Here is a 55,697-nt window from a genome sequence, read left to right as displayed (position 1 = left end):
TCACCCAGTCGTTGCGCCGACGCGCAATTGCGTTCGACCAGCTCCGCATGGCCCTCGCGACCATAGGCCAGCAGGGTCATCCACAGTGGCAGCGCACGGAAGCGGCGGGAGTTCTCCGGCGCCAGGTGCAGGTAGTTGTCCTCCACCGCCAGCGGTGCCGGCAGGTAGGCCGAGCGGTTCTGGAAGACTTCCAGTTGCAGCGGCAGGTGCGCGGTATAGGTCAGCGCGCAGTCGTAGGGCACGTTGAGCCACTTGTGCGCATCCACGGTCACCGAATCGGCGACCTCGATGCCTTCCAGCAGCCCTCGATACTTGTCGGAAGCCGCGGCGATACCGCCGAATGCAGCGTCCACGTGCAGCCAGAACGGGTGGCGCGCCTTCAACGCGGCGATGGCCGCGAGGTCGTCGAAATCCACTGTATTCACCGTGCCGGCGCTGGCCACCACCGTGCATGGCGCGCCGCCGTGCGCCACCAGCGCGCGTTCGAGTGCCGCCACGTCCAGCGCCTCGCGCCCCGGCAGCAAGGGCAGCGCATGCAATTGCCCGTGACCGATGCCGGCCATGCTCAGCGCCTTCGATGTACTCGAATGGCTCGCGCCGGCGAACACCGTCATCGGCGGCAGGCCCCACACACCGTCGACGGCGACGTCGCGGCCGTGCTGTTTTCCGTACCACTGTCGCGCCAACGCCATGCCCACATAGTTGGCCATGGTGGCGCCGGTGACGCACAGGCCCGTCCAGTGTTGCGGCCAATGCAGCAACTGGCGCAGCAGGTCCACCGCCTGCGCCTCGATCGCCGCCGCGCCGGTGTCGCCGTTGCGCTGGGCGTTCTGGTCGTAGCTGCTCACCAGCCAGTCGGCCGCCAGCGCGGCGGGCGTGGCGCCGCCAACCACGAAACCGAAATAACGCGGCCCCGGGCTGCCGGACATCAACGGCAGCCAGTCCTGCTCGAAACGCTGCAGTGCGGCGTGCGCGCCAAGGCCGCGTGCCGGCAACGACGTGCGCAATGACAGACCGACCGGCAGGTTGGCGGCGGCCGGACGTTGCGGCAATTCGTGCAGATAAGTGCCGGCCATCTCGCGAGCACGATCGAGGATGGCGTCGAAGTCGGCCAGGTCGCCGCTCAGCGTGGGATGCATGGATTCGCCTTTGGAAAAACGCGGTCTGCGCCGCGGTCACATCAGCAGCTTGCGCACCTTCAGCAAGGCCACCACGAACGCGTCGATTTCCTCGCGCGTGTTGTAGAACGCCAGCGAGGCGCGCAGCGTGGCGGGCACGCCGTAGAACTGCATCAGCGGATGCGCGCAATGGTGGCCCGAGCGCACGGCGACGCCTTGCAGATCCAGCAGCGTGGCCATGTCGCTGGCTTGGGCGCCTTCCAGCAGGAACGAGATCACCGGCTCCTTTTGCGCCGCTTCGCCGAAGATGCGCAGGCCGGGCACTTCGCGCAGGCGTTCGGTGGCGTAGGCCAGCAGTTGCTGCTCCCACGTGTGGATCGCCTCGAAACCCAGCGAATCGTAATAATCGATGGCCGCACTCAGGCCCACGAAGCCGGCGATATTCGGCGTGCCGGCCTCGAATTTGTGCGGCACGTCGGCGAAGGTGGTGCCGTTGAAGCGCACTTCGCGGATCATGTCGCCGCCGCCGAAGAACGGTGGCATCGCCTCCAGGTGTTCGCGCTTCGCCCACAGCGCGCCGGTGCCGGTGGGGCCCAGCATCTTGTGCCCGGTGACGGCGTAGAAATCGCAGCCCAGCGCCTGCACGTCCACCGGCCGGTGCGGTACCGCCTGCGAGCCATCCACTAGCAGGGGGATGCCGCGCTTGCGGCATTCGCGGGCGATCTCGCGTACGGGGTTCACCGTGCCCAGCACGTTGGAGACGTGGGCCACGCAGGCCAGCTTCACCTCCGGCGTGAGCATCGCGATGTATTGCTCCACGTCCAGTTCGCCGCGCTCGTCGATGGGCGCGGCCTTCACCGTGGCGCCGCTGCGCGCGGCCACCAACTGCCACGGCACGATGTTGGCATGGTGCTCCATCACCGTGGTGAGGATGGTGTCGCCGCTCTTCAGCCCCGGCAATGCGTAGCTGTAGGCGACCAGGTTGATCGACTGGGTGGTGCCGGAGGTGAGGATCAGCTCATCGCGCGACGGCGCATTGATGAAGCGCGCCAGCTTGTCGCGGGCACCCTCGTAAGCCGCGGTGGATTCCTCGCCCAGTTGGTGCACGGCGCGCGCCACGTTCGCGTTGTGGCGGCGGTAGTGTTCGTCCATCGCCTCGATCACCGACGCCGGTTTCTGGCTGGTGTTGGCGTTGTCGAAATACACCAGCGGCTTGCCGTGCACGCTGCGCGTCAGCAGCGGGAAATCCGCGCGGACGCGCTGGACGTCGAAGACGGTGGGGGGCGTGGGTTGTGCGTTCATCTTCGATGTTTCCGTGAGTGGCTCCCTCCCCTGCTTTGCAGGGGAGGGTTGGGGAGGGGTTGCTCTTGATCTTGATCTTCAGATCAAAAGCGTTACCCCCTCCCAGCCTCCCCCTGCAAAGCAGGGGGAGGAGATAAAAGCGTCAAGCAGGGAGCTGGTCGATCAGCAGCGACGAAAGATGCTCGCGCAACGCCTCATTCGGCAGATCGTCCAGCACCGCGCGGCAGAAGGCGGCGGTCAGCAGCGCGCGTGCCTCGGCCAGCGGAATGCCGCGCGAACGCAGGTAGAACAGCGAACGCTCGTCGAGCTGGCCGACGGTGGCGCCGTGCGCGGCCTTCACCTCGTCGGCGTAGATCTCGAGCTCGGGTTTGGTGTCGATCTCGGCGCTGCCGGACAGCAGCAGGTTCTTGTTGCTGAGGTTGGCGTCGCTGCCGTCGGCGCCCGGCGCCACCACAATGGCGCCGCGGAACACACCGCGGGCGCGATCGCTGGCCACGCCGCGCCAGGTCGAGCTGGAGGCGGTGTTCAGCGCCTGGTGGCGGATCGCCAGTTGCGTGTCCACATGCTGGCGGCCGTGCGGCATGAACACGCCGCGGGTTTCCAGTTGCGCGCCATCGCCGATCAGTTCCGCACGCAGGTCGTGCCGCACCAGCGCGCCACCCAGTTCGGCCAGATGCAGCGTGGCGTGGGCGCGTGCGTGCAGGCGCAAGCTGGTGCGGCGGATCAGGCTGGCGCCGCTGGCGGCCTGCTGCAGCACGGTGTGATGCAGGTGCGCGCCTTCGCGCAATTCGATGTCGCCCACCACGGTGGAAAGATGCGCTTGCTCGCCGCTGGCCAGATGATGCTCGACCAGTGTCAGCGTGGCGCCCTCGCCCAGTTCGATCACGTTGCGCAGGTGCCAGGCCAGGTCGCCCTCGGCGGGCGCGCCCAGGAAGACCAGATGCAACGGCGCGTCGATCTTCACGCCGTCGGCCACCCTCAGCACGGCGCCGTCGCGGGCATGGGCCGCGTTGATCTGGGTGAACGCCTCGTCGGCTTCGTAATGCCGACGCGACAGCACGAAACGCAACGGGTCCGGATCGGCATGCAACGCCTGCGACAGCGGTTGCAACGTGAGGCCGGCCGGCAAGGCATCCAGGGCGGACAGGTCGGCACGAAACGCGCCATTGACGAACACCAGCCGCGCCCCATCGACACCGGGCAACGCCAGCGCCGAAGGATCGACCGCGCGCGTCAATGCAGCCTCGTCGCCATCGACGAATGGCCGTCGCGCCAGGCCGCGCAGGGCGGTGTATTTCCACGCTTCCACCCGCGCCAGCGGCAAGCCGCCGGCGACGAAGATCTCGTGGTTGTCGCGCCGCATCGCATCCAGCCAGGCGATGCCGCTGACGGGCAGCGGCGCGTCGACCAGCGAGGCGACCAGCGGCAGCAGTGCCGGCTCGCTCATGCCGAGGCTCCCGCAGGCTGGCGCTCGGCGATGCCGGCGTAGCCGTGCGCTTCCAGCTCCAGCGCCAGCGACTTGTCGCCGGTTTCCACGATGCGGCCGCCAGCCAGCACGTGCACCACGTCGGGCACCACGTAGTCGAGCAGGCGCTGGTAGTGGGTGATCATCAGGAACGCGCGATCGGGCGAGCGCAGCGCGTTGACGCCGTCGGCCACGTGTTTCAGCGCGTCGATGTCCAGGCCCGAGTCGGTCTCGTCCAGGATCGCCAGCTGCGGCTCCAGCACGGCCATCTGGAAGATCTCGTTGCGCTTCTTTTCACCGCCGGAGAAGCCCTCGTTGACGGCGCGATGCAGCAGCTCGTCGGAGATCTGCATCACCTTCAGCTTCTCGCGCACCAGCTTCAGGAACTGCATCGAATCGAGCTCCTTCTCGCCGCGCGCCTTGCGCTGTGCGTTCAACGCGGCGCGCAGGAAATAGGTGTTGTTGACGCCGGGAATTTCCACCGGGTACTGGAATGCCAGGAACACACCGGCGGCCGCGCGCGCTTCCGGCACCATCGTGAGCAGGTCGATGCCGTTGTAGGAGACCGTGCCGGCCGTCACTTCATAGCCATCGCGGCCACTCAGCACGTTGCCGAGGGTGGATTTGCCGGCGCCGTTGGGGCCCATGATCGCGTGTACTTCACCCGCGTTCACTTCGAGGCTGAGGCCTTTGAGGATTTCCTTGCCTTCGACGCGGGCGTGGAGGTTTTCGATTTTCAGCATGGTTGTTCCTGGTTTCTTTAGCCCCTCTCCCGCTGGGAGAGGGGGTGGGGAGAGGGTTCGGGGCTTGCGCAAACTTCCGTGCAAGCCCGTACCCTCATCCGCCCTTCGGGCACCTTCTCCCGGAGGGAGAAGGGAATTCTCTAGCCGACGGCGCCTTCCAGCGATACCTCAAGCAGCTTCTTTGCTTCCACCGCGAACTCCATCGGCAGTTCGCGGAAGACCTGCTTGCAGAAGCCGTCGACGATCATCGAGACGGCATCCTCTTCGGGGATGCCGCGGGCGCGGCAGTAGAACATCTGGTCGTCGGAGATCTTCGAGGTGGTGGCCTCGTGCTCCACGATGGCGGTGGGGTTTTTCACTTCCATGTACGGGAAGGTGTGCGCGCCGCACTGCTTGCCGATCAGCAGGCTGTCGCACTGGGTGTAGTTGCGCGCGCCCTCGGCGCCCTTCTCCATCTTCACCAGGCCGCGGTAGCTGTTGGAGCTCTTGCCCGCGCTGATGCCCTTGGAGACGATCTTGGACTTGGTGTGCTTGCCCAGGTGGATCATCTTGGTGCCGGTGTCGGCCTGCTGGAAATGGTGGGTGAGCGCCACCGAGTAGAACTCGCCCACCGAGCGGTCGCCGCGCAGGATCACGCTGGGGTATTTCCAGGTGATCGCCGAACCCGTTTCCACCTGCGTCCAGCAGATCTTGCTGTCGTCGCCGCGGCAGTCGCCGCGCTTGGTGACGAAGTTGTAGATGCCGCCCACGCCGTTCTCGTCGCCGGGATACCAGTTCTGCACGGTGGAGTACTTGATCTTGGCGCCTTCCAGCGCCACCAGTTCGACCACCGCTGCGTGCAGCTGGTTTTCGTCGCGCTTGGGCGCGGTGCAGCCTTCGAGGTAGGAAACGTGGCTGCCTTCCTCGGCGATGATCAGGGTGCGCTCGAACTGGCCGGTATTCTGCGCGTTGATGCGGAAATACGTGCTCAATTCCATCGGGCAACGCACGCCCTTGGGTATGAACACGAAGCTGCCGTCGGAGAACACCGCCGAGTTCAGCGCGGCGAAGAAGTTGTCGCCGGTGGGCACCACGCTGCCCAGGTATTTGCGCACGATCTCGGGGTATTCGCGGATCGCCTCGCTCATCGAGCAGAACAGCACGCCGGCATCGGCCAGCTGCTTGCGGAAGGTGGTGCCGACGGAGACGGAGTCGAATACCGCATCCACCGCCACGCCGGCCAGCGCGGCGCGTTCGTGCAGCGGGATGCCCAGTTTCTCGTAGGTTTCCAGCAGCGCGGGGTCGACGTCGTCCAGCGATTTGGGCTGCTTCTTGGGCGCGGCGTAGTAGCTGATCGCCTGGTAGTCGATCGGGTCGATGTTGAGCTTGGCCCAGTCGGGTTTCGGCATGGTCTGCCAGTGGCGGAACGCTTCCAGCCGCCACTCGGTCATCCACTCCGGCTCGCGCTTCACGGCGGAAATCGCGCGCACGGTGCCCTCGTCCAGCCCCGGCGGCAGGCCGGTCATCTCGATGTCGGTGACGAAGCCGGCGGCGTAGCTGCGGCCCAGGGCTTCGGCCACATCCACGTTGTCGCGCAAGGTGGTGGCGGTGCTGCTTTCGATGGTCATGGCGTCTTTCATTCCGTGGTGGCCGCGCCGGCGGGGATGGGCGCGCTCTCGATCACCTGCATGGCGATGCGACGTTTCGGCGGCGGCGGTTTCATCATGTCGGCCAGGCTTACCGCGCGCAGCGCGATGTCCAGCACGTTGTTGATCTGTTGCCAGCTGCCGCGCACGCCGCATTGCGCCTCGCGGTCGCACTGGCCTTCGGCGATGCTGCATTCGGTCATGCCCAGCGGGCCTTCCAGCGCCTCGACGATTTCGGCCAGCGATATCTCGGTGGCCGGGCGCGCCAGCCGGTAGCCGCCGTTGACGCCGCGGAACGATTCCACCAGCGACGCGTGGCCCAGCGTCTTCAGCAGCTTGCTCACCGTAGGCAGCTCCAGCCGCGTTTCCTCGGCGATCTGCACGGCGCTGTGCACGTGGTCGGGATGGGTGGCGATGAAAGCCATCACCACCGTGGCGTAATCGGTCAAACGGCTGACGCGGAGCATGGGAACCGGGCCGGATTGAATCGGGACCAAAATGGTACTGATTAGCGCCGCCGCGGTCAATGCCGCTGCAGCGCACCATCGAGGGGAAAGCATGGATCGCAATGCCCGATCACCGTGCAAGTTTCCACGCGGACGGTCTGCAACCCATTGAAAAACTTGGCCTCTACCAAGCGTGGCGAAGTGGCATGCATCGTGCTCCTTCCGAAGCCTCACCGCCGAGGAAAAGCGCCATGAAGTGGATCACAGCCATCATCAAACCCTTCACCCTGGACAGCGTGCACGAGGCCCTGTCGGAAGCGGGCGTGCAAGGCATGACCGTTACCGAAGTGAAGGGCTTCGGTCGACAGCGCGGCCATACCGAGTTGTATCGCGGCGCCGAGTACGTGGTCGATTTCCTGCCCAAGCTGAAGGTCGAAGTCGCGGTGGCCGACGAGCAGCTGGAGCAGGTGATCGAAGCCATCAGCGGCGCCGCCCGCACCGGCAAGATCGGCGACGGCAAGGTCTTCGTCAGCGATCTGGAACAGGCCATTCGTATCCGCACACAGGAGTCCGACGTCGATGCGCTCTGAAACGGGATTCGGGATTAGGGATTGGGGATTCGGTCGCCGCCTGATGGTACGAGGCGGGCTCGTGATTGGCGGCAGCCTGCTGGCATTGCCGGCGATGGCGCAGGCACCGGTCGCGCCGGACAGCGGCGACACGGCATGGATGCTGACGGCCACCATGCTGGTGTTGCTGATGACGATACCGGGGCTGGCGCTGTTCTACGGCGGCATGGTGCGGGCCAAGAACCTGTTGTCGGTATTGATGCAGTGTTTCGCCATCACCGCGCTGGTCAGCGTGTTGTGGCTGTTGTACGGCTACAGCATGGCCTTCAGCACCGAGGGCATGCAGGCGGGGGTCACCAACCTGCACTCGTTCATCGGCGGCCTGGATCGTGCGATGTTCGCGGGGATGACGCCAGCCAGCCTGTACGCCCATGTGCCGGAAAGCGTGTTCGCGATGTTCCAGCTCACCTTCGCCATCATCACGCCGGCGCTGATCGTGGGCGCGGTGGCCGAGCGCATGAAGTTCTCGGCGCTGATGTTGTTCACCGCCGGCTGGTTCACGCTGGTCTACCTGCCGATGGCGCACATGGTGTGGGGCGGCCCCGGCTCGTTCCTGGGCGACATCGGCGTGCTGGACTTCGCCGGCGGCACGGTGGTGCACATCAACGCGGGCATCGCCGGCCTGGTGGCCTGCCTGGTGCTGGGCAAGCGGCGCGGTTATCCGCACACCGCGATGCCGCCGCACAACCTCGGCTACACGCTGATCGGCGCCAGCATGCTGTGGTTGGGCTGGTTCGGCTTCAATGCCGGATCGGCGGTAGCGGCCAACGGCACCGCCGGCATGGCGATGCTGGTGACACAGATCGCCACCGCCGCCGCGGCGCTGGGCTGGATGGGTGTGGAGTGGATCATCCACCGCCGCGCCAGCGTGCTGGGCATTGCCTCGGGCGCGGTGGCCGGTCTGGTGGCGATCACCCCCGCCGCCGGCACCATCGGCCCCGGCGGCGCGCTGGTGCTGGGCGCCGTGGCGGGCATGATCTGCTTCTTCTGCGCCACCCGGCTGAAGCATTACTTCGGCTACGACGACAGCCTGGACGTGTTCGGTGTGCATGCCGTCGCCGGCATCGTGGGCGCCCTGCTCACCGGCCCGTTCGCGGCCGCGGCGCTGGGCGGCTTCGGCAGCGTCGAGCATCCCTGGGCGCAGCTGTGGATCCAGTGCAAGGGCGTGGGCTTCACCATCGTGTGGAGTGGCGTGCTGACGTTGCTGGTGCTGAAGCTGATCGACTGGACCATCGGCCTGCGCGTGGACGACGAACAGGAGCAGATCGGCCTGGATCTGGCGCTGCACGAGGAGCGTGCCTACAACCTCTCCTGAGTGGACGGTGGATGGCGACATGGCCGCGCGCCATGTCGCCATCCGCCACGGTCATCCACCTTCGTGCCGACGTGCCGCACGCTCCTCGATCCAGTCGTACAGCACCGGCAGCAGGATCAGGGTCAGCATGGTCGAGGTGATCAGGCCACCGACCACCACGGTGGCCAGCGGGCGCTGGGTTTCCGCACCCACGCCACTGGACAGCAGCATCGGCACCAGCCCCAGGATCGCCACGCTGGCGGTCATCAGCACCGGCCGCAAACGCAGCGCGGTGCCGCGGATCACCGCATCACGCACGGCCAATCCCTTCCCGCGCTGCTCGTTCAAGAAACTCACCAGCACGATGCCGTTCAACATCGCCACGCCGAACACCGCGATGAAACCGATCGCCGACGGCACCGACAGGTATTGCCCGGTAAGCGCCAGCCCAAGCAGCCCGCCGATGGTGGCGAACGGCACATTGGCGAGAATCAACGCCGCGTGTTTCACCGAATTGAACGCGGTGTACAGCAAGACGAAGATGAAGAAGATCGTGGCCGGCACGATCAGCGACAGCCGCTTCAACGCGCGCTGCTGATTCTCGAACGCACCGCCCCACTCGCGGTAATAGCCGGTCGGCAGCGTCACCTGCTGCGCGATCGCCGCATTGGCCTCGTTGACGAAACCGTCGATGTCGCGCCCGCGCACGTCCATCTGGATCACCGCGTAGCGCTGCAGCTGCTCGCGGCGGATGAACGCATAGCCTTCCGCCTCGTCGACCACGGCCACCTGCGCCAACTGCACCAGCGCGCCGCTCGATGTGCGGATCGGGATGCGCCGGATCGCCGAGAGGTCGGCCTTGTCCGCATCGTCCAGCCGCACCGCGATATCGAAGCGCTTCACGCCATCGAGCAGGGTCGTCACCGGCTCGCCGCCGATGCCGTTCTTCACCACCGCCAGCACGTCGTCGGCGTTCAGGCCGTAGCGGGCCAGCGCATCGCGATCCACCTGGATGCGGATCTGCGGCTTGCCCAGGTTCGCTTCGAGTGCCAGATCGGCCACGCCAGGCACGCCGGCCAGCACGTTCTTGATGCGGGCGCTGAGCCGGTCCAGCTCGCCCAGGTCGTCGCCGTAGATCTTCAGCGCCAGCGTGGCGCGCACGCCGGAGATCAGTTCCTCGATGCGCATCTGGATCGGCTGGGTGTAGCTCACCACCGCCGTGGGCAAGGCGTCGGTCAGGACCTTCTGCATGTCCTCTTCGAGACTTTCCAGCGTCGCGCCCTTGCGCCACTCACTCTTCGGCTTCAGCGGCGTGTACACCTCCATGTAATTCACATCCGCCGTCTCGCCCTTCTCGGCGCGACCGATCATTGCCAATGTGGTTTCCACTTCGGGAAACTTCTGCTTGATCAGTGCCGACACCTGATGCGAGATATCGATCGACTCGTCCAGCGACGCCGACGGAATCGAGGTGACGCGCCACATGATGGCGCCCTCTTTCAGGTTGGGCATGAACTCCTTGCCCAGGAACGGGAACAGCGCGAGGCTGCCCAGCAACAGGCCCACGGCGATGCCCAGCACGCGTTTGCGATGGGCCAGCGACCACGTCAGCACGGTGGCGTAGTGGCGTTTCAGGAACGCCACCAGCCGGGTGTCCTTTTCCTCCTTCGGTTTCAGCACCAGCGCGGAGAGCACCGGAATCAGGGTCAACGCCAGCACCAGCGAGCCGGCCATGGCGAAGCTGATGTTGAACGCCATTGGCTTGAACATCTTGCCCTCCAGCCCCTGCAGGCTGAACAGCGGCAGGAACACCACGATGATGATCAGGATGGCGAACGCGATCGGATGGGCCACCTCGCGCGCCGCCTCCAGCACCGCCGCCGTGCGATCCACCGGGCCGCCGAGCGCCTTGCGCTCGGCCATGATGCGGTAGGCGTTTTCCACCATCACCACCGCGCCGTCCACCATCATGCCGATGCCGATGGCCAGCCCGGCCAGCGACATCAGGTTGGCCGACAGGCCCGCCTGATTCATGCAGATGAAGGCGATCAGCATCGCCAGCGGCAACGCCACCACCACGACCAGCGCGCTGCGCAATTCGCCCAGGAACAGGAACAGCACCAGCGCCACCAGGATCGAACCTTCGACCAGCGCGCGCACCGCCGTACCTACCGACGCGTTGACCAGTTCGGTGCGCTCGTACACCGGTTTCACCACCACGCCCGGCGGCAACGACGACTTCACCGTGTCGAGTTTGGCCTTGACCGCCTCGACCACACTCTTGGCGTTTTCGCCGATGCGCGCTAGCGCCATGCCCAGCACCACCTCCTTGCCGTCACGGGTCACCGCGCCGGTACGCGGTGCGCCCGCCTCGACGATGGTGGCCACGTCGCGCACGTAGACCGGCGTGCCGTCGTCGGTCTTCAGCACGATGTTGCCCAGGTCCTTCGCGTTGCGGATCAGGCCCAGCCCGCGCACCAGGTATTGCTCGCGGCCCACGTCGATGAAGTTGCCACCGACCTGCGCGTTGTTCGCCTGCAGCGCCTCGATCACCTCCTTGAAACCGAGCTGATGGGCGATCAGCTTCATCGGGTTCACGCGCACCTGGTACTGCTTCTCCTGCCCGCCCCACGAGGTGACGTCATCGACGCCCGGCGCGGTGCGCAGGATCAGCCGGATATTCCAGTCCTGCAGGGTGCGCAGGTCCATGTCGCTGGGCGCATCCGTCCGTGTGTCGTCGGCGCGCTCCACCGTGTACCAGAACACCTGACCGAGACCGGAGACGTTTGGCCCCATCTCCGGCTTTCCATAACCGGCCGGCAATCGGTCGCCCACTTGCTGCAGGCGCTCGTTGACCAGCTGGCGGGCGAAATAGACGTCCATACTGTCGTCGAAGTTCACCGACACGTACGACAACCCGAACAGGCTGACCGAACGTATTTCCTCCACCTTGGGCAGGCCGGCCAGCGCCGACTCCACCGGTGTGGTCAGCAACAGTTCCACGTCTTCCGCGGCGAGGCCGGCCGCTTCGGTATACACGTTGACCTGTACCGGGGTGACATCGGGAAACGCGTCGATCGGCAACTGGCGTACGGCCTGGAAGCCGAGAAAACCGATCACCGCGAACACGATCAGCACCAGGACCTTGTAGCGCAACGAGAGGGCGACCAATCGTTCCAGCATCAGTGTTCTCCCAACTGCGAGCGCAGCAACCGCGCCTTCAGCGCGAACGCGCCCTTGCGCACGTAGCGGTCGCCGGGCTTGAGGCCCTGGGCGATCACCGTCCAGCCTTCGCGGGTGTCGCCCGTCATCACCGCCACCGGTTCGAAGCGGCCATTGCCCTTGGCCACAAACACGGTGGACTGGTTCTGCAACAGCACGATCGCCTCATCCGGCAGCGCCAGTTGCTGCGTGCTGCCGCCGACCGCGAGGCGCACTTCCACCAACTCGCCCGGGTGCAGCAGATCCTTGCGGTTGTCCACTTCGATGCGCACGGGAACCGTGCGGGTGCGTTCATCGGTCTGGTGCGAGCGGCCGATCACGGTGCCGGCGATGGCGTTGTCGTGCACGAGGACGCGTGCGCTGCCGCCGGGCTTGGTCCGCTCGGCCTCGGCCGGCGCCATCTGCGCCACCACCCACACCGTGTCTTCCTCGACCAGGGTGAACAGCGCGCGGCCCGGCCCCACCCGTTCGCCAAGCAGGAATTCATCGGTAGTGATGCGCCCGGCGGTGGGCGCCAACAACTCGAAACTGCCATCGGCGCCGGCCGAACCCTTGTGCAGCAAGGCGCCGATCTGGCCGTCCGAAAGGCCGTACGCACGCAGCTTGGCGCGCGCCTGATCGCGCTGCACTTTCGCCTCGTTGTAGCGCCGCGCCGACACCGCCTGCGGCCCCAGCGCGGCGATGCGCTGCCAGTCCTGCTCGGCCACGATCAACGCACCCTGGGTCTCGGCCACCTGCACGCTGGACAGCACCACCAGCGGCTGACCCGCCTTCACCACGTCGCCCAGCCGCGCCTTGCGCGCCAGCACCTGCGACGCCACCCGCGGCGACACCAGCACGGTGGAATAAGCGTCGGCGCGCACTTCGCCGGGCGCTTTCAGTTCATCGGCAAGGGTGCGCAGGGCCAGCTTGTCGACGGCGATGCCGACCTCCTTGATCGTCGCCGCGTCCAGCGTCAGTGGGTCTTCCTCGGCGGCGTGCACGGGCATGGCGCAAGCCAGCGCCGCAAACAAGGCCAACCCCAGCAGGAAACCTGTAGGAGCGCACCCTGTGCGCGAAAACGCGCGGCGACGCGGTGACGTGGTTCGCGCACTGGGTGCGCTCCTACAGGCCAGCAGGCGTAGAAATATGGTCATCATCGGGAAGCATCCTGAGTGCGGCCATCGAGCCAGTCGGTGAGACGGCCCGCCGCGGTGAGGTAATCGAACCAGGCCTGCCAGGCCTGGCTTTCCAGCTCGCGGCCGGACAGCGCGGTGTCCAGGCTTTGCTTGAGCTGGGTGAGGTAATCGGAGGTGCTGATCTCGCCCGCGCGCCAGAGCTTTTCCAGCAAGGCGGTGCGATCGCCGAACGCGGCGGCGCGGCCACCACGGAACGCCATCGCTGCCTCGCGCAAGGCGACGTAGCGCGCCTGCGCTTCCTGCAGGCCGGCGCGCTGCGCGAACTGGCGCGAGCGCAGCCGCGCGTCGGCAGCCTCGACCTCGGCGCGTGCGGCCGCCACCTCGGCACGGCCGCTGTTGAGCACGGGCAGCGGCACCGACACGCTGAGGCCGATCACCCGATCGCTGCGCGGCCCGCTGTGGATCTGCCCGCCCACCAGGCTCACGGCGGGGTCCGGCACGCGCGCGCGGCGTGCCATCTGTACACCGGCTTCAGCGCTTTGCTGCAGGGCGCGGGCCTGCTGCAGTTCCGGCAAGGCATCGGCGGCCAGCGGCGCGAAACTGTCGACGGAGGGCGGCAAGCCTTCCGGCAACGACGGCAGCGCTATCGACGACGCTCCGCCGATCGCCACCAAGGCCGCACGCGCAGCCGCTTCGTGTCCGATCAGCGACGCCTGCTGCATCTGTGCCTCGGCCAGTGCGAGACCCGCCAGATCGCGCTCGGGACTGCTGACGTCGCCCACCTGCAGACGCTGCGCGGCCAGCTCATCGAAACGTTGCATCAAGCCCAGCCGCTGCCGGCCCAGCTCGCTTTGCCGTTGTGCCAGCGCCGCGCCGGACCAGGCCTTCAGCCAGCGCGCGGCGACATCGCGACGCAGCATCGCATAGCCCGCCTCGCTGGCCTGCACGTCGGCCTCGCCCTGGCTGGCGCGGGCACGGCGCTTGCCGGACAGGTCCAGCGCCAGGCTGAGCCCGGCCACGCGCCGGTCGACGTCGGCGTTCTCCGCCTCCATCGACAGCTCCGGGTTGTACAGCGGCTGCGCCGCGGCCTGCGCATGGGCACGCGCGGCCTCCCGCTCGGCCCGCGCCGCCTGTACCTCGGGGCTGGCCTGCCAGACGGTGTGCAACGCCGCGCGCAGTGGCGCGGCGGCCATCGGCGACGGTTCGGAAACGGGCGCGGCACCCAGCAGCGACGCATACAACAGACACGCGGTACCCAGCGGCACCGAACGCAAGACAAGCATGGGGAAATCTCCTGAAAACGGGTCACGAAGCAACGAACCGCGGCAGCGGTTGCATCGCACAACGGAGCGGTTTCAGGCGATGGGAGGGCGCAACTCGTTCTGTGTCGGTGGCGAACTCAGCACCGGCAGCGTGGCCACAAAAGCCGATGCCGGCCACGGCATGACGCCACGCATGGACGTATCGCTGGCCAGCGGCAAGGTATGCGCGCAATGGCAGTGGCAATCGCCGGTGTCCGTGTGCCAGCACGTGGTCGTGTCCGCACCGACCGTCACATCGGCGACGGCCACATCAGCGGCCAGCGCCGCCACCGGTCCGGTGGCGAGCGGCGCGGTCGGCGCGTCGTTGGCGAGGCAGCCCGTGGCGATCACCAGCTTCGCCATGATCAACAACGCGCACAGCCAACCCATGCCGCGGGAGCGGCGGCGCAGTCGGGTCAGCAAGGGGGGCGACGCAGGCATGGCGCGGATGCTAGGCGAGAACCCCGCTGTTAGACAATTGCATCGGGTACCGCGCGACAACCCGCCACAGAGCGACCGCCCGGCGATGGATGGCGAAAACCACGCCAGCTCGCTTTCTCCCGCCCATGCGCCTCGCTAAGCTGACGGGATGACCCTCCCACCCGAACGTCACGCCGCCCGCCTCGCCTGGACCCGCCAGGTGCTGGACGACAACACCCTCGAGCTCACGCCCGCCTCGGCCGATGCCAGCTTCCGCAGCTACTGGCGCACGAACCATGCGGGGCAAAGCTGGATCGTGATGGATTCGCCGCCCGCGCAGGAGGACCCGCGGCCGTGGCTGGAGATCGGCGCGCGGCTGGCCGCCGCCGGCCTGCACGTGCCCGCGGTACGCGCGCACGATCTGCAAGAAGGCTTTCTGCTGATCGAGGACCTGGGCTCGACGCTGTATCTGCCGGTATTGAACGACGCCACCGTCGACGCCCTGTACGGCGACGCGCTGCAGGCGCTGCTGCGCATGCAGCGCGATGTGGATACCAGCGGCATGCAGAGCTACAGCCGTGACTTTTTGCAACGCGAGCTGGAGCTGATGCCCGAATGGTTCCTGCGCCGGCACTTGGGCTACACGCCCAGCTGCGAAGAGTGGGACGTGCTGGAAGCGGGCTTCACCGTCCTGCTGCACAACGCGCTGGCGCAGCCGCAGGGCTTCGTGCACCGCGATTACCACAGCCGCAACCTGCTGGTCGTGGATGGCAACCGACCGCAGAACATCGCCACGCGCCAGCCGACGCCGGGCATCATCGACTACCAGGGCGCGCTGATCGGCCCGATCACCTACGACCTGGCCTCGCTGTTGCGCGATGGCTACATCGCGTGGGACCGCCCGCGGGTGGAAGCGTGGGTGGAAGGCTATCGGCTGCATTTGCGGGCCGCCCAGCTGATCGATGCCGCGGTGGATCGCGAACAGTTCCTGCGCTGGTTCGATCTCACCGGCCTGCAGCGCCACATCAAGGTGCTCGGCATCTTCTGCCGGCTGTGCTACCGCGACGGCAAGCCCGGCTATCTCGATGACCTGCCGCGCGTGTACGGCTACGTGATCGAGGTGGCCGCGCGCTACCCCGAACTGGCCGGTTTGGCGGCGCTGCTGCAACGCTGCGTGGATTCGCGCGACCTGCGCCAGGTGGCCGCATGAGGCACGCGCTGATCTTCGCCGCCGGTCGCGGCGAACGCATGCGGCCACTGACCGACCACACACCCAAACCGTTGCTGACGGTGCGTGGCAAACCGCTGATCGTGTGGCATCTGGAAAAACTGGCTGCCGCGGGCGTGAACTACGTGGTGGTCAACACGTCGCATCTCGCCGAGCAGTTTCCCGCCGCACTGGGCGACGGTTCGCGCTGGGGCCTGCGCATCCGCTACGCGTACGAAGGCGAGGAGCCGCTGGAAACCGGCGGCGGCATGCTCAATGCGCTGCCGCTGCTGGGCAGCGAACCGTTCATCGCGGTGAGCGGCGACATCTGGACCGACGCCGACTTCACCGCCCTGCCCGTCGAACCGACCGGCCTTGCCCACCTGTTGCTGGTGGACAACCCACCGCATCATCCCGAGGGCGATTTCGCGCTGGATACGCAGGGTCTGGTGCACGACGCGGGCGTGCCGCGGCTCACCTTCAGCGGCATCGGCGTCTATCGCCCGCAGCTTTTGCAGGGTTGGCGCGAGGTGGTGGGCAATGCGGAAGGGCCGCCGCGTTTCAAGCTGGCCCCGCTGCTGCGCGCGGCGATGGCGAACGATGCGGTCAGCGGCAGCCACTTCCGCGGCATGTGGACCGATGTGGGCACGCCGCAGCGCCTGGCCGAATTGGAAAGTCTCCCGTAACGCGGCGTTTTTTGTGGGAGCGGCTTCAGCCGCGATGCTTTTGAATTCCGGAGCAGAAGCATCGCGACTGAAGTCGCTCCTGCCACAACGAAAAACGGCACCGCGAGGTGCCGTTTTTTTCGTTCTCGGGGCGGTGCGCCGCTCAGTGCGCGGCGGCATCCGGCGCATGGGCGTGGCCGTGTTTCAGCTCGTCCTCGGTCGGCTCGCGCACTTCGCTGATGCTCACGTCGAAATGCAGCGTCTGGCCGGCCATCGGGTGGTTCATGTCCACGTCGATGGTGCTCATGCCCACCTTGTGCACGGTGACCGCGCGCTGGCCGCCTTCCTTCATCCGCAGCACGGTGACGTCGCCGGGCTTGAGGCGGTTGGCCTGCGGCACGTACTTCTTCGACAGGCGCTGGACCTGACCTTCCTGGCGCACACCGTAACCTTCCTCCGGTGACACGTCGACCGCCAGCGTCTCGCCGGCCTCGTGGCCTTCCAGCGCTGTTTCCAGCCCCGGAATCAGCTGGCCGTGGCCCAGCAGGATCCACAACTGCTGGTCGCGTTCGTGCGAGCTTTCCACCTGTTCGCCGTTCACCGTGAGGGTGTAGTGGAACGCGATGACCTTGTCCTTGCCAGCCTTCATTGCCTGTCTCGTCGATGGGAACAAACGACGGATTCTAGCTTACCCTTGGCTCGCCGGGACCCTGCGGCGCCACCTTGCCATCAGCGGCCATCATCCGCCCGTCACGCCGCACCCGGACATTGCAACGCGCAGTGCCTGCCGCAACCGGCAAATGCGGGCGCTTCCCCCACGGCAATGGAGGCAGGCATGGCGCTCGACCGCGCACAGCGAAACGGTATCGCCCACCATTACGCCCACCGTGGCCACCAATGGTATGCGCGCTGGAAACTCGCCTGCGATCCGGCCTACGACGCCGTGGACCATCTGCTGCGCGGTTCGTCGCTGCCGCTGCTCGACATCGGTTGCGGCATCGCCCTGCTGGGCCAGTACCTGCAGGCTGCGGGGATGCGAGCCCCCTACCTCGGCGTCGACCACGACCCGCGCAAGATCACCGCGGCACGCGAAGCCGCGGCGGCGGCAGGGCTGGGTGATCGGATGGATTTGCGCTGTGCCGATGCCGTCACGCTGCCACCGGTGCATGGCCACGTGGCGCTGCTGGACGTATTGCATTACCTGAGCGCCGCGCAGCAGCAGGCGCTGTTGCCGGTGGCGATCGCGCATCTGGCGCCCGAAGGGACCTTGGTGATCCGCAACGTGCTGCGCGAGCCCAACTGGCGCTTCCACGCCACCCGGGTGGAGGAATTCTTCCTGCGCGTGTCCGGCTGGATTCCCGGTGGTGCACAGCACTACCCGGATGCGGAGGAACTGTGCGCGCCGCTGCGCCAGGCCGGCCTCGACGTGCAGGTGAGCTCCCTGCGCGGTCGCACGCCGTACAACAGCTATCTGCTGGTGGCCCGATTTCACGACGCAGAACAAAAACGCGCGTAAACGGCCTCGACCCGTTATACTCGGCGGCGCAATCCCCCTGATTGCTGCGGCATCGCCGCCCTTTCCCCTTAGTCTGCAACACGGTATGAACACTCCGGGTTGCTCAGGAGTGTTACATGTCTTTTGATTCGCTGGGCCTTGCGCCCGCGTTGTTGCGTGCGCTTTCCGAATACGGCTACACGCAGGCAACCCCGATCCAGGCCGCCGCCATTCCCGCCGCGCTGGAAGGCCACGACCTGCTCGCCGCCGCCCAGACCGGCACCGGCAAGACCGCCGCGTTCGCGCTGCCGCTGCTGCAGAAGCTTTCCACCGCCGGCCAGACCATGACGCGCCGTCCGCGCGCGCTGATCCTCACCCCCACCCGTGAGTTGGCCGCGCAGATCCACGACAACATGCGCAGCTACGGCAAGCACATGCAGGTCAGCGCCACCACCATCTTCGGCGGCGTCAGCATGGGCCCGCAGATCAATGCGCTGCGCCGTGGCGTGGACGTGGTCATCGCCACCCCCGGTCGCCTGATGGACCACATGCAGCAGCGCACGCTGGACCTGTCCGCCGTGGAAACGCTGATCCTGGATGAAGCCGACCGCATGCTGGACATGGGCTTCCTGCCCGCGCTGAAGCGGATCCTGCAGTCGGTGCCGAAGAAGCGCCAGACGCTGCTGTTCTCGGCCACCTTCGCACCGGCGATCAAGACGCTGGCGATGGAGTTCATGCACAACCCGAAGGAGATCTCGGTCTCCGCACCGAACACCGTCACCACCCTGGTCAGCCACCAGGTGCACCCGGTCGACGCGTCGCGCAAGCGCGACCTGCTGCTGCACGTGCTGTCGCAGGACAGCCGCCGCCAGACCCTGGTGTTCAGCCGCACCAAGCATGGCGCCGACAAGCTGGTGACGTACCTCAACGCCTCGGGCCTGCGCAGCGCCGCGATCCACGGCAACAAGAGCCAGAACGCCCGCACCCGCGCGCTCAGCGATTTCAAGAGCGGCCGCGTCACCGTGCTGGTGGCCACCGACATCGCCGCCCGCGGCATCGACATCGAGCAGCTGCCGATCGTGATCAACTTCGACCTGCCGTCGGTGGCCGAGGATTACGTGCACCGCATTGGCCGCACCGGCCGCGCCGGCATGGAAGGCCTGGCGCTGTCGCTGGTCAGCCATGACGAAAGCGGCCTGCTGTACGACATCCGCAAACTGCTGAAGCAGGACATCGCGATCACTGCTGTGGCCGGTTACGAGCCCTCCGCGCCGCTGCGCATCGATGCCGGCGCGCCGCGTCCGAAGCAGGGCGGCGGCGGTCAGCGTCAGCCGCGCCAGGGCAAGCCCTCCGGCTCGGCGCGGCCGAACGGCTACGCCGCGCAGGGCCGTGGCGAGCATGCCGCCGGCAACCAACGTCGCCGCTCCAGCCATCGTCCTGCCGCCAAGGCCTGACCTGGCCTGTGGGAGCGGCTTCAGCCGCGATGCCTTTGCCCTCGAGCTCCAAAGCAAAAGCATCGCGACTGAAGTCGCTCCCACATGGTTTTAAACCAACGTCTCGGCGTGATGGCGCAAGTGATCGTCGATGAAGCTGCTGATGAACCAGTAGCTGTGGTCGTAGCCGGCGTGCCGGCGCAACAGCAGCGGCTGGCCGGCTTCGGCGCAGGCCTGGTCGAACAACTCGGGTTTCAGCTGCGCTTCCAGGAAGTTGTCCGCTTCGCCCTGGTCGATCAGGATGGTGCCGGGAAAGGTTTGCCGCCGCACCAGTTCGCAGGCGTCGTAATCGGCCCAGGCTTCCGGGGTTTCACCCAGGTAACGCGGCAACGCCTTGCGTCCCCATGGCACCTGGCTGGGCGCCACGATGGGCGCGAAAGCGGAAACCGAGCGGTAACGCTCGGGATGCTTCAGCGCGATGGTCAGCGCGCCGTGACCGCCCATGGAATGGCCGCAGATGCCGCTGCGCGAGGTATCGGCGGGAAAGTTGGCGGCGATCAACGCGGGCAGTTCATCGACCACGTAGCTGTGCATGCGGAAGCGCGCTGACCACGGCGCCTCCGTGGCATCGACATAAAAGCCCGCGCCTTCGCCGAACTCCCAATCGCCGGTGGCGCCGTCGAAACCGGTGTCGCGCGGGCTGGTGTCGGGCATCACCAGGATCAGCCCCAGCTCGGCGGCCAGCCGTTGCGCGCCGGCCTTGATGGCGGCGGTTTCCTCGGTGCAGGTGAGCCCGGCCAGGAAGTACAACACCGGGCAAGGCCGATGTTCGGCCTGCGGCGGTTGGTACAGCGCGAAACGCATCGGTCCGGCGCAAGTCGTCGAGGCGTGGCGATAAAACCCCTGCACACCGCCGTGACAGCGGTGGCGGGACATTGTTTCAAGCGTGCTCATCGTGATTCCTGTGGGTCGCGATGTGCCGAGCATATCCGCGCGTGGCTGAAGCACCCGTTCAGCGCGCGCCCGTAACGCGGTGCCAGCAGGCCTGATAGAATGGCCGGCTTGCGCGCCGCCTCTCCGACGCTGCTTTCTGTTTTGAGGTACCCCCATGTCATCCCCCGTTTCCGACAACGCCCCGGTTCCGTCCGGCTTCGGCGCACTCGCGCTGCATCCCGACGTTCTGCGCGTGCTGGCCGATGTCGGCTATGAATCGCCCTCGCCGATCCAGGCCGCCACCATCCCGCCGCTGCTGGAAGGCCGCGACGTCCTCGGCCAGGCGCAGACCGGCACCGGCAAGACCGCCGCGTTCGCGCTGCCGATCCTGTCGCGCATCAATCCGCGCGCGGGCAAGCCGCAGGCGCTGGTGCTGGCGCCCACGCGCGAACTGGCCATCCAGGTGGCCGAGGCGTTCCAGCGCTATGCGGCGCACATCCCCGGCTTCCAGGTGCTGCCGATCTACGGCGGCCAGAGCTACGGCCCCCAGCTGCACGCGCTGAAGCGCGGCGTGCACGTGGTGGTGGGCACGCCCGGGCGCGTGATCGATCACCTTGACAAGGGTACGCTCGACCTTTCGGAGCTGCGTTTCCTGGTGCTGGACGAAGCCGACGAAATGTTGCGCATGGGCTTCATCGACGACGTCGAGAAAGTGCTGCACGCCACGCCGCCCGAGCGCCAGGTGGCGCTGTTCTCGGCCACCATGCCCGCGGTGATCCGCAAGATCGCCCAGCGCCACCTGAAGGATCCGGTGGAGGTCATCATCAAGTCCTCCACCACCACCGCGGCGAACATCCACCAGCGCTACTGGTTCGTCAGCGGCATGCACAAGCTCGATGCGTTGACCCGCATCCTGGAGGCCGAACCGTTCGACGCGATGATCATCTTCGCGCGCACCAAGCAGGCCACCGAGGAGCTGGCCGGCAAGCTGCAGGCGCGCGGCCTGGCCGCCGCCGCGATCAACGGCGACATCGCCCAGGCGCAGCGCGAGCGGGTGATCCAGCAGCTGAAGGACGGCAAGCTGGACATCCTGGTGGCCACCGACGTGGCCGCCCGCGGGCTGGATGTGGACCGCATCAGCCACGTGCTGAACTTCGACATCCCGTACGACACCGAAAGCTACGTGCATCGCATCGGCCGCACCGGCCGCGCCGGGCGCAGCGGCGAGGCGATTTTGTTCGTGAGCCCGCGCGAGCGCGGCATGCTGGGCGCGATCGAGCGCGCCACGCGCCAGCCGATCGAGCAGATGCAGCTGCCGTCGGTCGAGGTGGTCAACGATGTCCGCATCGGCAAGTTCAAGCAGCGCATCACCGACACGCTGGCGCAAGGCGAGCTGGGCGAGTTCCAGAAGCTGATCGAGCAGTACGAGCAGGAGCACAACGTGCCGGCGATCGAGATCGCCGCCGCGCTGGCGCGCATCGCGCAGGGCGACCAGCCGCTGCTGCTGACGCCGCCGCCGAAGCGCGAGAAGTACGAGCCCAGCACGCGCGAGCGCAGCGACCGCACCTCACGCGAACGCACCGATACCCGGGCACCGCGCGAGCACAAGCCGCACCTGCACGAACGGGCCGGACACGATCGCACCGGACAAGAGCAGGCGCCGCGCGAATTCGGCCAGCGCCCCGTGCGCGCCCACGCCACCGAGCAGGGCAAGCGTACCTACCGCATCGAGGTGGGCCACGAACACGGCGTGAAGCCGGGCAACATCATCGGCGCGATCGCCAACGAAGCCGGCCTGGACAGCCAGTACATCGGCCGCCTCAGCATCCGCGACCACTACAGCCTGATCGACCTGCCCGACGGCATGCCGCCGGAAGTGTTCGATCACCTGAAGAAGGTGTGGGTGGTGCAGCAGCAGCTGCGCATCCACGAATGGGATGGCAACGACACCGCATCCAGCAGTGCGCCGGCTGCACGCAAGCCTGGCGGCTACAAGAAACCGGGCGGCTTCAAGCCCGGCAGCAAGCCGCCGCATCGGCGGTAAGCCGTGCCGCACTTTGTGGGAGCGGCTTCAGCCGCGATGCTTTTGCCTTGGAGCTTCAGGGCAAGAGCATCGCGACTGAAGTCGCTCCCACCGATGTATCAGGACTTCAGGCGCTTTGCGGTAACGGCGGCGTGCCCGCGGTAGACGGGTCCAGCCAGTCCTGCGGCGTCAGCACCGCCAAACCGTGCGCCAGCCGCGCCTTGTCGCATTGCGGGCTGACCGCACCGAATTCCCACGACGGCGCCACCTCGCGACACACCGATGGCCGTTGCGGGTAGATGCCGCAATGCGCCGCCTCGCCCACCGTGCCCTGCAACGCGGTGCAGCGCGGCGCAGCGGCATAGGTACCGCGCATGGCCAGCCGGTGCGGATCGAGTTTTTCGGTGAGTTTGGCCGGTACCACGCCACCCAGAAACGGCTCGGCTTCCGACCAGTGAACGCCACGCGGAAATACGCGCAGCAGGCACCACAGCGCAGGCAGGGATGATCCATCGAACGAACCAGAACGCACCCCGAGGCGCGTAGCGGCGCATTCTAGAACTTGCCGCGTCCGCGTGACAGGGAATCCATGCAAGCCCGGTCAGGGACGATTCCGGTCGCGCCCTGCCACCGCAAGCGATCCGGCACCGCCGAACCAGCCTTCCGTCCGATTCACGATGCGCACCACCGACAACATCACCGGCACTTCGACCAGCACACCCACCACCGTCGCCAGCGCGGCGCCGGAGCGCAGGCCGAACACACTGATGGCGGCGGCAACGGCCAGCTCGAAGAAATTGCTGGCGCCGATGAGCGCGGCCGGCCCGGCGACGCAGTGCGGCACCTTCAGCCAGCGGCTGAGGCCATAGGCGATACCGGCGTTGAGATAGACCTGGATGATGATCGGCACCGCCAGCATGGCGATGACCAGCGGTTGCGCCAGGATCGCCTCGCCCTGGAAGCCGAACAGCAACACCAGCGTGGCAAGCAGGGCGATGGTCGACAGCGGGTCCATGCGTTGCAGCGTGGCCTCCAGGGCCGCGTGCCCGCCGCGACGCAACAGGCTGGCACGCCACGACTGCGCGGCCACCACCGGCACCACGATGTACAGCAGCACCGACAGCAGCAGCGTGCCCCACGGCACATGGATCGAGGCCACGCCCAGCAGCAGCGCCACGATCGGCGCAAACGCGACCACCATGATGGTGTCGTTGAGCGCCACCTGCGCCAGCGTGAAGTTCGGTTCGCCACCACACAGCCGCGACCACACAAATACCATCGCGGTGCATGGCGCAGCCGCCAGCAGGATCAACCCGGCGATGTACGAATCATGCTGGTCGAGCGGCAGCCAACCGGCAAACACATGCCGCACGAACAGCCAGCCCAGCAATGCCATCGAGAACGGCTTGATCGCCCAGTTCACCAGCAGGGTGACGCCGATGCCGCGTACCTGATGGCGCACACCCGCCAGTTGCGCAAAATCGACCTTGAGCAGCATCGGCACGATCATCAGCCACACCAGCGCAGCCACCGGCAGATTGATGTGCCGGATTTCCGCGCGCGCCAGGGCCGCGAACACCCCGGGCAACCCGTGCCCGAGCGCAATGCCGACCACAATGCACAACGCCACCCATACGCTGAGGTAGCGGGCGAAACCGCCGATCGGCGCGGGCGCGGCGGGCGCGGCGTCACTCATGCGGATTCCACCCTGCCGATGGCACGCAACGCCTGCTGCAACGCCGCGCGATCGAGCGTCTCCAGCGGCAGGGCCAGCAACTGCTCGACGCGCTGGCACAGCATCGCCCAGACCGACTGGAATGCACCCCGGCGCTGCGCATCCGGGCCTTGTACGCCCGCCGGATCGGGCACGCCCCAATGCGCGGTCACTGGCTGGCCCGGCCAGATCGGGCACACCTCGCCGGCGGCGTTGTCGCAAACGGTGATGACGATATCGATCGCCGGCGCGCCCGGCTCGGCAAACTCGTCCCAGGATTTGCTGCGCAACGGCGCGGTGTAACCGAACGCGCGCGCCAGCTCCGCCGCGATCGGTTGCACCGTGCCGCTGGGAAAACTGCCGGCGCTGAACGCCTGGAAGCGGCCCTCGCCCAGCACATTGAGCAAGGCCTCGGCCATCACGCTGCGGGCCGAGTTGCCGGTGCAGAGGAACAGCACCTTGATCGGCGGGCGCGCAGTCATCAGCAGCACCCCTCGCCCGCATTCGGGCCGCATCCGGTGGCGGTGTCTTTCGTGATCGCCGGGCCGCAACAGGTGGCGCCGGTTTCGTTCGGTGCGCCGGTGTAGGTGGTGGCCTCACCGTGGGTATGGAAACTTTCCCAGCGCACGCCCTGCGGGTCCTCGGCCCAGAACTTGTCGGAGTGGGCGTAGCAGCAGGTGGTGCCCTTTTCCGCCAACGCCACCGCATCGGCCGCCTTCAGGCGCGCGCCGATGACGGCCAGGTCGGCGGGATCGCCTGCCTGCAGCCCCAGGTGATCGATGCCGGGCTGGCGGCCGCGTTGCGAGATCGCGAAGTTGACGCGCGGATCGTCCAGCATCCATTTGGCGTAATCGGGCCGGGTCACGTCCGGGGCTGCGCCGAACAGCGTGGTGTAGAAGCGGATGCTGTCGTCCAGCCGCGCGACGTTGAGGTGCACGTGGAAGCGTTTCATGGTTTTTTCCTTGAGGGCTTGCATGCCGCCGTCGCACAGCCGGCGGCCGCCGCCGAGCCCGCGCAACAATTTTCGGTGAGGAAGCCGAGCAGGCTGTTCATCTGCGTGTAGCGCGCGCGGCACTGGATGACGCGTCCGCGGCGCTCGTCGCTCACCATGCCGGCGCGGCGCAGCACATGCAGATGACTGGTCAGGGTCGCGCCGGCCAGACCGGTCGCGGCCGCCAGCTCGCCCACCGAGAGGCCTTCATCGCCCGCTTCCACCAGCAGGCGGAACAGGTTCAGGCGATGTTCCTGGGCGAGCGCCGAGAGACAGGCGAGGGCTTCTTTTGATTTCATGTTTCTAAAATTATAGAAATAATAAAAGGCCGTCAAGCGCGTACCGAAAACCCAAAGGCCGGCATTCGCGATTTGCAAAAGCTGGCGCATCACCCGCGGGCGGGCGCCTGTAGGACATGCGCAACTCGTGGGAGCGACTTCAGTCGCGATGCTTTCGGAATGCCGAGGCGAAAGGCATCGCGGCTGAAGCCGCTGCCGCGGGGATGCCGCCGATGTTCAGAGCGCGCCGGCAAACGTGTCGCACTGGTCCATGTCGCCGCTGTCGAAGCCGGTCTTGAACCAGTGCACGCGCTGCGCCGAGGTGCCGTGGGTAAAGGTGTCCGGCCGCACGCGCCCCTGCGCCTGTTGCTGCAAGGTGTCGTCGCCGATATGGCTGGCGGCATTCAGCGCCTCCTCGATGTCGCCCGGCTGCAGCCACTGCAGGCGTTGCTGGCTGTGGTTGGCCCACACGCCCGCGTAGCAGTCGGCCTGCAGTTCCTGTCGCACCGAGAGTCCGCTGGCGCCTTCCATCGGCGCACCGCGGCGACGGGCGGCATCGGTGCGAGCGAACACGCCGGTGAGGTTCTGCACATGGTGGCCCACTTCGTGCGCGATCACGTAGGCGCGGGCGAAATCGCCGGAGGAGTGCAGTTCGTCCTGCAATTGCTGGAAGAAGGCCAGGTCGAGGTAGACCTTCTGGTCGCCCGGGCAATAGAACGGCCCCACCGCCGCGGTGGCACCGCCGCAGGCCGTGTTCACGCCGCCACTGAAGATGTGCAATTTCGGCTCCACATAGGTGCCGCCATGGGCCTGGAAGATCGCCCCCCAGGTCTGTTCGGTGGAGTGCAGGATGGCGCTGACGAACGCCTGCTGCTCCGGGTCGACCTGGGTGGGCACACTGTTCTGGGTGCCCGAGTCCAGCGCCGCGCCGCCCTGGTCCAGCAACGCCATCGGGTTCTTGAAAAAGATCCAGCCGATCAGGGCCAGCACCACTAGCCCGCCCAGGCCCATGCCGCGGCCGCCGCCGAAACGCCGTCCGCCGCCGCCACCGCTGCCGATTTCGATGTTGTTGCTGCTGCCGCCTTTGCGCCAATCCATGAGAAACCTCGTTGAGCGATGCCTGCGCCGGAGTACGCACGGCGAAGATAGCGACTGCCGGGGGATCGCGCCATGCACGCGCACCGGCGTGACCGTTACAGTAGGGACTATTTCCGAGGAGCTGCCATGACCCACCTGCCCGCCCTGGTGACCCTGCTCACCGTATTGCTGTTGTTCGGCACCATGTTCGTCGTCGGCAAGATGCGTGGGCGCCACGGCATCAAGGCGCCCGCGACCAGCGGCCATCCGGCCTTCGACCGCGCCTACCGCGTGCAGATGAACACGCTGGAAGGCACGGTGATGTTTCTGCCCGTGTTGTGGCTGGCGGCCGAGTACGGTTTCAGTGGCTGGGCCGGCATCGCGGGCCTCGTCTGGCTGCTGGGCCGCGTCTGGTACGCGTGGAGTTACCTGAAAGACCCCGCCTCCCGCGAGAAAGGCTTCGCGGTCGCCATGCTGGCCTGGCTGGCCGTGCTGGTGATGGCCGCGATCGGCGTCTGCCGCGCGCTGATGCTGGGCTGACCGCCTTGACCGGATACGGGCGTCGCGCCGGATACGCACGCTGATGGAAGCGGCATCGGACGCGACCCCGCCCTTGCCGCCGTCACGTCCGTGGCCGATGCCCGCACTACGTGCGCCCGGCCTGCTGACGGCGCTGGGTTTCGTCGCACTGTATTTCCTGCTGCAGGCCTCGGTGGGCGCACTGGTGGCGTTCGGGCTGGGCCTGTGGCTCGGCCTGCGTGCCAGCCTGCAGCACCTGGCCTACGACACAAAAACCATCGGGCAGCAGGTGCAGACCATGCTGGCGCAGCCGGACGCCCGTGCCGCGATGGTCATGCTGGTGTTGTGCGTGGCGGCCGGGTCGATGCTGTGGCTGGTGCATCGCCGATGGCCGCGGCTGTGGTCGCTGGCGTCACCGCCGGGTTTCGCCGTGGCGCGACCCGCGCAGCCGTTGTTCTATCTGTTGGCCGTCGTCATCGGTCTGGCCGCACCGGTGCTGGGCGGCTGGCTGACCCAGTTGCTGGCGCACGGCCACAAGGTGCCGCAGGACATCCAGCGGGTCGGCGCCGAGGCGGCGTTGCCGTTGCGGGTGGCGTTGATGGCCATCGTGGTGACGGTCGGCCCGCTGGTGGAGGAGCTGCTCTTTCGTGGCGTGCTGCTTTCGGCGTTGATGCGACGGCTGCGGGTGGGCTGGGCGGTGGCCGCGTGCTCGCTGCTGTTCGCCCTGGTGCACCTGCCCGACCTGGGATTCCTGTGGTACGCGCTGCCCGGCCTGGCATTGCTGGCGGCGGCGCTGGCGTGGCTGCGCCTGCGCTCGGGCTCGATCTGGCCGGCGGTGGTGGCGCATGGCGTCAACAACCTGCTGGCGGTGGCGGCGTGGTTCCTGGCGGTCAAGCCGGCGGGTTGATGCCGAAGCCGCGCAGCAGGCGCCCGGTCTCGAACAGCGGCAGTCCCATCACGCCGGAATAGCTGCCTTCGAGGTGCTCGATCAACACCGCGCCACGGCCCTGGATCGCATACGCGCCGGCCTTGCCGAACGGCTCGCCGGTGGCCACATAGACGGCTATATCGTTCTCGTCCAGTGCGGCGAAACGAACCTGCGATACACAGACGGCGCACTCTTCCCGCCCGGCACCCAGCGCCCACACTGTCGAGATCACCGCATGCGTACGTCCGCTCAGGCGACGCAGCATGGCCGCGGCATCCGCCGCATCGCGCGGCTTGCCGAACACCTCGTCATCCAGCACCACTTCGGTGTCCGCACCCAGCACCACGTCACCCTGGTTCACCCGTAGCGCTCCCGCGGCGGCCTTGTCGCGCGCCACGCGGCTTACATAGGCCAGCGGCGTTTCGCCGGCGGCGCGCTGCTCCGGCACGTCGACATCCAGCACGTCGAACGCCACGCCAAGCTGCTGCAGCAACTGATGCCGGCGCGGGGATTTGGAGGCGAGATGGAGCACGGGTCAGAGCGTCAGGTTGTAGTCGTAGAACTGCTGGTCACGCTGCCAACCCAGCGACGCGTACAGCGCCTGCGCCGAGGCGTTGTCGCGTGCGGTCGACAGCGACAGGCTGGCGGCGCCCAGCGCGCGGGCGTGATCGGCAGCGGCCGTCAGCAAGGCGGCGGCCACGCCCTGGCGGCGCGCGCGCAGCAACACGAACACATCGTTGAGCAGGTACGTGCGCACCGTGCGTACCGACGAAAACAGCGGGTAAAGCTGCACGAAACCCATACCTTCGCGCTGCGCGTCGAGCGCCAGCAGGATCAGCGATTCATGATGGCGGAACCGTTCGGCCAGGAATTCACGCGCCCGCGGCAAGTCGCCCGGCTGACCGTAGAACTGGCGATATTCGTCGAACAACGGCGCCAGCTTGTCGAGATGGTGGATGGTGGCCTGGCAGATATGGAATGACATTGGATTCGGGATTCGGGATTCGGGATGACCAGCCATTAGGCTGTTGAGAGCCGGGATTGGGAATTTGGGATTTGCGAGCATACCCTTCACACGCGGCTGCGGCTGCCTTTACGAATCTCGAATCCCGAATCCCAAATCCCGTCTTCACGCCCGATGATACGGATGCCCGGCCATGATCGTGGTGGCCCGGTACAGCTGTTCGGCCAGCACCAGTCGCACCAGCATGTGCGGCAGGGTCAGCGGGCCCAGCGACCAGGTCTGGTCGGCGCGGGCCAGTACTTCGGGCGCGTGGCCATCGGGGCCGCCGATCAGGAAGGCCAGGTCGCGCCCGGCCATGCGCCATTGCGCCAGCTGCGCGGCCAGGGCCTCGCTGGACCACGACTTGCCGCCGCCGTCCAGCGCGATCACATGGGTATCGCGTGGCAGCGCGGCGAGAATCGCGGCGCCTTCATCCTGCATGGCCCGCGCATCGTCGCGACCCTTGCCGCGTGTGCCGGGTTTCAACTCCAGCAACTCCAGCGGCAGCTCATGCGACAAGCGCTTGCGGTACTCGGCAAAGCCCTCGGCCACCCAGCCGGGCATGCGCTCCCCGACAGCAATGATGCGCGCGCGCATCATTCGCTCTTTCGAAATAAAACGCGCGCAGCGCCGCCATCGCCTCCTCTCCCCCTGGGGAGAGGATGCTCACTCTTGCGAAAAGCCGCTCCAGTCAAAAATCGCTGCGAAGCCGCGTTCGCCTCCTCTCCCCTGCGGGGAGAGGATTGAGGAGAGGGGGCGGGGCTGGCGGGAAGGTTCATCGGCAGGGCTCCTGCTTCGAGCAAGCGCAACGCAAGAGCGTCCCCTCTCCCCGGCCCTCTCCCCACAGGGGAGAGGGAGAAAGTCATACGTTACCCAGCCTGCGCCGCTTCGCTTTCACCCTCGTCGCGATCACCCACGGTCCACAGCCGTTCCAGGCCATAGAACTCGCGGATGCGCGGCAGCATCACGTGCACGATCACGTCGCCCAGATCCACCAGTACCCACTCGCCTTCGCCTTCGCCTTCCACGCCCAGCGGATACACACCCGCTTTCTTGGCGAATTTCTGGACTTCGTCGGCGATGGATTTGACGTGACGGGCCGAGGTGCCTGAAGCGATCACCAGCAGGTCGGCGATGGAGGTTTTGCCGCGGACGTCGATCTCGCGCACGTCCTTGGCTTTCAGTTCGTCGAGCGCATCGACGACGGATTGACGCAGGGTGGCCGTGGTGACGGCCTTGTTGGTGCGGGCAGTACTCAAAAGGGAGAGCCTCGATGGCGATATCGCTGCGCAAAATGGCGCGAGCGCAGTATACCGTCCCGGCCGCAAAGGGAAGTCAAGGTGGCCACGCCGCCGCACGGTGACCGTACGGCGGCGTAGGAATGGCCCGAATACGGCGCTCGAACGCGCGTCTGGGCGGGCACGGCATCGCGGTGCCCGCCCGGCGCGGCGTGTTCAGCCGCCCATCTTCCCGTCGGCTTTCTTCATGCCATCCTTCTTCATGGCGCCCGTTTTTCCGGCGTCGTGCTTCATGGCACCGTGGTGCATGGCATCCATCTTCATGCTGTCTTTCTGCATGACGTCTTTCTGCATGGCCTCGTGCGACATGGCGCCCTTCATGGCGTTGGCGTGCATGGCATCGCCATGCGCCATCGCGGTGCTGGAACCGGGCGCCATCGCGTCCTGCGCGAAAGCCGAGGTAAAGGCGAGCCCGCCGGCGGCGAGGATCAGGGCGGCGAACAGCGTGTTTTTCATGGCGTTGACTCCTGCAGGAAAGGGATGGAGACGTGTGTCTCCATCCCTTTCTTCGCCAGCGACGCGACCGTGGTTACGTCCCGGATCGTTGCCGCTGCAGTGCCGATCAGTGCCTCGACAGCAGGCGCCCGCCCATCGCGGCATTCGCCGCCACCACCACGGCCACGGCGGCGGCGTGGGTCAGCAGGTCGGTGGCGGCGGCGCCGTAGGCGTGGCAGATCTCCAGCAGGCTGGCCGAGGCCGCCGCGCTGGCCAGGCCGATCAGCACCGCGGTCAGCACCGGCCGCAACGGGCAGGCGCGGCGCAGCAGCCAGATCAGCAGGGCCGACAGCGGAATCGAAAACGCGAGGATGAAATACAGGCAGTCGGGCGCGGGATGGGTGCGGGTCAACTGCGCCGCCGGCTCCACCCAACTGCGCAGGCAACCCAGGCCGCTGGCGCCGATCCACAGCAGGGCCGGCGGCAACGGCAGCCAGGCCCAGATCGCGCGCCGGCCGGGCATGCCCGAGACGAACGCCGCCCATGCGGCGCAAATCGCGGTAAGCACCGCGCCGGCGGTGGCCCAGCCCATGTCCGGCGACGCCTGCCAGCGCTCCATCGCGATGCCGGTGCCATAGCGCCACAGCAAGGCCACGGCCAGCGCCGCCACCACCAGCAGCCACCCCAGCGTGCGCAGCCACGGCGGCGGCAACCGGCGCACCGGCACCAGGCCAGCGCCCAGCGCGTGGATCAGGGTTTCATGGCGGGGTGCGTGGGACATGCGGCTCAAGGTTCTCTGTTGAAATGGCGGCGCAGCGATTTCAGCCCGCGATGCAGGTTCACTTTCAGCGACCCGGTGCTGCGACCGGTCTGCTCGGCCGCTTCGGCCAGCGTGCGTTCGCGCAAACCCAGTTGTTCGAGCGCCTCGCGCTGGCCCTGTGGCAATTCATCGATTGCCGCGCGCAGGCGTTGCGCATCCTGCTGGCGCTCACTGGCGGCGCTGGCGTCGTCGACGTCGGGGTGGCGATCCAGCGCGAAGGCGTCGTGCAGCTCGCGGCTGTCGCGGCGTCCGCGGCTGCGCAGCGCATCGATGGCACGGCGGCTGGCGATGGCGTTGAGCCAGGCCTCGTACGAGCGCGACGGGTCGTAGGTATGACGCACGCGATGCACTGTGATCAGGGTTTCCTGCACCACGTCATCGACATGATCCCGCGCCACGCCCTGCCGCCGTGCGGCCGCGCGGATCAGCGGGATCGAATCGGCCAGCAGCTTCTCGTACGCCACCCGATCGCCGGCCTGCGCCGCCGCCATCCATGCCGCCCGACGCTGGTCGGCGGTTTCGATGGTGCTGGTGGCGGGGCTGACTGGCACGCGGTATCCGGCGCTCGATCGACGGGGGAGCGCATCATCAGAGACCATCGGGCCCGCGGCGGTCAAGGGCTGCAACATTTACTCCGGCAAAACTTTCTCACCCTGCATTCGCTGCACGCGCCGCCAGGGTTACCTCGCCCGAACGTGTAACCGCACCGCACGGTACGACGAATACCTGACAGACCCCCAGGAGGGTGGGAGGCAGAAACGCAAGGGGCTGCGGCTTTGCGCTTCTGGCCGGGTTTTCCGCTCCTTCTCGTCAGATAGCTACGGCTATCTTCCTCAAACGATCGAAAAACCCGACCAGAAGCGCTTCACCTCGCTCCCTTGGTTTCTACCTCCCACCCCCCCCTAGCGGACGACCCTCATGCTCGTGTTGATCATTGCCTACCTCGGCGGCGTGCTGACCATCCTCAGTCCCTGCATCCTGCCGGTGCTGCCCTTCGTGTTCGCCCGCTCGGACCGCCCCTTCAAGCGCAACGGCCTGCCGATGCTGGCGGGCATGGCGATCACGTTTGCGGCGGTGGCCACGCTGGCCGCACTGGGCGGCGGTTGGGTCATCCATGCCAACCAGTACGGGCGTTACGTGGCGCTGCTGGTGCTGGCGTTCCTGGGTTTGGCGCTGCTGTCGACGCGGGTGGCCGAGTGGATCAGCCGGCCGTTCGTGGCGCTGGGCGGGCGGTTGACCCAACAGGCGGGCGAGCGCGATTCGATCTGGGCCTCCGCCGGCCTGGGCGTCGCCACCGGCCTGCTGTGGGCGCCGTGCGCGGGGCCGATTCTGGGCCTGTTGCTGACCGGTGCCGCATTGAACGGCGCCAGCGTGCAGACCACGCTGTTGCTGCTGACCTACGCCGCCGGCGCCGCCACCTCGCTGGGCCTGGCGCTGCTGCTGGGCGGCAAGGTGTTTGCGCTGATGAAGCGCTCGCTGGGCGCGGGTGAATGGCTGCGTCGCGGGCTGGGCGCGCTGGTGCTGTGCGGCGTGGCGGCAATCGCGCTGGGCCTGGATACCGGCTTGCTGACGCGCGTATCGCTGGCCAGCACCGGCGGCATCGAGCAGAAGCTGCTGGATGCGGTACGGCCGGCGCCGGTCAACGCCGCCACCGTGGTGAAGCCCGGCGAGCCCTTGCCGGTGGAAGGCGAACTGCCGTCGCTGGCCGGCGCCACGCAGTGGCTCAACAGCCCGCCGCTGACCGCGCAATCGCTGCGCGGCAAGGTGGTGCTGGTCGATTTCTGGACCTACTCCTGCATCAACTGCCTGCGCGCGCTGCCGTACGTGCGGGGCTGGGCCGACAAGTACAAGGACCACGGCCTGGTGGTGATCGGCGTGCACGCGCCGGAGTTCGCGTTCGAGAAGGACCCCGCCAACGTGGCGAAGGCGGTGAAGGACCTGGGCGTGGACTACCCCGTGGCGCTGGATAACAACTACGCCATCTGGCAGGGCTTCAACAACCAATACTGGCCGGCGCATTACTTCATCGACGCCCAGGGGCGCATCCGTCACCACCATTTCGGCGAGGGCGCCTACCCGGAAAGCGAGGACGTGATCCGCCAGTTGCTGAGCGAAGCGGGCTACAAGGACCTGCCCGGCGGCTACGTCAGCGCGGACCGCCGCGGCGTGGAAGCGGCCGATTCGGGCGACGCCACCCGCTCGCCCGAGACCTACGTGGGCTATGCCCGCGCCCGCAACTTCGTGGGTGGCCGGGTCGCCCATGACGACGTCTGGAATTACCGCGCGCCCGACGCGCTGGGCACCAACCAGTGGTCGCTGGACGGCCGCTGGAACGTGCACGCGGAGAACGCCCAACTGCTGCAGGCCGGCGGCCGCATCGTCTACCGCTTCCGCGGCCGCGACCTGCACCTGGTGCTGGGCCCGGCCAGCGACGGCAAGCCCGTGCGCTTCCGCGTCACCCTCGACGGCAAGGCGCCCGGCGCCGATCACGGCATGGATACGGACGCCCAGGGCAACGGCGTCATCACCAACCAGCGGCTGTACCAACTGGTGCGCCAGGCCAACGGCAGCGGCGAGCGGGTGTTCGAGATCACCTTCCTCGACCCCGGCGCGCAGGCGTTCGCGTTCACCTTCGGCTGATCGGAACACCTGTGGGAGCGACTTCAGTCGCGATGCTTTTGGTGGGATTCGGGATTCGGGATTCGGGATTCGCAAAAGCGTCGCGGCTGAAGCCGCTCCTGCAACAAAACGAAGTCACCCCACCCGACGGAGGCAAGCCATGTCACGCATCGATGAAACCCTCGCGATGGATCGGCGCCGCTTTCTGCGCGCGGCGCTGACCGGCGGCGCCGTGCTGGCGGTGGGCGGTGCTCTGCTGGCGCCGCGATTTTTCGCTGCCGCCGCGGCGCCGGTCGGCAAGCCGGGCAAGGTGCGGCTGGAGATTTTTGCCGACGACGGCCGCGACCTCGGCGCGCGCGAGGTGCCCCGGCTGGTGCTCGGCAATGCGCAGTGGCGGCAGCGGTTGTCGCCACCGGCGTTCGGCATCCTGCGCCAGGCGGGTACCGAGCAGGCGTTCACCGGCGTCTACTGGAACCTGTTCGCGCCGGGCCTGTACCGCTGCGCCGGTTGCGGCACCGCGCTGTACGACGCAGCCACCAAGTTCCACTCCGGCACCGGCTGGCCCAGCTTCTACCAGCCGATCGCCCGCACCAATGTCACGCAACACGACGACCGCCAGTTCGGCATGCAGCGCACGGCCATCAACTGCGCCTGCTGCGACGGCCATCTCGGCCATGTCTTCGACGACGGCCCGCGCCCCACCGGCCTGCGCCACTGCATGAACTCGGCCGCGCTGCACTTCATTCCGCACGCCGCCTGAGCCCGACCCGCACCGTCGCGATGCGGGTGCGCTGAAACGACGCACCCCGACCGGAGCGCGCCACGTCCCGCGTGGCGTGCATTCCCGCGCGCGCCGCTCCGCCCGCATCGCGCGGGCGCAATTGCCGTCCGTCGCAGCCACTTATATAATGAGAACCATTCTCACTACCGAAACGCCGGTTTCCCCACCGTCGTCGCGGCCGGTGCGGAAACAACCTCGCGCGCCCTTGGCGCGGTCGATCCGTCGACCACGCGGCGCTCGCGCGGCTTCTCCCACGTCTTCGAAACAGGGTTTCCATGTCATCGTCCCCCGCTCCGACCGCCGCCGCGCGCCACCGCCCGTCCCTCCCCCAGGCCATCCGCGCCGCCCTGCTCGGCGTGCCGCTGCTGGCCGCACTGGCGATGGTGACTCCAGCCCACGCCGATGACGCCGCCGCATCCACCCCGCAATCCGCCACCGCGCTGTCGGGCGTGCAGGTGACAGCGCCGATCGCGCGGGAAAGCGATTCGGTCACCAAGACCGACACGCCAATCATCGAGATCCCGCAGTCGGTGTCGGTGATCACCGCCGAGCAGTTGAGCCAGCGCGGCATCCAGGGCATCGAGGAAGCCGTGTGGTACACCGCCGGCGCGCAGGGCGGCGGCTACGGCGCCGACGCGCGCAGCGACTGGATGCTGGTGCGCGGCTTCACTCCCGCGCGTTATCTCGACGGCCTGGCGCTGCCGGAAGGCTCGGGCACCAGCATCACCCGCATCGAGCCGTACGGGCTGGAGCGGCTGGAAGTGATCAAGGGGCCGTCGTCGGTGGTCTACGGCGCGATGCCGCCGGGCGGCATGGTGAACATGGTGAGCAAGCGCCCCACCGCGCAGCCGCTGCACGAAGTGGGCGTGGAAGTGGGCAGTTTCGACCTGCGCCAGGGCACCTTCGATTTCGCCGGCCCGCTGAACGATGCGGGCACCGTGCTGTACCGGCTCACCGGCCTGGCGCGCAACAGCGACACCATGACCGACTACATCAAGGACGACCGCTACTACCTCGCCCCCGCGCTGACCTGGAAGCCGGACGACAACACCTCGCTGACGCTGCTGTCGCGCTACCAGAAAGCCGAGACCGCCTCGGGCGCCGGTTTCCTGCCCGCCGAAGGCACCTTGCTGCCCAGCCCCCACGGCAAGATCCCGCGCGACCGTTTCACCGGAGAGCCGGGCCAGAACGATTACGACAAGACGCTGGCCTCGATCGGCTACGAATTCCACCACGATTTCGCCAACGGCCTGGCGTTCAACCAGAACCTGCGCTACGGCACCGCCGACGTGGACAACAACGGTGCCAACGTGGGCGCGTTCGGCCTGCTGGGCGACGGCCGCACGCTGCTGCGCTACCTGTTCCCGAACGAGAACCACACCAAGACCTTCGGCGTCGACAACAACCTGCAATACGTGTTCGACAACGGCCGTGTGCAGCACACGCTGCTGGCCGGCGTGGACTACCGCCGCGCCAAGGACGACTACGCCTCCGCATTCGACTTCGGCGTCACCGGGCTGGACGTGTTCGACCCGGTCTACGGCAGCCCGGTCACCGTGCCTGCGTACACCGTCCACACCGTGCAGGTGCAGTCGCAACTGGGCGTCTATCTGCAGGACCAGATCAAGGTCGGCCGCTGGAGCATCACCGCGGGCGGGCGCCAGGATCATGTCCGCACCGACACCGACAACCAGCTGGCCGGCACCAGCGTCGGGCAGACCGACCGCGCGTTCTCCGGCCGCGTGGGCGTCAATTATCTGCTCGACAACGGGCTGGCGCCGTACGTGTCGTGGTCGCATTCGTTCCAGCCCACCGTGGGCACGAACTTCGGCGGCAACGCGTTCAAACCCACCACCGGCGACCAGTACGAAGCCGGCCTGAAATACCAGCCCGCCGGCGGCAACGGCCTGGTCACCCTGGCGGCCTACCAGATCACCCAGCAGAACTCGCTGACGGTCGACCCGAACCACGCACTGTTCCAGGTGCAGCAGGGCGAAACGCGGCTGCGCGGCGTGGAGCTGGAGGGCCGCTGGAATCTCGGCACACACCTGGCCATCTACGGCGGTTACACGTACAGCGATTCTGAAGTGACCCGCACCAACGACCTGCCCTCGCTGGGCAAGCAGATCGCGCTGCTGCCCGAACAGCAGGCTTCGCTGGGGCTCGATTACACCGTGGTCGCCGGACCGCTGGCGGGCTTCGGTTTCGGCGGCGGCGTGCGCTACATCGGCAGCCATTACGGCGACATCTACAACGAGTGGAAGACGCCCTCGTACACCTTGTTCGACGCCGCCGTGCATTACGACGTAGGCGACTGGCGGCTGCAGTTGAACGCCAGCAACCTGTTCGACAAGGAGTACGTCTCCGCCTGCAACAGCGCCGCATGGTGCTACTACGGCTACGAGCGCAGCGTGACCGCCAGCGCGCGCTACCGCTGGTAAGGTAGCGCGATGATCCTGCTCGGCTTCGTGCTCGCGGTGTGCGCCGCCATCGGTTGGTACGCCGGCTCGCCGCATTGCATGTGGTCCGCGCTGCGTGGCCACCCGCGCGCGGCACGCATCGCCGGCAGCGTCTTGATGCTGCTGTCGCTGGCGTGCTGGATCAGCGCAGCCGGCGTCGCGGTCGGGCTGTGCGCCATGCTGGCCAGCGGCATGCTGGGCTTGATGGCGCAACCGTGGCTGGCGATGTTCTTCGGTACGCCGGCCGCGGATATCACCGCGCTGGAGAAAGAGTGATGCGCAACGGAGATAACGCCCACGCCTGCGAGGCATCGCGCTGATGTGGGCGCGCGCCAGCGCCGGTGTGCTGCCGGGTTTTTTTCTCGCCGCCGCGCTGGTCGGGCTGGCCTGCTGGCTGCTGCCCGGCGCATGGCAGGCGACCATCGTGGCGGGTTTGCTGGCGTTTTTCCCGGTGTGGATCGGCGTGATCTGCGCGGCGTTCCGTTTCCCCAGTGGCGCTCGCGCGTGGGGCTGGTTGAGTGCGCTGGCGCTGCTCGGGCTCGGCTTGCTGTGGCTGCTGCAGATGTCCGACTGGGTCCGTTGAGGTTGTCGCCATGAAGCTGCCCGCATGAAATTGCCCGCATGAAATTGAAGCCCGCCACCCTGCGCACCTTCACCAACCTGCACTCGTGGATAGGGCTGGTGGCCGGGTTCGCGTTGTTCGTGGCGTTCTATGCCGGCGCGATCACGGTGTTCCAGCCGGATGTGCAGCGCTGGGCGAACCCGCATGCCATGCCGTCGACCGCCACGCTGGCCGATGCGCAGCAGTTGCTCGATGAAGTGCTGGCACAGCACCCTGAAGCGCGCGATCACGTGGGCATGACCTTTCCCGGCTACGAGCTGGCGCAGCCGATGGCCTATTGGCAGGACAGCGACGGCACCTGGCTGTTTGCCTCGCCCGACAACACCGCCGGCAGCACTGCCGAACCCGGCGTCGCACCGCTGCCCGAGCTGATCAACGAGCTGCATTACGCGCTGGGCATTCCGCAGGTGGGCATCTGGTTGATGGGTGTCGTCAGCCTGCTGTACGGCGTGGCGCTGGTGTCCGGTTTCGTGATCCATCTGCCGCGGCTGGCGAAGGACCTGTTCGCGCTGCGTCCCGGCCGCAATCTCAAGCGCTTCTGGCAGGACACGCACAACGTGATCGGCGTGCTGAGCCTGCCATTCCACGTGATGTTCGCGGTGACCGGCGCGGCGTTGTGCCTGCTGTTGGTGGCCATGCTGGCACTCAATCCATTGGTCTACGAGGGCAAGCTGATGGCGGCCTCGGCGGCGGCGATGAATACCGCGCCGACCGTCCCCAAGGCTGGCACGGCGGCACCGCTGGCGCCGCTGGCCGCATGGCATGCGCGCGCCATCGCGGTGGCCCACGAACATGGCGATACGGCGTTCCAGCCGGGTTATCTCAAACTGGCCCATGCCGGTGACGCGCACGCCGTGGTCGAGATCACCGGCAGCTCACCGCACGCGCTGGGCGGCGGTTCGGTGGCGCTGGATGCGGTCAGCGGCGCCGTGCTGGCCACCCAGTTGCCCGGCTCGCGCGACGCCAACCACGCCATCCTGGCCGGCGCGTACGCGCTGCATTTCGCCGACTACGGCGGCATCGCCGTGCGCTGGCTGTACTTCCTGCTGGGCCTGGGCGGGGCGTTCCTGTTCTATTCCGGCAACTTGTTGTGGATCGAATCGCGCCGCAAGCGTCGGCAGGCGGAACAGGGCCGCGCGCAACTGGGCATGGCACGCGCCACCGTGGGCATCTGCATCGGTGTTTGCGTGGCGATTTCCGCTGCGTTCGTGGCGGCGCAGGTCCTGCCCATGCTGGGTTGGGACGTGGCCGCCGGTCAGCGCTGGGTTTGCTTCAGCAGCTGGGCGTTGTGTGCGTTGTGGGCCGCACGCCGGGCGCCGGTGAAGGCGGCGCGCGAGTTGCTGTGGCTGGCGGCGATCGTCACCGCCCTGGTGCCGCTGGCTCACGGGATGGCCACCGGCTGGTGGCTGTGGCGCAGCGCGGCGGCGGGGCAAGGCGCGTTGTTCGCCATCGATGCAGGCGCGCTGGCGATGGCGTTCGCCTTTGCCTCGCTGGCCCGTGCCGTGGCACGGCGGGCGCGTCGCGATCAGCCGAACAGCGTGTGGGCCAGCACGGCGGCCTGAGTCTTCGCTACTGCCGGTACGGCGCCAGCAGCGCAGGATCGTCGAATACGCCACACGGCAGCAAATAGCGTGGATCCCGTCCCGCCGCCAGCAACTCGCGGATGCGGGTGGCGGAGATTTCCAGCGGCGTCACCGCCAGCTCGATGACCTTGCCCGCTGGCTGATCGCGCAACGCGTCCGCCGTGGTGACACGACGACCGGTCACCGCCTGTTCCAGCTCGGGCGGCAGGATCGATGAAACGCCGGGCCGGCTCAGCACGCCGATGTGCGCAACCTCGAACAACTCGCGCCAGCGATCCCAGCTGGCGAGGTTGGCGAACGCATCGGCGCCGATCAGCAGCACCAGCGGTCGCGTGCCCTGCTCGGCGCGCAGGCCGGTCAGGGTGTCGACGGTAAACGAGGGGCCCTCGCGATCCAGCTCGCGCGTGTCCAGGCTCAATCGCGACTGGTCTTGCAGCGCGGCACGCAGGATCGCCACGCGCTGCGCGGCACTGGCGATCGGCGGCTGCCGATGCGGCGGGATGCTGGCGGGCAGCAGGCGCACCTCGGCATCCAGCAATTCGGCTGCTTCCCACGCCACGCTGAGGTGGCCCAGATGCACGGGGTCGAAGGTGCCGCCGAAGAGTGCGAGGGGTTTCACGCGTTGGCCCCCTCTCCCCTGCGGGGAGAGGGTTGGGGTGAGGGGACACGGCGCGTTGAAGCTTCGTTCGGAACGGCTTTGCCGAGCTGTCGGGCGAGCACCCTGCCCTCTCCCCAGCCCTCTCCCCGCAGGGGAGAGGGAGCAGAGCGCGCGGCGCTCACGCCAGCGCCCGCGCGGCGCGCGGTTCGGCGATGGCGGCGATGAGGCGTTCGGCTTCCTGCCAGGGGTTGCCGGCTTCGCGGCCTTTCACCATGCGGTCGATACGCGAGGCGCGCGCCAGGCATTGCAGCCAATGGTCGCGCGGGGCGCGGCGCAGGGCCTGGCGGAACAGTTGCTCGCGTGCCTGCCATAACCGTTCGGTCTTGGCCTGCGCCGCGAAGTTCTGCGCGTTGGCCAGCCGCAACGCCAACTGCAATTGATTCACCAGCCAGCCCATCAGCGCCAACAGCTCATCGCCCTCCGAACGCAATCCGGCGAGGATGCGCAGCGCGCGGGCGCCGTCGCCCAGGAAGGCGGCGTCGGTGAGCTTGAAGACGTCGTAGCGGGCGCTGTCGGCCACCAGCGTTTCCATCTCGGCGGCGTCGATGCGGCCTTCGCCGTGAAGTACGGCGAGCTTGTCGATTTCCTGCGCGGCGGCGAGCAGGTTGCCCTCGACGCGTTCGGCCAGCAGCGCGATGGCGTCGGGCGTGGCGGACAAGCCGCGCGAGGCCAGCCGCGCACCGATCCAGCTGCTCCACTCGCCGGGCCTCGGCGCGTTGAACACCACCATGGTGCCGCTGGCATCCAGCTTTCGGCTCCAGGCGCCGTCGTGCTTGCTGCTCCACTCCATCGCGGTAACCAGCAAGGTCACGTCCGGCGGCGGATCGGCGCAGAACGCGGTGATCGCCTTGGCGCCTTCGATGCCCGGTCGGCCGGTGGGCAGGCGCAGGTCGATCAGGCGGCGGCTGGCGAACAGCGACATGCTGGCACCGGCGCGAGCCAGGTCGTTCCAGTCGAAATGCTGGCCGACGTCGAACACCTCGCGTTCGCCGTAGCCCAGTTCACGGGCCCGCGCACGCAAGGCGTCGGCCGCCTCCAGCACCAGCAACTGCTCGCCGGCCAGCATGTACACCGCGTCCAGGCGATCGGCCGCCAGCGCCTTCTGCCATTGGCCGGGACTCAGCGGCATCAGTGCGTGCTGGCCGCCGGTGCCGGCGCGGCCAGCTGGTGCTTGCTGGCAGCCTGCAGCCGGAACAGGATCGCCTGCACCATGTCGTCATTGAGGCTGCGCTGGATTTCCTGCACCTGCGACGCATCGCCGATGGTGTTGCCCGCGTCGTAGCTGTATTCGCGCGACATGGTAATCGTCTGCGTCGGCAACAGCGTCGTGCCGGTGCCATCGACCACGTCGAACCTCACCTCGTAGCGGATCGCGTACTCGGTGATGCGCACGTAGCCGCCGGCCGATACCTGGTCGGTGCTGAACGATGCCACCGGCACCCGCAGCTCGGCGATGCCGGGGCCGCTGGCGTCCTCGACGGTGACGCCCGAATGCTGCAGCGCGCGGGTCAGGCTGCGCTGGAAATCGCCGCCGCGCATGTCCAGGTGCACGTGCTGCATCGACGCCGGCAGCGCGGCGGTCTGGCGCAGGTGGAAGCCGCAGGCGGTCACCACCGTGGCGACCAGCAACATCAGCAGGGGACGAAACAGACGGCCAAACTGGGTGACGTTCATGGATTCATCCTGCAACGATGTTGACGATCTTGCCGGGCACCACGATGACCTTGCGCACGGTCATCTCCTGCAGGAAGTTGACCACCTGCGGCTGGGCGCGCGCCAGCGCTTCGGCCTCTTCCTTCGAGGCACCCGCTGGCAGTTCGATGGTGGCGCGCAGCTTGCCGTTGATCTGTACCGCCAGGGTCACGCTGTCGCGCACCAGCGCAGCGCTGTCCACCGACGGCCAGGCCGCGTTTTCCAGCACGGTTTCGGGGTGGCCCAGCAACTGCCACAGCGCGTGGCTGACGTGCGGCACCACCGGGTTCAGCAGCAGCACCATCGCCTCCAGCGCCTCGTGCCGCACGGCGCGGCCCTGCTCGCTGCTGTCGTTGAACTTGTTCAGCGCGTTCAGCAATTCCATCAGCGCGGCGATCGCGGTGTTGAACGCGTGGCGGCGGCCGAAATCGTCGCTGACCTTCTGGATGGTTTCGTGGAGCTGGCGGCGCAGGATTTTCTGGGTGGGGGTGAGGGAAGCTGGGTCGATGACGCCTGCAGCGTCCCCTCTTCCGCCTTCGGCACCTTCCCCCGCAAGCGGGGGAAGGGAAATGGAGTGGCCTGCGGCCACGGCTTTATGTTGGGGTCCCGCGACGTGCGTGGCGACTTCACGCCACAACCGCTTCAGGAAGCGGGCCATGCCTTCCACGCCCGCTTCGCTCCATTCCAGCGATTGCTCCGGCGGCGCGGCGAACATCGAGAACAGGCGCACGGTGTCGGCGCCGTACTTGTCCACCATGGTCTGCGGATCGATGCCGTTGTTCTTCGATTTGGACATCTTCTCGATGCCGCCGATATGCACCGGCTGGCCGTCCGTTATCAGCACCGCGCCGGTGACGCGGCCGCGTTCGTCGCGCTGCACCTCGACCGCGGACGGGTTGATCCAGTCCTTGGAGCCGTCGGCGTTGTCGCGGTAGAACGTCTCGGCGATCACCATGCCCTGGCACAGCAGGTTGCGCGCCGGCTCGTCCGAGGCGACCAGGCCCGCGTCGCGCAAAAGCTTGTGATAGAAGCGGAAATACAGCAGGTGCAGGATGGCGTGTTCGATGCCGCCGATGTACTGGTCCACCGGCAGCCAGTAGTTGGCGCGCGCGTCGACCTGGCCCTGGGCGCCGGGGCTGGTGTAGCGGGCGTAATACCAGCTCGACTCCATGAAGGTGTCGAAGGTGTCGGTTTCGCGCTCGGCCGCGCCGCCGCACTGCGGGCAGGAGCATTTCCGCCACTCGGGGTCGGCCTTGATCGGCGAGCCGGTGCCCATCAGCACCACGTCTTCGGGCAGCACCACCGGCAACTGGTCTTCCGGCACCGGCACCGCGCCGCAGGCGGCGCAGTAGATCACCGGGATCGGGCAGCCCCAGTAGCGCTGGCGGCTGACGCCCCAGTCGCGCAGGCGCCAGTTGACCCGACGCTGGCCCTGGCCCGTGGCCTCCAGGCGTTTGGCGAGTGCATCCAGCGCCTGCTGGAAATCCATGCCGTCGTAGTCGCCCGAGTTCACCAGCACGCCGTGCTCGGTGAATGCGCACTGGGTCAGGATGCGCTGCTCGAAATCCTCGACCACCTGCACCGCCGAGCGGGTCTCGTAGGCATCGGTGTCGCTGCCGCCCAGTGCCGCGCGCATCGTATCGGCACCCACGCCGCGCGACAGGTCATGGCCGATCTCGCGCACCGCGTCGAGCACGCTGCGGTCGACCACCACCATCCTGATCGGCAGCAGATAGCGCTGGGCGAATTCCCAATCGCGCTGGTCGTGTGCGGGCACCGCCATCACCGCGCCGGTGCCGTAGCCCATCAGCACGAAGTTGGCCACCCACACCGGCACCGGCTCGCCGGTGACCGGGTGGATCGCGCGCAGGCCGGTGTCCATGCCGCGCTTGTCCTGGGTTTCCAGCTCCGCCTCGGAGACGCCGCCGTGTTTCAGCTCGGCGATGAAACTTGCCAGTTGCTCGTTGCCCTGCGCCGCCTTCAGTGCCAGCGGGTGCTCGGCGGCAATCGACAGGAAGGTCACACCCATCAGCGTGTCGGGGCGGGTGGTGAACACGCTCAGCGGTTCGGCTTCACCCTCCACCGCGAAGTGGATTTCCAGGCCCTCGCTGCGGCCGATCCAGTTGCGCTGCATGGTCTTCACCGCGTCGGGCCAGCCCGGCAAGGTGTCCAGGCCGTCCAGCAGTTCCTGCGCGTAGTCGGTGATCTTCAGGAACCACTGCGGGATCTCGCGCTTCTCCACCACCGCGCCGGAGCGCCAGCCGCGGCCGTCGATCACCTGCTCGTTGGCCAGCACGGTCTGGTCGACCGGGTCCCAGTTCACCACCGCGTTCTTGCGGTAGGCCATGCCCTTTTTCAGCAGCCGGGTGAACATCAACTGTTCCCAGCGGTAATAGTCCGGGCGGCAGGTGGCGAACTCGCGGGTCCAGTCGATCGCGTAGCCCAGCGATTTCAGCTGGCTGCGCATATGGTCGATGTTGGCGTAGGTCCACTTGGCCGGCGCGGTGTGGTTCTTGATCGCGGCGTTTTCCGCAGGCAGGCCAAACGCGTCCCAACCCATCGGCTGCAGCACGTTCTTGCCCTGCATGCGCTGGTAGCGGCTGATGACGTCGCTGATGGTGTAGTTGCGCACGTGGCCCATGTGCAGCGCGCCGGAGGGGTACGGCAGCATCGACAGGCAGTAGAACTTCGGCCGGCTGTCGTCCTCGACGACTTCATACGCGTGCTGGGCATTCCAGTACTGCTGCGCCGCCGCTTCCACGGCCTGCGGGCGATATCCCTGTCCAGCGCCATCCTGGGTGGCGTCCTGGCGGGGGGAGTTCGGGTCTTGAATGTCCTGCATGATTCCGGTGCCGTTGTGCGATGGGCCCAGCCTGGCGAAAGCCGGCTGCAGCGAACGGATCAGACTAGCCCAGCGCAGCCCCTGCGCCAAGCCTGCCACGCACCGTCACGCCGCCGGGCAGGCCGCTTTCTGCCCGTCCGCCAACGCACGCGCGACGATGGCGATCTGTCCCGCGATCTGCGCGATCGCCCGCTGATGGCCCTGCACCAGCGCGGGATAGCCCGGCCCCACGGCCTCGCGAACGCGCGTGGTGCAAGCCACGGTCGCGGGCGAATCGCCGGCGGTCGCGCGCACGCTCCAGGCTGCATCGATCAGCGCGTAGGCGCCGGGCGCGGAGTCGAAGCGGCGTACGTCCAGCTTGATCCGCAGCCGCGGCTTTTCGCCGGCCGCCATGCCGCTGAGATCGGCGCCATGCAGTTGCCGCACCAGGTCCGCCGACAACGCACTGCGCACCTCGTCGGCCAGCGGCGCGATCCAGCGCTCGCTGCCCAACAGCGCCACGCCCTGGCCGCCCTCGCGCACCACCAACTGCGGCTGATCCACCTGCGCCGGTACGTTTACCGGCATCAGTTCGAACGGCAGCGGTGACGTGGCGACCACCGGGTCCGGTCCACCGGCCGGTGCCATCAAGGTGTAGTAGTGCAGCGGCGCGGAAGCGCAGCCGGCCAGCGCCAAGCCCAGGGCCAGTCCATGCAAACGCGGTCGGATACGGATCATGGCTGGCTCCCCTGGCCGGGCTGGACGGTGGGTTCGGGTGCAACGGCGGGCGTGCTGGCGGGCTTGTCGTCGGCGCGGCCGCGGATCAGGGCTTCGGGGTGACCGCCCAGGTAATCGGTGAGCACGCGCAGCGAACGCGCCATGCGCTGCACCTGCTGCAAGGTCGAGTTGAGGTTCTGCTGCAGCGGCGAGTCACCGGACAGCGCATCGTCGGCCGTGCCCATGGTCCTCTTCACGCCCTCGAGCGTGTCGCGGAACGCCGGCAGGGTTTGCGCGTTGACCTGCTTGAGCGTGCTGTCGAGGCTGGCCAGGGTCTGGTCCAGATGCTTGCCGATGCTCTCGAACGGGATCTTGTCGAGCTTGGCCACGATGCCCGCCAGTTGCTCCTGCAGCTTGTCGAAACTGCCCGGCGCGGTCGGGATGGTCAGCGGCGTGGCATTGGCGTCGAAGGCCACCTTCGGCGTATGCGGCACGAAGTCGAGCGCCACGTACAACTGGCCGGTCAGCAGGTTGCCGGTGCGTGCCTGCGCGCGCAGGCCATGGGCGATCAACGGACCCATCAACTGCGCCAGGTCGGCTCTCTCGCCGCGCGCCTTGGCCAGCGCCTCCAGCTTGTCGTAGGCGCTGCCCAGGCGCTGGGGATAGACCACCGCGCCCACCACCACCGGGAAGCGGCCCTTCTTCTCGTCGTAGTCCAGCCGCACCGACACCACCTTGCCGATGTTGATGCCCAGGAACTCCACCGGCGCGTCCACCGCCAGCCCGCGCACCGATTGCTCGAAGCGCATGCGCATGTAGCGCGGCTCGCCATCGGGCGGCGCCATCGCCAGCGCGCGCTCGCTGAACAGTTTGTACTCCGCGTCTTCCGCAGCCGGCGTGCTGTCGTGCGGGCCCGGCGGGTCCTGGAAGGCCACGCCACCGCCCAGCACCGTGGCCAGCGACTGGGTGTTGAGCTTCAAGCCGTTGGCGCCGATCGACACGTCCACACCACTGGCATTCCAGAAGCGCGAGTCGGTGGTGACGAAGCGGTCGTTGGGGCCGTCCACGAAGATGTGCAGCGATACGCCCTTGCCATCCTTGTCCAGCTGGTACGACGCCACGCGGCCCACCTGGATGCGCCGGTAATAGACCGGCGAGCCGATGTCCAGCGAACCGAGGTCGTCGCTATGCAGGATGAAGCTGCGCCCGGGTGCACCATGGTTGACGGCCGGCGGAATCTCCAGGCCCTCGAACGTGTCACGCGGCTCCTTCGAATCGCCCACGTCCGCGCCGATGAACGCGCCCGACAGCAGCGTGTCGATGCCGGACACGCCGCCCAGCCCGATGCGTGGGCGCACCACCCAGAAACGGGTATCGCGGGTGGCGAAACCTTCGGCGCTCTTCTCCAGCGCCACCCGCACGAGCACATGGCTGCGGTCCGCGCTGAGCCGGATCTTGCTGACCCGGCCGATCACCACGTTCTTGTATTTCACCGGCGTCTTGCCCGCGTCCAGGCCTTCGGCGCTCTGGAAGCTGATGGTGACTTCGGGGCCGGCCTGCAGCCAGCTGTTGACCACCAGCGACAACGCGATCACGGCCGCCAGCACCGGGATCAGCCAGATCAGCGAAACGCTGACGCGCCGCCGCTTCACCACCGGCCGCGGCAGGCTCTCGCGCTCGGGCAGGTCCCGGTCAGTGCGGTTTTCGTCAGTCATCGGTGTCCCTGCCGTCCCAGATCAATCGTGGATCGAAGCTCATCGAAGCCAGCATGGTCAAGACCACGGTCAGGCCGAAATAAATCACCCCGGGCAGCGGCTCCACCCGGCTCAATACGCTGAAGCGGACCAGCGCGGTCAGCAATGAAACCACGAACACATCCAGCATCGACCAGTAACCCACCAGCTCCACCAGCCGGTACAGGCCGGCGCGCTGCTGCCTCGCCCAGTTGCTGCCGCGCCGGCTGCTGACCAGCAGCGTGCCCAGCGCCAGGAACTTCAGCATGGGCACCACGATGCTGGCGGCAAACACGATGATCGCCAGGTCGGGCGACCCATTCTTCCACAACTCCACCACGCCGCTGATGATGGTGTTGTCGTCGACATCGTTGAGGCTGGCGGTGCGCATGATCGGCACCACGTTGGCGGGGATGTACATGATGAAAGCGGCAATCAGCAGCGCCCACGTGCGCGAATAGCTGGCCGGCTTGCGCCGATGCAGCGCCACGCCGCAACGCGGGCACGCCACGACCTGGGCCGCACCGGCAGCGGCATGCGCATCGCGGCACACCAGCCCGCACACATGGCAGCCGATCAGGCCCAGCTCGGCGGCGCGCGGCAACGCGTTCAAGCGGCGACTCCGGGCGTCCGCCACAGCTGCCGCACGTCGATGCCGGCGAACACGGTGATCAGCACGGTCAACGCCGCGTAGGCATAGATACCCGGCTCCGGCGTCACGTCGAAGTACGCATGCGCCTTCACGATCGCCACCAGCGCACCCAGCACGAACACCTCGCTCATCGTCCACGGGTTGAGATAATGCAGCCCCACCATCATCGGCACGAAGCCCGGCGCGCGGCGGCCCTGGCGGGCAAACCACAGCAGCCAGCCCAGCTGCAGCATCTTCAGCAGCGGCAGGAAAAACAGCGTGGCGGCCACCAGCACCGAGACGATGCCCGCGTCCTCGCGCCACATCGCGATGATCACGCCCCACAACGTGGCGCTGTTGTGCTGGCCGCTGAGCCCCAGCATCACGATCGGCCACATGTTGGCCTGCACGAACACGATCAGCGCGGTGACGATCAGCGCCAGCATCGCATTCGTGCTCAACCGGTAATGGCGCTGCAACACCTTGCCGCAACGCGCGCAACGCGCCACCTCGCCGCGCGAAAGCGCCAGCCGCTGGTGCACCGTGTCGCAATGTTCGCAGACGATCAACGCTTCGGACGTCGTGCCCATGCACTCCAACCCTTGCCGGCCGCGGATGCGGCGACCGCGCAATTCTCGCAAATCCGCCGTGAACGCGCTCAGATGCGGCCGCGCGGTTGATATGCTGGGCGGCGCCCTGATCTGAATCGGCATCCGCCAAGCTGGAGTTACCCGTGACTGACGCCCCCGCATTGCCTGTTGTTTTCGACGTCGATACGCAAACCTTCGAAGCCGATGTACTGCAGGCCTCGCTGACCACGCCGGTACTGGTGGATTTCTGGGCGCCCTGGTGCGAGCCGTGCAAGACGCTGGGGCCGATGCTGGAAAAGCTCGCCGCCGAGTACAACGGCGCGTTCCGGCTGGGCAAGGTCGACGTGGACCAGCAGCAGGAACTGGCCGGCATGTTCGGCATCAAGAGCATCCCCACCGTGGTGATGGTGAAAGACGGCCAGGTGCTGGACGGCTTCGCCGGCGCCCTGCCGGAAGGCCAGTTGCGCGAGTTCCTGTCGCGCCACGTGCAGCCGCTGGAAGCCGCCGATGACGGGCTGGACGACGCCACCCCGGAAACCCCCGAGCAGGCGTTGGGGCGCATCCAGCAGGCGATCGCCGCCGAGCCGGACAAGGCCGAACTGAAGCTCGACCTGGCCCTGGCCCTGCTGCGCGTCGGCCAGACCGCCGCCGCCGAAGCGGAACTGGCCGCCCTGCCCGTCAACCTGGCCACCGACGCCCGCGCGGTACGCTTGCGCAGCGAGCTGGATCTGGCCCATGCACTGAAAGACGCGCCCGAGCTGATTACGCTGCAGCAACGCGTGGAAGCCGATGGCAACGACTGGGAAGCGCGCGACCAGCTGGGCGTGCGCCTGCTGCTGGAAGGCGACGTCGAAGCCGGTCTGGACCAGTTCCTGGTCATCCTGCAGAAGGCACGCGACTGGAACGACGGCCAGGCCAAGAAGCGTCTGCTGGCCGCGTTCGCCACGCTGGATGATGCCGACGTGGTGGGCCGTTACCGGCGCAAGATGGCATCGCTGCTGTTTTGAGGGGTTGATGAACGTCACGAGCGTCGCCCCTCACCGATCACCCTGAGCGTAGCCGCGCAGCGGTGAAGTCGAAGGGCATGGCCGAGGAAGACTTCGACTTCGCCGCTGCGCGGCTACGCTCAGTCCGAACGGTTAGAGGGGATGCTCACCGCCCCCATCTCTCCCAATCACCGAGCCCTCATGCGCGCCTCCACCTTCCGTCGCCTGTTCAACCTCTGGCCGCCGTTCCTGTGCAACAGCATGCGGCTGCAAATGCTCAGCGACGACTGGCGCGAGGCGCGCGTGGTATTGCGCCTGCGCCCGTGGAATCGCAACTACGTGAAAAGCCAGTTCGGCGGCAACCTGTTCGCCATGACCGATCCGTTCTGGATGCTGCTGGTGATGCACCAGTTGGGCAACGACTATTTCGTGTGGGACAAGGCCGGCGCCATCGATTTCGTGGCGCCTGGGCGCGAGGATGTGTACGCGCATTTCAAGCTGGAACCCGCCGTGGTGGATGAACTGCGCGCCGCGGCGGCGAACGGCGAAAAGGTGCTGCGCTGGTTCGAAACCGACGTGGTCACCGCCAACGGCAACGTGATTGCCCGCGTGCGCAAGCAGATCTACGTGCGACTGAAGCCGAAGGCACGCTGAAGAAAACAGGGGGACTCCGCTCTGCTCCCTCTCCTCCGGGCTCCGCCCGGGGGAGAGGGCTGGGGTGAGGGGGCGCTCTTGACCGTACCGCTCCGATCACTCCCGCTCAAACCGCGCGGCCTCCTCCAACTGCCGCGACACCCGCAGCAGTGCACGGCCGGACATGTCATCGGCCACCCGCTGCAGCCACGGCGAGCGAATCGATCGCGCGGCAAACCGGCGCGCCAGCCACAGGCTGAAAACGACGCCGACGGCGCCAACCACCATATTGGCCCAGATCCACGCCGACGAGACGAACACGTCAACACCCGACCACCACGTCATCCACACCAGCGGCAGCAGAAACCACAGGAACCACCACGGCAATCCCAGCACGAAGGTGCTGACCACGCGGAAGCGCCGCCATTGCGCCAGCCGCCGCTGCATCACCAGCACGGGCGCATCGAACAGATGGATGCGGCTGATCAGCAGCAGTTGGGTCACGCTCGACCAGATGCCGGCGATGCCGTACGCGTGCAGCAGCAGGCCGATCGCCAGCAGATGGGTGACGTGCCGGTGCTGCACCCAAAACGACGCGACAAACACGGTAAAGGCCAGCCAGCAGCCGATCCCGATTGCCTGCCACGCCAGCGCGCCACGCAGGCTCGCATGCGCCTTGTCCAGCCGCCGCTCGCGGAAATCCTGCCGCAGCAGGGCCTCCATCCCGTCCTGGCGCAGATCCATGCGCGCCCACGCCTGTTTCATCTCGTCCAGTTCCATGCTCATGCTCCGGTGGTTTCGGCAGCGACCATCTGGCCACGCAGCTGCTGCTTGATGCGCGCGATCTTGGTCGCCACGTTGGTGCGAGTGATACCCAGGATGGCGGCCATCTCGGCATGGCTGCGATCCTCCAGGTAAAGCAGGATCAGCGCGCGATTGAGCGGGTCGAGCCGCGCGATGAACGCATGCAGGGTGGTGAGCCGCTCGTCCATTTCGTCCAGCGGTTCGTCACCGCCGACCGTTTCCAGATGGTGCGCGTCCAGCGGTTCGAAGCGGCCGGCCTCGGGTCGGCGTCGCGCCTGGGAAATGGCCACGTTCAATGCGATGCGGTACATCCACGTGGAAAATTTGGCCCGCACCGCGTCGTAGCGACCAAACGAGCGCCACAGTTGCGCGGCGATTTCCTGCGCCAGGTCGTCGCGGTCCGCGCTGCTGCGGCCGTAGGAAGCGGCCACCTTGAAGATGATCTTGCGGTGCTCATGCAGCAGCGCCGTGAAACGCTGGTGTTGTTGGTTGGATGTCATGGGTGAAAGGATCCCCGCGGCTCAACCCATGATTCGCCAGCGCCGGAGAAAAATCACACGCGCACACGGCCCGGGTTGCCGGATGCGCCCCGGTGGTCTTCCTCAGCCATCCCAGTTGGGTCGCCGCCGGCCTTGATCGGGCGCCTTCGAACCGACTTTTCCGAGTGGCGTGTAGTGGTCAGGCCTGACTCGAACGCCGCACCATCAGCTTCACCGGCAGCACCGCGCTTTCCACCGGCTCACCGCGGATCTGGCTCAGCAGGCTGTCCACCAGCACTTCGCCGGCGCGCTTGGTGTCCTGCAGCACGGTGGTCAGCGGCGGGCTCACGAAGCTGGCGGTGGCGATGTCGTCGAAGCCCGCCAGGGCGACATCCTGCGGCACCTGCAGGCCATGGTCGCCCAGCGCATGCAGGGCACCGATGGCGATCAGGTCGCTGGCGGCAAACACCGCGTCATATGGCGTGGCGCGGCTGATCAGCGTACGCATCGCCTCGTAGCCCGATTGCTCGGTGCTTTCGGCGTTGACCTGCAACGAGGCCTCGACCGGCAAGCCCGCCCGCTGCAAGGCATCGACGTAACCGCGGTAACGCTCGAAGAATTCCGGGTAGTGGCTGGTCGCGTCGCCCAGAAAGGCGATGCGGCGACGGCCGCGTTCCAGCAGGTGCTCGGCCACCGCCTGGCCGCCGCGAAAGTTGTCGCAGCCGATGGAAACGCCGGGCTGGTTGGGCAGCACCGCGCCCCAGCGCACGAAATGCGTGCCCTGGGCCACCAGCTTTTCCAGCTTGTCGCGATAGGCCAGGTAATCGCCGTAGCCCAGCAGGATGATGCCGTCGGCCTTCTTGCTGTCGGCGAAATCGGCATGCCAGTCGCGCGAGAACTGCTGGAACGAAATCAGCAGGTCGTAGCCCTGCCGCGCGCAGGCGCGGGTGATCGAGCCCAGCATCGACAGGAAAAACGGGTTGATATGCGATTCGTCGGCGGTGGGGTCCTCGAAAAACAGCAACGCCAGCGTGCCCGAATACATGCGACGCAGACTGGAGGCGTTCTTGTCCACCGTGTAGTTGAGCTGGTCGGCCGCGGCCTGGATGCGCCGGCGCGTCTCCGCGCTGACCAGCGTGCTGCCACTGAGCGCCCGCGACACCGTGGCCTGGGAAACCCCGGCCAGGTGAGCGATGTCGAGCGATGTGGCTTTTCTTTTCATCCGCGGTCGATCCGGGAAAACTGGCCAGAAGGCGGCGCCCATCCGGATGCCGGTGGGGCTGTCCTCGAATCCTAGCTGCTTTGCCCGAGGCGCGGGGCGAGGCCCGCCCGCCTATTCCTGCGCGTTGATCACGGCCAGGAAATCGCGGCCGTAGCGCTTCAGCTTGGCCTCGCCCACGCCACTGATGGTGGCCAGTTCGTCCTCGGTGGTGGGCAACGCGCGCAACATCGCCAGCAAGGTGGCGTCGTGGAAAACCACGTACGGCGGCACGCCTTGCTGTTTGGCCAGTTGCGTGCGCACGGCGCGCAAGGCATCCCACATGTCCTGCTCGTAGGCCTCGATGCCCAGACTGCCGCCGCCCGTGACCAGCTTGCTGTCGCGGCGACGACGGGCAGCGCGCTCGGGGCGTGCGTCCTCGCGCAGCTTCACCGATTCGCCGCCGCTGAGCACGCCACGGCTGGCGGCGGTGAGGCGCAAGGTGCCATAACCTTCGGCATCGGCTTCCAGCAACCCGGCGGCAAGCAACTGGCGGAACACCGAGCGCCACTGCTTCTCGTCCATGTCGGCACCGACGCCGAAGGTGCTGAGCTGGTGATGGCCCAAGCTGCGCACCCGCTCGGTTTCCTCGCCGCGCAGGATGTCGATGACATGGCCCGAACCGAAACGTTGTCCGCTGCGGTACACCGCGGACAACGCCTTCTGCGCGGGCACGGTGGCATCCCAGGTTTTCGGCGGTGCGATGCAGTTGTCGCAGTGACCGCAGGGGCCGGGATAGCTTTCGCCGAACGCGCCCAGCAGCAACTGCCGACGGCAATCGGTGGCTTCGGCATACGCCAGCAGCGATTCCAGCTTCTGCCGCTCCACCCGCTTGCGCTCATCGGCCGATTCGGACTGCGCGATCATCTGGCTCATGGTGACCACGTCGGACAGCCCGTAGATCATCCACGCCTCGGCGGGCAACCCGTCGCGGCCCGCGCGGCCGGTTTCCTGGTAGTAACCCTCGATGCTGCGCGGCAAATCCAGGTGCGCCACGAAGCGCACGTCGGGCTTGTCGATGCCCATGCCGAACGCCACCGTGGCCACCATCACCACGCCGTCCTCGCGCAGGAAGCGCTTCTGGTTTTTCGCGCGCGTCGCCGCATCCAGCCCGGCGTGGTACGGCAATGCCTCCACGCCCGATTCGGCCAGCCACGCCGCGGTGTCATCCACCTTGCGCCGGCTGAGGCAATACACGATGCCCGATTCGCCCTGATGCCCCAGCAGAAACTCGCCCAGCTGGCGCTTGGCGTTGTGGCGCAGGCCCACCCGGTAGCCGATGTTGGGCCGATCGAAACTGGACACGAACTGGCGCGCATTCTGCAGCGACAACCGCTCCACGATTTCCTCGCGCGTGCGCGGGTCGGCGGTGGCGGTGAGCGCGATGCGCGGCACCTGCGGAAAGCGCTCCTGCAGGATCGCCAGCTCGCGGTATTCGGGTCGGAAATCGTGACCCCATTGTGAGACGCAATGCGCCTCATCGATGGCGAACAACGCCACTTCGGTGCGTTCCAGCTGGGCCAGGAAACGACCGGTGAGCAGCCGCTCCGGCGCCACGTAAAGCAGGTTCAGCTCGCCCGCCTCCAACTGCCGCTCCACCTCGCGCTGCTCGCCGGCCGCCAGGCTGGAATTGAGGAAAGCCGCCGCCACGCCGGCTTCGCGCAACGCGTCCACCTGATCCTGCATCAACGCAATCAGCGGCGACACCACGATGCCGGTGCCCTGGCGCAGCAGCGCCGGCACCTGGTAGCAAAGCGATTTGCCGCCGCCCGTGGGCATCAACACCAGCGCATCGCCGCCTTCGCCGAGATGCTCCACCACGGCCTGTTGCTGGCCGCGGAAACTGGGATAACCGAAAACGCTTTGCAGCAGATCGAGAGCGGGGGAAGTCATCCCGCCATGCTAACAAACCGCGGGGTGGCGTCTGTCGGCGAATGACGCACGCATCGTTCAGCCATGGCGTGCCGACGACGGCGATTTCGCCTGCGCGAGTTACCGCCCGGCGAGCCCCGGCCCCTGCTGGACGGCTGCGCTTTGCGACGGGATCCAGCCCGCCATTTGCGGCGGCTGATCGTGCTGCTGGATCTGCAGGATGAATTGCTGTGGCGGGGGTGACGGGACTCTCACATCGACGCTGGCCAGCGTGGCCAACATGCCCGATCCCCGGAACAACATTTGCCCGCCAGCCCGGTCGAAATGGACTTGTTGCAGATTATGTGCCGTGATCTCGTGCGCATGACATGCGGCCGTGAATTGCAGCAAACGGGCTTCCGAAGCATCAGGGATACGCCGATGCAGCTCGTTGTACAGCGCATGGTGGGTGCTGTCTGGATGGCGCGGATCGCTGACCTCGCGGACCGGGTCGGCCGGACCGATGGCGCGGGCCTGATCGGGTAAAGACTCGGCCGGTTGCGAGGCCGTTGGCGCCAATCCTCCCAACCACCGTACTGTATGTGACAAGGTGTCATAGGCTTCGCCCGCGGTTCGCTCCGCCGCATCAATCCCGTGTGACATCGTCCGTTTGGCGTCTGAATAGGCATGACCGACGGCATCCACCATCTCTCCGAGCCGTGCCTGCTTCTCGATAGAGTTATCGATACGGCGCACGAGGGCCGCCTCGGCCCGATGCACACTGGATTCCACCGCACTGGCATAGGCATGAACGCTTTGTTCCACGTCGTGCTTGAGTTCTTGCCCCAACTCGGCAACGAACTGGCCTGTAGTGTGAGCGGCCTGACCGGCGAGGTGGCTGGTCTGCGCCAACCCCTCCGCTTCGACATGCGTAGCAAAACCGACAGCCTTCGCCCCCAGGGCGACACCACCGGCAACGCCCGGATCCAGCGGCGCAGCCGCCCAGGCGATACGTGAAGCCTCATCTGCCCGCTGCTGTGCGGCGTGCCCCGCCGAGCGAATACCATCCGCCAACTCATCAGCACCCCGCTGCACGTACTGCCCCCCAGCCTGAAACAAGGCACTGCCCTGCTCCAGCGCATCCGTGGCGCCCTCGACGACGCGGTTGTGTTCCAGAGAATCCCGCATCACTGAATCAACCATGGATGCGTGGTATTCCATCAGTTGCTGCTGCATCCGAGGAGACAAGTGCGCGTAAGGGATGCTCTGATCAATCAA

General features: G+C 67.3%; 54 protein-coding genes and 1 pseudogene (1 of these 55 running past the window's edge). 17 read left to right on the top strand and 38 right to left on the bottom strand.

The window, feature by feature from the left end; translation table 11 throughout:
• From UU9_RS16400 to UU9_RS16375, 6 genes are all read right to left on the bottom strand, one after another.
• Positions 1–1,139: the 5' portion of a pyridoxal phosphate-dependent decarboxylase family protein gene (locus UU9_RS16400; RefSeq protein ID WP_007082887.1), read on the bottom strand. 259 nt of this gene lie to the left of the window's left edge; the window shows 1,139 of its 1,398 coding nt (coding positions 1–1,139); its start codon is at positions 1,137–1,139; its stop codon lies off the left edge, out of view.
• A 36-nt stretch (positions 1,140–1,175) separates the two neighbouring features.
• Positions 1,176–2,420 carry a cysteine desulfurase gene (locus UU9_RS16395; protein ID WP_007082886.1) on the bottom strand — a complete coding sequence of 415 codons (1,245 nt, stop codon included), beginning with the start codon at positions 2,418–2,420 and terminating at the stop codon, positions 1,176–1,178.
• A gap of 142 nt (positions 2,421–2,562) precedes the next feature.
• On the bottom strand, positions 2,563–3,867 hold the full coding sequence (gene sufD, locus UU9_RS16390) for a Fe-S cluster assembly protein SufD (RefSeq protein WP_007082885.1): 1,305 nt from the start codon (positions 3,865–3,867) through the stop codon (positions 2,563–2,565).
• Entirely contained in the window at positions 3,864–4,628 is a 765-nt protein-coding gene (gene sufC, locus UU9_RS16385; RefSeq protein ID WP_007082884.1) for a Fe-S cluster assembly ATPase SufC, read from the bottom strand. The genes sufD and sufC overlap by 4 nt, the downstream gene beginning before the upstream one ends.
• Before the next feature lie 140 nt (positions 4,629–4,768).
• Positions 4,769–6,235 (bottom strand): Fe-S cluster assembly protein SufB, encoded by a 1,467-nt coding sequence (gene sufB / locus UU9_RS16380; RefSeq protein WP_156804335.1) that lies wholly within the window; start codon positions 6,233–6,235, stop codon positions 4,769–4,771.
• An 8-nt stretch (positions 6,236–6,243) separates the two neighbouring features.
• Complete coding sequence (locus UU9_RS16375) at positions 6,244–6,720, bottom strand: SUF system Fe-S cluster assembly regulator (protein ID WP_007082882.1); 477 nt, start codon at positions 6,718–6,720, stop codon at positions 6,244–6,246.
• A gap of 230 nt (positions 6,721–6,950) precedes the next feature.
• Here UU9_RS16375 and UU9_RS16370 point away from each other — a divergent pair, with 230 nt between their 5' ends.
• Together UU9_RS16370 and UU9_RS16365 are read left to right on the top strand one after the other, a co-directional pair.
• On the top strand, positions 6,951–7,289 hold the full coding sequence (locus UU9_RS16370; protein ID WP_007082881.1) for a P-II family nitrogen regulator: 339 nt from the start codon (positions 6,951–6,953) through the stop codon (positions 7,287–7,289).
• A gap of 61 nt (positions 7,290–7,350) precedes the next feature.
• Positions 7,351–8,643 carry an ammonium transporter gene (locus UU9_RS16365; RefSeq protein ID WP_237710315.1) on the top strand — a complete coding sequence of 431 codons (1,293 nt, stop codon included), beginning with the start codon at positions 7,351–7,353 and terminating at the stop codon, positions 8,641–8,643.
• Positions 8,644–8,694: 51 nt separating this feature from the next.
• Here the strand turns inward: UU9_RS16365 and UU9_RS16360 are convergent, their stop codons facing one another.
• From UU9_RS16360 to UU9_RS17395, 4 genes are all read right to left on the bottom strand, one after another.
• Positions 8,695–11,805: an efflux RND transporter permease subunit gene (locus UU9_RS16360; protein WP_007082879.1), complete on the bottom strand. Its 3,111-nt coding sequence runs from the start codon at positions 11,803–11,805 to the stop codon at positions 8,695–8,697.
• Positions 11,805–12,833, bottom strand: a complete 1,029-nt coding sequence (locus tag UU9_RS16355) for an efflux RND transporter periplasmic adaptor subunit (RefSeq protein ID WP_007082878.1) — start codon at positions 12,831–12,833, stop codon at positions 11,805–11,807. Before UU9_RS16355 ends, UU9_RS16360 begins: the two co-directional genes overlap by 1 nt.
• Before the next feature lie 146 nt (positions 12,834–12,979).
• The gene (locus UU9_RS16350) at positions 12,980–14,245 is read right to left on the bottom strand and encodes a TolC family protein (RefSeq protein ID WP_007082877.1); all 1,266 of its coding nucleotides are present in this window, start codon (positions 14,243–14,245) and stop codon (positions 12,980–12,982) included.
• Between the two features lie 72 nt (positions 14,246–14,317).
• Positions 14,318–14,704 (bottom strand): hypothetical protein, encoded by a 387-nt coding sequence (locus tag UU9_RS17395; RefSeq protein ID WP_007082876.1) that lies wholly within the window; start codon positions 14,702–14,704, stop codon positions 14,318–14,320.
• A 148-nt stretch (positions 14,705–14,852) separates the two neighbouring features.
• On the opposite strand from UU9_RS17395, the gene UU9_RS16340 reads away from it, so the two are divergent.
• Together UU9_RS16340 and murU are read left to right on the top strand one after the other, a co-directional pair.
• Positions 14,853–15,893, top strand: a complete 1,041-nt coding sequence (locus UU9_RS16340) for an aminoglycoside phosphotransferase family protein (RefSeq protein ID WP_040671254.1) — start codon at positions 14,853–14,855, stop codon at positions 15,891–15,893.
• Complete coding sequence (murU, locus tag UU9_RS16335; RefSeq protein WP_007082874.1) at positions 15,890–16,576, top strand: N-acetylmuramate alpha-1-phosphate uridylyltransferase MurU; 687 nt, start codon at positions 15,890–15,892, stop codon at positions 16,574–16,576. The genes UU9_RS16340 and murU overlap by 4 nt, the downstream gene beginning before the upstream one ends.
• Before the next feature lie 142 nt (positions 16,577–16,718).
• On the opposite strand, the gene UU9_RS16330 is transcribed toward murU, so the two are convergent.
• Positions 16,719–17,204 (bottom strand): FKBP-type peptidyl-prolyl cis-trans isomerase, encoded by a 486-nt coding sequence (locus UU9_RS16330; protein WP_007082873.1) that lies wholly within the window; start codon positions 17,202–17,204, stop codon positions 16,719–16,721.
• Positions 17,205–17,390: 186 nt separating this feature from the next.
• On the opposite strand from UU9_RS16330, the gene UU9_RS16325 reads away from it, so the two are divergent.
• Entirely contained in the window at positions 17,391–18,071 is a 681-nt protein-coding gene (locus UU9_RS16325) for a class I SAM-dependent methyltransferase (RefSeq protein ID WP_007082872.1), read from the top strand.
• A gap of 116 nt (positions 18,072–18,187) precedes the next feature.
• Positions 18,188–19,504, top strand: coding sequence for a DEAD/DEAH box helicase (locus UU9_RS16320; protein WP_007082871.1), 1,317 nt, complete (start codon positions 18,188–18,190; stop codon positions 19,502–19,504).
• Positions 19,505–19,594: 90 nt separating this feature from the next.
• Here the strand turns inward: UU9_RS16320 and fghA are convergent, their stop codons facing one another.
• Positions 19,595–20,437, bottom strand: a complete 843-nt coding sequence (gene fghA / locus UU9_RS16315) for an S-formylglutathione hydrolase (protein ID WP_040671253.1) — start codon at positions 20,435–20,437, stop codon at positions 19,595–19,597.
• 154 nt (positions 20,438–20,591) lie between these two features.
• Here fghA and UU9_RS16310 point away from each other — a divergent pair, with 154 nt between their 5' ends.
• On the top strand, positions 20,592–22,460 hold the full coding sequence (locus tag UU9_RS16310; protein ID WP_007082869.1) for a DEAD/DEAH box helicase: 1,869 nt from the start codon (positions 20,592–20,594) through the stop codon (positions 22,458–22,460).
• Between the two features lie 106 nt (positions 22,461–22,566).
• On the opposite strand, the pseudogene UU9_RS16305 reads toward UU9_RS16310, so the two are convergent.
• The 6 genes and pseudogenes from UU9_RS16305 to ypfJ all read right to left on the bottom strand — a co-directional run bounded on the left by UU9_RS16305 (position 22,567) and on the right by ypfJ (position 26,520).
• A pseudogene (locus tag UU9_RS16305) lies at positions 22,567–22,952 on the bottom strand (YkgJ family cysteine cluster protein).
• An 88-nt stretch (positions 22,953–23,040) separates the two neighbouring features.
• On the bottom strand, positions 23,041–24,135 hold the full coding sequence (gene arsB, locus UU9_RS16300; protein ID WP_007082867.1) for an ACR3 family arsenite efflux transporter: 1,095 nt from the start codon (positions 24,133–24,135) through the stop codon (positions 23,041–23,043).
• Positions 24,132–24,635 carry an arsenate reductase ArsC gene (locus UU9_RS16295; protein WP_040671266.1) on the bottom strand — a complete coding sequence of 168 codons (504 nt, stop codon included), beginning with the start codon at positions 24,633–24,635 and terminating at the stop codon, positions 24,132–24,134. The genes arsB and UU9_RS16295 overlap by 4 nt, the downstream gene beginning before the upstream one ends.
• On the bottom strand, positions 24,635–25,105 hold the full coding sequence (locus UU9_RS16290) for an ArsI/CadI family heavy metal resistance metalloenzyme (protein ID WP_007082865.1): 471 nt from the start codon (positions 25,103–25,105) through the stop codon (positions 24,635–24,637). The genes UU9_RS16295 and UU9_RS16290 overlap by 1 nt, the downstream gene beginning before the upstream one ends.
• On the bottom strand, positions 25,102–25,533 hold the full coding sequence (locus UU9_RS16285) for an ArsR/SmtB family transcription factor (RefSeq protein ID WP_007082864.1): 432 nt from the start codon (positions 25,531–25,533) through the stop codon (positions 25,102–25,104). The genes UU9_RS16290 and UU9_RS16285 overlap by 4 nt, the downstream gene beginning before the upstream one ends.
• Before the next feature lie 126 nt (positions 25,534–25,659).
• Positions 25,660–26,520 carry a KPN_02809 family neutral zinc metallopeptidase gene (gene ypfJ / locus UU9_RS16280; RefSeq protein ID WP_007082863.1) on the bottom strand — a complete coding sequence of 287 codons (861 nt, stop codon included), beginning with the start codon at positions 26,518–26,520 and terminating at the stop codon, positions 25,660–25,662.
• A 126-nt stretch (positions 26,521–26,646) separates the two neighbouring features.
• On the opposite strand from ypfJ, the gene UU9_RS16275 reads away from it, so the two are divergent.
• Positions 26,647–27,039, top strand: coding sequence for an MAPEG family protein (locus tag UU9_RS16275; RefSeq protein ID WP_007082862.1), 393 nt, complete (start codon positions 26,647–26,649; stop codon positions 27,037–27,039).
• 97 nt (positions 27,040–27,136) lie between these two features.
• Entirely contained in the window at positions 27,137–27,925 is a 789-nt protein-coding gene (locus tag UU9_RS16270; RefSeq protein WP_237710314.1) for a CPBP family intramembrane glutamic endopeptidase, read from the top strand.
• Here the strand turns inward: UU9_RS16270 and UU9_RS16265 are convergent.
• The 7 genes from UU9_RS16265 to UU9_RS16235 form a co-directional block, all read right to left on the bottom strand.
• Positions 27,909–28,478 (bottom strand): Maf family protein, encoded by a 570-nt coding sequence (locus tag UU9_RS16265; RefSeq protein WP_040671250.1) that lies wholly within the window; start codon positions 28,476–28,478, stop codon positions 27,909–27,911. The genes UU9_RS16270 and UU9_RS16265 overlap by 17 nt on opposite strands.
• 3 nt (positions 28,479–28,481) lie before the next feature.
• Positions 28,482–28,931 carry a GNAT family N-acetyltransferase gene (locus tag UU9_RS16260; protein WP_007082859.1) on the bottom strand — a complete coding sequence of 150 codons (450 nt, stop codon included), beginning with the start codon at positions 28,929–28,931 and terminating at the stop codon, positions 28,482–28,484.
• A 144-nt stretch (positions 28,932–29,075) separates the two neighbouring features.
• Positions 29,076–29,546, bottom strand: coding sequence for a 23S rRNA (pseudouridine(1915)-N(3))-methyltransferase RlmH (rlmH, locus tag UU9_RS16255; RefSeq protein WP_007082858.1), 471 nt, complete (start codon positions 29,544–29,546; stop codon positions 29,076–29,078).
• 272 nt (positions 29,547–29,818) lie between these two features.
• Positions 29,819–30,208 carry a ribosome silencing factor gene (gene rsfS / locus UU9_RS16250; RefSeq protein ID WP_007082857.1) on the bottom strand — a complete coding sequence of 130 codons (390 nt, stop codon included), beginning with the start codon at positions 30,206–30,208 and terminating at the stop codon, positions 29,819–29,821.
• 195 nt (positions 30,209–30,403) lie between these two features.
• Positions 30,404–30,703: a hypothetical protein gene (locus UU9_RS16245; protein ID WP_007082856.1), complete on the bottom strand. Its 300-nt coding sequence runs from the start codon at positions 30,701–30,703 to the stop codon at positions 30,404–30,406.
• A gap of 106 nt (positions 30,704–30,809) precedes the next feature.
• Complete coding sequence (locus tag UU9_RS16240) at positions 30,810–31,463, bottom strand: NrsF family protein (RefSeq protein WP_007082855.1); 654 nt, start codon at positions 31,461–31,463, stop codon at positions 30,810–30,812.
• 5 nt (positions 31,464–31,468) lie between these two features.
• A complete protein-coding gene (locus UU9_RS16235; protein WP_040671263.1) occupies positions 31,469–31,993 on the bottom strand; it encodes an RNA polymerase sigma factor in 525 nt (174 codons plus the stop codon).
• Between the two features lie 427 nt (positions 31,994–32,420).
• Here UU9_RS16235 and UU9_RS16230 point away from each other — a divergent pair, with 427 nt between their 5' ends.
• From UU9_RS16230 to UU9_RS16205, 6 genes are all read left to right on the top strand, one after another.
• Positions 32,421–34,142, top strand: a complete 1,722-nt coding sequence (locus UU9_RS16230; RefSeq protein ID WP_007082853.1) for a cytochrome c biogenesis protein DipZ — start codon at positions 32,421–32,423, stop codon at positions 34,140–34,142.
• Positions 34,143–34,281: 139 nt separating this feature from the next.
• Positions 34,282–34,881, top strand: coding sequence for a peptide-methionine (R)-S-oxide reductase MsrB (msrB, locus tag UU9_RS16225; RefSeq protein ID WP_007082852.1), 600 nt, complete (start codon positions 34,282–34,284; stop codon positions 34,879–34,881).
• Between the two features lie 296 nt (positions 34,882–35,177).
• Positions 35,178–37,343 (top strand): TonB-dependent siderophore receptor, encoded by a 2,166-nt coding sequence (locus tag UU9_RS16220; protein WP_007082851.1) that lies wholly within the window; start codon positions 35,178–35,180, stop codon positions 37,341–37,343.
• A 9-nt stretch (positions 37,344–37,352) separates the two neighbouring features.
• Positions 37,353–37,637, top strand: coding sequence for a hypothetical protein (locus UU9_RS16215; RefSeq protein ID WP_007082850.1), 285 nt, complete (start codon positions 37,353–37,355; stop codon positions 37,635–37,637).
• A gap of 43 nt (positions 37,638–37,680) precedes the next feature.
• Positions 37,681–37,944, top strand: coding sequence for a hypothetical protein (locus tag UU9_RS16210; RefSeq protein WP_007082849.1), 264 nt, complete (start codon positions 37,681–37,683; stop codon positions 37,942–37,944).
• Positions 37,945–37,982: 38 nt separating this feature from the next.
• Positions 37,983–39,545, top strand: coding sequence for a PepSY-associated TM helix domain-containing protein (locus UU9_RS16205; RefSeq protein ID WP_007082848.1), 1,563 nt, complete (start codon positions 37,983–37,985; stop codon positions 39,543–39,545).
• Between the two features lie 7 nt (positions 39,546–39,552).
• Here the strand turns inward: UU9_RS16205 and nadD are convergent, their stop codons facing one another.
• The 8 genes from nadD to UU9_RS16165 form a co-directional block, all read right to left on the bottom strand.
• Positions 39,553–40,185 (bottom strand): nicotinate-nucleotide adenylyltransferase, encoded by a 633-nt coding sequence (nadD, locus tag UU9_RS16200; protein WP_007082847.1) that lies wholly within the window; start codon positions 40,183–40,185, stop codon positions 39,553–39,555.
• A 157-nt stretch (positions 40,186–40,342) separates the two neighbouring features.
• The gene (gene holA, locus UU9_RS16195; protein ID WP_007082846.1) at positions 40,343–41,353 is read right to left on the bottom strand and encodes a DNA polymerase III subunit delta; all 1,011 of its coding nucleotides are present in this window, start codon (positions 41,351–41,353) and stop codon (positions 40,343–40,345) included.
• Positions 41,353–41,898 carry an LPS-assembly lipoprotein LptE gene (locus UU9_RS16190; RefSeq protein WP_007082845.1) on the bottom strand — a complete coding sequence of 182 codons (546 nt, stop codon included), beginning with the start codon at positions 41,896–41,898 and terminating at the stop codon, positions 41,353–41,355. The genes holA and UU9_RS16190 overlap by 1 nt, the downstream gene beginning before the upstream one ends.
• Before the next feature lie 4 nt (positions 41,899–41,902).
• Positions 41,903–44,758: a leucine--tRNA ligase gene (gene leuS, locus UU9_RS16185; protein WP_050982469.1), complete on the bottom strand. Its 2,856-nt coding sequence runs from the start codon at positions 44,756–44,758 to the stop codon at positions 41,903–41,905.
• 105 nt (positions 44,759–44,863) lie between these two features.
• Positions 44,864–45,475, bottom strand: coding sequence for a PqiC family protein (locus tag UU9_RS16180; protein WP_007082843.1), 612 nt, complete (start codon positions 45,473–45,475; stop codon positions 44,864–44,866).
• Positions 45,472–47,169 (bottom strand): PqiB family protein, encoded by a 1,698-nt coding sequence (locus UU9_RS16175; RefSeq protein ID WP_007082842.1) that lies wholly within the window; start codon positions 47,167–47,169, stop codon positions 45,472–45,474. The genes UU9_RS16180 and UU9_RS16175 overlap by 4 nt, the downstream gene beginning before the upstream one ends.
• Positions 47,162–47,800, bottom strand: coding sequence for a paraquat-inducible protein A (locus UU9_RS16170; protein ID WP_007082841.1), 639 nt, complete (start codon positions 47,798–47,800; stop codon positions 47,162–47,164). Before UU9_RS16170 ends, UU9_RS16175 begins: the two co-directional genes overlap by 8 nt.
• A complete protein-coding gene (locus UU9_RS16165; protein ID WP_007082840.1) occupies positions 47,797–48,408 on the bottom strand; it encodes a paraquat-inducible protein A in 612 nt (203 codons plus the stop codon). The genes UU9_RS16170 and UU9_RS16165 overlap by 4 nt, the downstream gene beginning before the upstream one ends.
• Before the next feature lie 143 nt (positions 48,409–48,551).
• Here UU9_RS16165 and trxA point away from each other — a divergent pair, with 143 nt between their 5' ends.
• On the top strand, positions 48,552–49,415 hold the full coding sequence (trxA, locus tag UU9_RS16160; protein ID WP_007082839.1) for a thioredoxin: 864 nt from the start codon (positions 48,552–48,554) through the stop codon (positions 49,413–49,415).
• A 180-nt stretch (positions 49,416–49,595) separates the two neighbouring features.
• Complete coding sequence (locus UU9_RS16155) at positions 49,596–50,048, top strand: DUF4442 domain-containing protein (protein WP_007082838.1); 453 nt, start codon at positions 49,596–49,598, stop codon at positions 50,046–50,048.
• Positions 50,049–50,144: 96 nt separating this feature from the next.
• On the opposite strand, the gene UU9_RS16150 is transcribed toward UU9_RS16155, so the two are convergent.
• From UU9_RS16150 to UU9_RS16130, 5 genes are all read right to left on the bottom strand, one after another.
• On the bottom strand, positions 50,145–50,813 hold the full coding sequence (locus UU9_RS16150; RefSeq protein WP_237710313.1) for a hypothetical protein: 669 nt from the start codon (positions 50,811–50,813) through the stop codon (positions 50,145–50,147).
• On the bottom strand, positions 50,810–51,331 hold the full coding sequence (locus UU9_RS16145; RefSeq protein ID WP_007082836.1) for an RNA polymerase sigma factor: 522 nt from the start codon (positions 51,329–51,331) through the stop codon (positions 50,810–50,812). The genes UU9_RS16150 and UU9_RS16145 overlap by 4 nt, the downstream gene beginning before the upstream one ends.
• Before the next feature lie 178 nt (positions 51,332–51,509).
• Positions 51,510–52,532, bottom strand: a complete 1,023-nt coding sequence (locus UU9_RS16140) for a LacI family DNA-binding transcriptional regulator (protein WP_007082835.1) — start codon at positions 52,530–52,532, stop codon at positions 51,510–51,512.
• A gap of 111 nt (positions 52,533–52,643) precedes the next feature.
• Positions 52,644–54,461, bottom strand: a complete 1,818-nt coding sequence (gene recQ, locus UU9_RS16135) for a DNA helicase RecQ (protein ID WP_007082834.1) — start codon at positions 54,459–54,461, stop codon at positions 52,644–52,646.
• A gap of 99 nt (positions 54,462–54,560) precedes the next feature.
• Positions 54,561–55,697 (bottom strand): hypothetical protein (locus tag UU9_RS16130; RefSeq protein ID WP_237710312.1); only part of this gene is annotated, 1,137 nt, incomplete at its 5' end.

It is taken from the genome of Rhodanobacter fulvus Jip2 (genome assembly GCF_000264315.1).
GTDB lineage: Bacteria > Pseudomonadota > Gammaproteobacteria > Xanthomonadales > Rhodanobacteraceae > Rhodanobacter > Rhodanobacter fulvus.
Note: the sequence above shows the minus strand (reverse complement) of the source record. Positions and strands in the feature narration are given on the sequence as shown.

Coding starts and splice junctions, on each gene's coding strand:
- UU9_RS16260 (WP_007082859.1), bottom strand. CDS start 28,931: ATGTCATTCCATATCTGCCAGGCCACCATCCACCATCTCGACAAGCTG.
- ypfJ (WP_007082863.1), bottom strand. CDS start 26,520: ATGGATTGGCGCAAAGGCGGCAGCAGCAACAACATCGAAATCGGCAGC.
- UU9_RS16285 (WP_007082864.1), bottom strand. CDS start 25,533: ATGCGCCAGCTTTTGCAAATCGCGAATGCCGGCCTTTGGGTTTTCGGT.
- UU9_RS16220 (WP_007082851.1), top strand. CDS start 35,178: ATGTCATCGTCCCCCGCTCCGACCGCCGCCGCGCGCCACCGCCCGTCC.
- UU9_RS16270 (WP_237710314.1), top strand. CDS start 27,137: ATGCCCGCACTACGTGCGCCCGGCCTGCTGACGGCGCTGGGTTTCGTC.
- UU9_RS16340 (WP_040671254.1), top strand. CDS start 14,853: ATGACCCTCCCACCCGAACGTCACGCCGCCCGCCTCGCCTGGACCCGC.
- UU9_RS16180 (WP_007082843.1), bottom strand. CDS start 45,475: ATGATCCGTATCCGACCGCGTTTGCATGGACTGGCCCTGGGCTTGGCG.
- UU9_RS16295 (WP_040671266.1), bottom strand. CDS start 24,635: ATGACTGCGCGCCCGCCGATCAAGGTGCTGTTCCTCTGCACCGGCAAC.
- UU9_RS17395 (WP_007082876.1), bottom strand. CDS start 14,704: ATGCCTGCGTCGCCCCCCTTGCTGACCCGACTGCGCCGCCGCTCCCGC.
- sufB (WP_156804335.1), bottom strand. CDS start 6,235: ATGACCATCGAAAGCAGCACCGCCACCACCTTGCGCGACAACGTGGAT.
- UU9_RS16370 (WP_007082881.1), top strand. CDS start 6,951: ATGAAGTGGATCACAGCCATCATCAAACCCTTCACCCTGGACAGCGTG.
- leuS (WP_050982469.1), bottom strand. CDS start 44,758: ATGCAGGACATTCAAGACCCGAACTCCCCCCGCCAGGACGCCACCCAG.
- UU9_RS16375 (WP_007082882.1), bottom strand. CDS start 6,720: ATGCTCCGCGTCAGCCGTTTGACCGATTACGCCACGGTGGTGATGGCT.
- UU9_RS16395 (WP_007082886.1), bottom strand. CDS start 2,420: ATGAACGCACAACCCACGCCCCCCACCGTCTTCGACGTCCAGCGCGTC.
- fghA (WP_040671253.1), bottom strand. CDS start 20,437: ATGAGCACGCTTGAAACAATGTCCCGCCACCGCTGTCACGGCGGTGTG.
- UU9_RS16175 (WP_007082842.1), bottom strand. CDS start 47,169: ATGACTGACGAAAACCGCACTGACCGGGACCTGCCCGAGCGCGAGAGC.
- UU9_RS16330 (WP_007082873.1), bottom strand. CDS start 17,204: ATGAAGGCTGGCAAGGACAAGGTCATCGCGTTCCACTACACCCTCACG.
- UU9_RS16350 (WP_007082877.1), bottom strand. CDS start 14,245: ATGCTTGTCTTGCGTTCGGTGCCGCTGGGTACCGCGTGTCTGTTGTAT.
- UU9_RS16245 (WP_007082856.1), bottom strand. CDS start 30,703: ATGAAAAACACGCTGTTCGCCGCCCTGATCCTCGCCGCCGGCGGGCTC.
- UU9_RS16325 (WP_007082872.1), top strand. CDS start 17,391: ATGGCGCTCGACCGCGCACAGCGAAACGGTATCGCCCACCATTACGCC.
- UU9_RS16215 (WP_007082850.1), top strand. CDS start 37,353: ATGATCCTGCTCGGCTTCGTGCTCGCGGTGTGCGCCGCCATCGGTTGG.
- UU9_RS16360 (WP_007082879.1), bottom strand. CDS start 11,805: ATGCTGGAACGATTGGTCGCCCTCTCGTTGCGCTACAAGGTCCTGGTG.
- rlmH (WP_007082858.1), bottom strand. CDS start 29,546: ATGCGCGCGCGCATCATTGCTGTCGGGGAGCGCATGCCCGGCTGGGTG.
- UU9_RS16240 (WP_007082855.1), bottom strand. CDS start 31,463: ATGTCCCACGCACCCCGCCATGAAACCCTGATCCACGCGCTGGGCGCT.
- UU9_RS16310 (WP_007082869.1), top strand. CDS start 20,592: ATGTCATCCCCCGTTTCCGACAACGCCCCGGTTCCGTCCGGCTTCGGC.
- UU9_RS16205 (WP_007082848.1), top strand. CDS start 37,983: ATGAAATTGAAGCCCGCCACCCTGCGCACCTTCACCAACCTGCACTCG.
- sufD (WP_007082885.1), bottom strand. CDS start 3,867: ATGAGCGAGCCGGCACTGCTGCCGCTGGTCGCCTCGCTGGTCGACGCG.
- UU9_RS16150 (WP_237710313.1), bottom strand. CDS start 50,813: ATGAGCATGGAACTGGACGAGATGAAACAGGCGTGGGCGCGCATGGAT.
- murU (WP_007082874.1), top strand. CDS start 15,890: ATGAGGCACGCGCTGATCTTCGCCGCCGGTCGCGGCGAACGCATGCGG.
- arsB (WP_007082867.1), bottom strand. CDS start 24,135: ATGAGTGACGCCGCGCCCGCCGCGCCCGCGCCGATCGGCGGTTTCGCC.
- UU9_RS16190 (WP_007082845.1), bottom strand. CDS start 41,898: ATGAACGTCACCCAGTTTGGCCGTCTGTTTCGTCCCCTGCTGATGTTG.
- sufC (WP_007082884.1), bottom strand. CDS start 4,628: ATGCTGAAAATCGAAAACCTCCACGCCCGCGTCGAAGGCAAGGAAATC.
- UU9_RS16210 (WP_007082849.1), top strand. CDS start 37,681: ATGTGGGCGCGCGCCAGCGCCGGTGTGCTGCCGGGTTTTTTTCTCGCC.
- UU9_RS16355 (WP_007082878.1), bottom strand. CDS start 12,833: ATGCCCGTGCACGCCGCCGAGGAAGACCCACTGACGCTGGACGCGGCG.
- UU9_RS16320 (WP_007082871.1), top strand. CDS start 18,188: ATGTCTTTTGATTCGCTGGGCCTTGCGCCCGCGTTGTTGCGTGCGCTT.
- UU9_RS16155 (WP_007082838.1), top strand. CDS start 49,596: ATGCGCGCCTCCACCTTCCGTCGCCTGTTCAACCTCTGGCCGCCGTTC.
- UU9_RS16290 (WP_007082865.1), bottom strand. CDS start 25,105: ATGAAACGCTTCCACGTGCACCTCAACGTCGCGCGGCTGGACGACAGC.
- holA (WP_007082846.1), bottom strand. CDS start 41,353: ATGCCGCTGAGTCCCGGCCAATGGCAGAAGGCGCTGGCGGCCGATCGC.
- UU9_RS16275 (WP_007082862.1), top strand. CDS start 26,647: ATGACCCACCTGCCCGCCCTGGTGACCCTGCTCACCGTATTGCTGTTG.
- UU9_RS16145 (WP_007082836.1), bottom strand. CDS start 51,331: ATGACATCCAACCAACAACACCAGCGTTTCACGGCGCTGCTGCATGAG.
- UU9_RS16165 (WP_007082840.1), bottom strand. CDS start 48,408: ATGGGCACGACGTCCGAAGCGTTGATCGTCTGCGAACATTGCGACACG.
- UU9_RS16140 (WP_007082835.1), bottom strand. CDS start 52,532: ATGAAAAGAAAAGCCACATCGCTCGACATCGCTCACCTGGCCGGGGTT.
- UU9_RS16230 (WP_007082853.1), top strand. CDS start 32,421: ATGCTCGTGTTGATCATTGCCTACCTCGGCGGCGTGCTGACCATCCTC.
- recQ (WP_007082834.1), bottom strand. CDS start 54,461: ATGACTTCCCCCGCTCTCGATCTGCTGCAAAGCGTTTTCGGTTATCCC.
- msrB (WP_007082852.1), top strand. CDS start 34,282: ATGTCACGCATCGATGAAACCCTCGCGATGGATCGGCGCCGCTTTCTG.
- UU9_RS16235 (WP_040671263.1), bottom strand. CDS start 31,993: ATGGCGGCGGCGCAGGCCGGCGATCGGGTGGCGTACGAGAAGCTGCTG.